Genomic DNA, 57671 nt, shown 5'->3' on the forward strand with positions numbered 1-57671 from the left:
TGTACCAAAGTCATCCATAGAGATACAAAAGCCTGCTTTACTCAATTGCATTAGGGCATCTAAGGTATAAGCATGGCCACTCAGCAGCACGCCTTCGGTGATTTCTAGCTCTAAATCTGCTGGTTTCATCCCTAGCTCAGCGACCTTGTCTTTAATTGATTGTACTAGGTTTGGGTTTCTAAACTGTCTAGGTGATAAGTTGATTGCCACCCTAAAGTTATCATTAAATGTTTGTTGCCAGATGCGTGCTGCTTCAAGTGAGCGCTGCAAAATAAAATCACCCATAGGCTCAATCACACCGGTTTGCTCGGCAATAGGAATAAACTCTGCTGGTGACACACTGCCCAATGTCGGGTTATCCCAGCGCAGGAGTGCCTCGGCTCCCATAATTGTGCCGTCACGAATGTCGAGCTGAATTTGGTAATGTACCGTGAGCTCATTGCGATCTAAAGCGCCATGGATCTGCTCCTCAATGGCTAGGCGACGAGATACCTCTTTGTTCATTGCATGGGTGAAGTATGAATAGGTATTTCGGCCAATACTTTTTGTGTGGTACATGGCGGAGTCTGCGTTGCGCAGCAGCTCTGATGGGGTTTTACCGTCATTGGGGTAAATCGCAATACCAATACTGGCCGTCAAAATCAGTTGGCGGTTATCAATGTAAAACGGCTTTCTAAAGCCTGCAATAAGGTTTTCAGCCAAAGGCTGGGCATCATTGGCGCTTGAGAGTCCGTCGAGCAAAATAATAAATTCGTCGCCACCTAAGCGGCCAACAGTGTCTTCAGCGCGAGTGGCTTTGAGTAATCGTTCTGATGCAGTGATAAGCAGTTGGTCTCCGGCTTCATGGCCGAGTGAGTCATTAATCTTTTTAAAATCGTCGAGGTCTAAAAAAATCACCGCAATCATCTGCTCGTTGCGTTCACTGGCCTCAACCAGTTGTTCAAGTCTTTTTAAGGCTAAAAAGCGGTTGGGTAGATCGGTTAATGTGTCGTAATGAGCTTGATGACGAATAAGTGCCTCAGCTTCTAAACGTTCGCTATTATCGTAAAAAGAGATCACTGCGCCTTTATGTTGCTCACCTAAGTCCAGAGGTTGTGACTTGTATTCAACAGGAAAGCTACTGCCGTCTGCGCGCCAAAATGTGTCCTCTTTAATATCCTGAATGGTAAGGTCTATACAACTTTGAGCGGCATTTTTATCGATGATTTGTCGCATATTGATGTTAAGCAGATCGGCTGGGGTGCTATAGCCCAATAACAGAGCGCATTGCGGGTTGGCATAGATACAGGTGCCAGTGCTGTCTACAGCGTAAACCGCTACGGCGGCAGAGTCTAAAATTGCTGATAACAGTTGGCCGTTTTCTTGTGGCTGCTCAAGTTTTGAAGTGCGCGATAACTCGTTGCTAAGGTGTTGGCTTAATTGCTGGACTTTGGATTCGAGCTTACCCAGCGGATCGTGGCCATGCTCAGATTCTGTTTTATGATTTTGCGGCATTAAAAAGCTACTGGCGATGTGCGTGCTGAGTTGAGAAACTCGACTCGATTGTTGACGGAATCTCAGCCAAACACCCGCAGCAATAACTATGTTAGCTGCCAGGAATAAAGGAATAATTAATTCAAGCGTAGCTTGCTGCTGAAACAAGTTTAATGTCCAAAATATGCCGGTAACTAGTGATGCGATAAGCATGGCAAGAGATAAGTGAGTAAGAGTAATTGGCTGCTTTTTATTTGTTTGCATGGCTTTGCTCCTAGAATGTCGGTGGACAATTAACGATAAATAATCGTTGTAAGCTGCGGTGACGTTTGGAGCTAATGCATAGATAGCGAGTGGACTGGATAACCCAAGTAGTGCTAAAGCGAGTGATAAGGGTGAGGGGGCCGTATAGATAAGTCATGTTTAGTCCTTTAAGCACGCAGTAAATCAAATCCGTTGATTACCTCTTGCAATTAAGTATAGGACTTTAAAAGCGAAATAGTAAATCATGCTAACGTATACAAAACATCCATTTGAATCATAAGTATTTTTCATTGGAAAAATGCGTTTTGCTGGTTAGACTCTAGGCGGAAAGTATATCGACACGCCTTTATAAATTGAGTTAGAGCAAACTATGACTATTGAAAGAATTGAAACTGCAGCCCGTATGAGTCGCATTGTTAAGCATAACGGCACTATTTATCTATGTGGCCAAGTGGCTAAAGATGCAGAGCAAGATATTACTGAGCAAACTCGTACCATGCTGGAAAAAGTCGATGCTTTGCTTGAGCAAGCTGGCAGCGACAGAGAGCATATCTTGTCGGCAACGATATACATAAAAGACATGCAATACTTTGCTGCGATGAACGCAGTTTGGGATGCCTGGGTGCCTGAGGGTTTTGCGCCAGCTCGTGCTTGTGTTGAAGCTAAGATGGCCCGTGAAGCCTTGTTGGTAGAGATTTCTGTAGTTGCTGCAGAAAAAGCATAATTGCTTAGTGGTTGCCAAGGCGACGTGTCGCTTTGGCAATCGCATGATTTTCCCCATCGCGATCTCGCATATTCTATCCTGAGCTTCTCTGCATCTGTTATACTGCCCGCCTGATTTTTTGGAGGCAATAATGGACGTATCTTCTTTACTCGACGGCCTAAATGATAAGCAGCGCGAAGCTGTTGGTGCACCGCAATCTAGCATGCTAGTGCTAGCGGGCGCAGGTAGTGGCAAAACGCGGGTGTTAACCCACAGAATTGCTTGGTTAATGCAGGTTGAACAGCAAAGCCCTTACGCTATTTTGGCGGTAACCTTTACCAATAAAGCGGCTAAGGAGATGCGCGAGCGCGTTGAAAAAGTGGCTGGTGGCAATATGAGCCGCATGTGGATTGGTACATTCCACGGTTTAGCTCATCGGTTACTGCGCACCCATTACAAAGATGCCAATCTGCCTGAAAGCTTTCAAATTTTAGATTCAGACGATCAATTGCGTCTAATCAAACGTATTTTAAAAAGCCTTAACTTGGACGAGAAGCAATATCCGCCAAGACAAGCACAAGGCTATATCAATGGTAAGAAAGACTTAGGTCTGCGCCCATCGCACATCGATGCCGGTGGCTTTCCAATTGAGCAAAATCTGCTAAAGATTTATCAAATCTATCAAGACTCGTGCGATCGTGCAGGCTTGGTCGACTTTGCTGAAATTCTGCTAAGAGCTCACGAATTGTGGCTTAACAAACCGCATATTTTGGATCACTACCAAGATAGATTTAAGCACATTTTGGTGGACGAATTCCAAGATACCAACGCCATTCAATACGCGTGGATCCGTGTGCTTGCTGGCTCGACTGCCAATGTGATGATTGTTGGTGATGATGACCAGTCTATTTACGGTTGGCGTGGTGCACAGGTTGAGAACTTACATAAGTTTTTAGCTGACTTCCCAGCAGCACAAACCATTCGATTAGAACAAAACTACCGTTCTAGCGGCAATATTCTAAATGCATCGAACGAGTTGATTGCCAATAACCCAGATCGTATGGGTAAAAAGCTATGGACCGACGATAAAGACGGTGAGCCAATTGGTCTTTACTGTGCTTTTAACGAAATGGACGAAGCACGCTTTATTGTTGGCCGTATTACCGACTGGCAAGACGAAGGTGGCAAGTTAGAAGATTGCGCGATTTTATATCGCTCTAACGCTCAGTCGCGAGTATTGGAAGAAGCGTTGCTGCATAAAGGTATCGCTTACCGCATTTATGGCGGCTTACGTTTCTTCGAACGCCAAGAAATTAAAGATGCCATGGGTTACTTGCGTCTGATTAATAACAAGAATGACGATGCAGCCTTTGAGCGTGTGGTGAATACACCGACTCGTGGTATTGGCGACCGCACCTTAGAGATTATTCGTACCACAGCGCGCCAACAAGAGATGACCTTGTGGGAAGCAAGTATTCGCTTACTTGAAGAGAAAGTGCTGGCTGGTCGTGCTGCTAATGCAGTACGTGGCTTTATGGACTTGATTATTGCTATGCGTATGGACACAGACGAGCAGTCTTTGCACCGCATGACAGATCATGTCATCCAAACTTCAGGCCTTAAGGCGATGTACGAAGCGGAGAAGAGTGAAAAAGCGCGTGCTCGCGTAGAGAACTTAGAAGAGTTAGTAACGGCTGCGCGTAGCTTTGTGATGCCAGAAGATCTTGAAGATATGGGCGAGTTAAATGCCTTTTTATCTCATGCGGCACTTGAAGCGGGTGAAGGTCAGGCGGATGAGTTTACCGATGCGGTGCAGCTAATGACATTGCACTCAGCCAAAGGTCTAGAGTTCCCAATGGTGTTTATGGCAGGGGTGGAAGAAGGATTATTCCCAAGCCAAATGGCAATAGATGAAGGTGATCGCCTCGATGAAGAGCGCCGTCTTTGTTATGTGGGTATGACCCGCGCCATGCAAAAGCTTTATATCACCTATGCTGAATCACGCCGTATCTATGGTCGTGAAAGCTTTGCAAGGCCATCGCGTTTTGTTAAGGAGATCCCTGAGCAATACGTACAAGAGATCCGCATGCGTACTCAAGTCTCTGCCCCTGCAGTGAGTACACGCTTTGGTAAGCAAGACGACGCCTTTAATGATTCTGGTTTTAAGATTGGCCAACGTGTTATGCACCCTAAGTTTGGTGAAGGCACTGTGACTAATTATGAAGGTAGCGGTGCCCAAGCGCGTATTCAAGTTAACTTTCTTGATGTCGGTAGTAAGTGGTTAGTGATCGCTTACGCCCGTTTAGAAACCCTGTAATACCCAGCGTTTAACTCTGGCTAAGTGATCGGCTTAGCCAGAGGTTTTAGCCGATAAAATAACCACTCATTTTATTTATCTCAATACTGGTTGAATACTGTTACAGCTCAGTCATAATGCGGTTACAAAACTAAAGGCCGTAGACGTTGTAGGAGAGCCTAATACATGAGTTTAAGGGATAAACTAGACGTTTATATGCGACTCGCGCGTATAGACCGTCCCATTGGTACTTTGTTGTTATTGTGGCCATGTTTAATGGCGTTAACCTTTGCTGCTGGTGGCTTACCAGATCTGAAAGTGTTTGTGATCTTTGTGATTGGCGTTGTTGTTATGCGCGCATGTGGCTGCATTATCAACGACTATGCCGATAGAGATTTAGATGCCCATGTTGAGCGCACCAAAGCGCGGCCGCTAACCAGTGGCGAGATCTCTAGCAAAGAAGCGTTATTGCTGTTTGCTGCCATGGCGCTGTTTGCCTTCTGCCTTGTACTCATGCTGAATCCACTTGTAGTGCAACTTTCAGTGGTTGGTATTATTCTGACCATCATTTATCCCTTCACCAAGCGCTATACCAATATGCCACAGATGTTTTTGGGCACGGTATGGAGTTGGTCTATCCCAATGGCTTATGCCGCCCAAACTGGCACAGTGCCTGTTGAGGCTTGGTGGTTATTTGCTGCAAACTGGTGCTGGACGGTTGCGTACGACACTATGTACGCCATGGTGGACCGTGATGATGATTTAAAGATAGGTATTAAATCTACTGCGATTTTATTTGGCCGTTATGATCGACAAATCATCGGCGGCTTTCAGCTTGCGGCATTAACTTGCTTTATTATTGCGGGTCTAGAAGCTGAGCGTGGCGCTATTTACGCTTTAGGTATTTTAGCCTTTATCGGCTTTGGTGCTTACCAACAAAAGCTTATTTTTGGTCGAGATCGCGCAGCGTGTTTTACTGCCTTTTTAAATAATAGCTGGGCCGGTTTAGTATTATTTGCGGCATTAACCTTAGATTACCTTATCTTAGGTTAGTCGATTACTCGTGACCATTCACTAACCATTGAGCGCCTGCAATAGCCTGCAATAGCCTACTATTGCAGGCGTTTTTGTATAAAAACCTTTTATGTCTATAAATCCCTCTCTTAAATCCTGACTATACTTAATCTGAACGAAGGTTATATCTCTAGGTATAACACTACTGCAATGAAGGATCATTGCAGTGACATATTCATAGAGTAAGTTTATTTACAGCGCGAGCCGGTAGGGCTTTGCACCCATATGCAACAAATGGATTTGATCGCTGCGGAGGGATTTATGTCATCTTGGATCACGGCGTATGAAGCCGGGCAATGGGCTGATTACGAGCTAGCTTTACTGCTTATTGCAGCAGTTATTTTAGTGTTTTGGTTATTGTTTTCTTACTTTAAACCGCAAGGCTTTGTTGCTTGGTCGCTGGCGGTGATTAGTTGTGTGGCATTGAGTGGCTTATGCCTTGCTAGCCGAGTCGATGCGTTGCAGCTCAACTCATTACTAACCAAAGGCCGCAATATAGAAGTGCTTAACGGCAACTATCGCTATGGCGAGTATCATTTTCCTCATAACTCAGCACATGGTGTGGACTTTCGTGAAATCCATATCGGCCAGCGCATGTTAAAGCTGTATCACAGCGGTTATCTACAGCACAATCGCTGCTATCGCCATTTTTATAACAGCAATCACTTTAACGACAATGTCGAGCTAAGGTTATACATTCATTGGTATGAGCACGAGTTGACATATAAAAGCGCCAAAGTGCTGATTAGAACCCCGTGTATTTTGAAAATTGAGCAAAAAGGCATGAGCTAGCAACAGCTTATCACGGCGCTAACCTCTGTTAGTTAAAGGGTTAACTGCTTTGGTTTAGAAGCTTCTTATACCGATGGCTAAAAGCTGTCGTCAGCTGAGTGCCGTGCTTCATTATCTTGTGAGGTTATCGCCTTGGGTAGGCTTTTACCTTGCTTATGGTTAAATAACCAATCCATTCCATGAATTGCCGTGGTGGCAAAAGCTGTAGCATGATGCGCTTCGTTTATCAGTAATAGTTTAGTATGTAAGGTTTTTTGCGGCTGAGGTTTGGCTGCTTTATCGAGCAAGGCTTTAAAGCGTTTAGCATCTCCCACCATATCAAATTCTGAATCGCCGCCCTTTCTATTGTGTTCAAGTGCACCAATACCAACAAAAACATTCGCGTTGAGTTTAGTTAAAGCATCACTATTACTTTCTAGTTGAGAGAGTAAAGTTTGTTGTTGCCACCAAAATGATGGGCTTCCTAGTAAGTAATTACGAAATAACTCAGGTTGTTTTAATAGAATATAGCCGCCCAAAAGCCCACCTAGAGAGTTACCAACATAAGTGCGTTGTTCGCTATCAGTCCGGTAGTTTTGCTCAACATAAGGAATAACACTGTGTTTTAAAAACCTAAGGTGTCGATCTGCGCCGCCAGTCACCTTGTTCCAGCTGTTATCGACCGTTGGCGTGTAATCTCGCACCCGACTAGTATCACCTTGCATTCCAAGCTCCCATGAAATTCCAACAATAATGGCTGGCACCATTTGCTTAGATTTCATTGGAAAACGCGTTACCCCAGACATAATTTGAAAGGTATACATAGCGTCAGTCAGATAAATAACCGGGTAGTCAATATCGCGATTTTGCGATGATTTATAGCCTTTAGGTAGCTTGATATAAAGCTTATAGGTGCGCTCTTTGTCTTGAATTTTAACCGTGTGACTGCGAGGAATATTAAACGGACTATTGTGCATTACCGTGGCATCGATATTTGGCTTTTTCGCCATGCTAGTCGCAGGAAAAAAGCAGGCCAATAATAGGCTGCAAAGCATTAGTTTAATCAGTGCGGTGCTGCAGTTTCGATATGACATGATTGGCTCGACTTATCCATAAGTTGTGTAGATATATTAACCTACTCTAACTATTCATTCCCATGTATTCATTAATTAAAAATCAGTATTTTTAATTGCTTGTATGATGTTTTGTTAGCTCACTAAGCGCATAACTAAGCACATAGAAATTGTTTATATATTAGCCGCAACACTTGTTTTGTTGTCAAGACGTCACAATATCTGTAGTAACATTAGCTTAACATACCTCAAGGGTCAGAGAATGCGCCGGAGTGTTAAATACCGATTATTGTTTCTACTCAGTGCCATAGTAGTTTATTGCATAGGTTTTCAATGGTTACCTGAATCAATGCAAGGGGACAATGCACTAGAGCTAACTATCGCGATAGCTGCTAGTTACTTTGTGCTGCTGCCAGCTATGTACGCATATTGCATCATTTATGTGGGTCAGCAGCATTGGTGGAAGATGCTCCTAGTGTTTAGTTTGAGTAGCTTGATGGCTCGCTTTAGTTTTCCGGCTGAACTTGCCAGTTATTTTGAATTTATTGCTTGGCTGCGTTACCCGATTATCGCAGTGTTATTCGTCATTGAACTTTACTTAATGGTCAGTATTGCGAAAGGGTTATGGCAAGCGCGATCTTTAAAGGGCGATCCGCGTTTGCACATTGTTGATAAGTATCAGGATGAGAGGAAGCGAAGCTTAGCCTTAGTGTTAGCCTCTGAGCCAGCAAGCTGGTATTACGCAATTCCTAGGTTTTCACGCCACCACAGTAGTAGTTTAGCTCACCTTAATCTGTATTCCGCCAAAGTGTGGCATTGGTTGTTACTGCTTGCGGCAACAGTGATGTTGTCTGCATTAAGCTATGTGCTAATTGCAACTTGGAGTGAGCTGGTGGCACTTATTGTGTCGAGCATTCTTGCTTATAGCGTGGTGGTTGTGACGGCTAACTATCGAGTTTCGTGTCATTTCTCTGTTTATAGCCAAGATAATAAGCTAGTGCTTAATAACTCTATGTGGGGTTTTATGGCGGTAAAACTCGATGACATTGAGTCAGTGCAGCATGGAGACTGGGCTAAAGTGAAGGCGAACACTAAAGTAAGCGACAAAGCTGAATCGGAAGCCCTTTACTTTGGTCGAGGTAAAGCAGCCAATATATTGCTGACCTTTAAACAACCACAGACCTATTTTGGCGCAGGTGGCCAGTTACCTGAGCAGATTGAACAGGTTTTCCTTGTGGTTGATAAGCCCAAGGAGCTAGCGCAATCTTTGCAACCATTATTAAGTGGAGCAGCACTCAGTACTGCAGAGTTAGATTGTGAGCTAACCTTAGATACAGAGGTTGGCTCAGAGCAACAAGCTTTAAATAAGGTGAGTTAGTATAAAGAGGCTATTGGCTGAGTTGATAAATAAGCAGAGTTGTAGCTCTGCTTATTTTAATTAAAGCTGTAAGTAAGCTGGGGCTATAAATTAAGCTTTTACCAGTTTCTCTAGATCGGCAGGGCGGTAGTAAACCGATTTTAATACCTTGCCTTGGCGAACCACTTTACCCGCCATATCAACGTCTTTTGCGCATTTGGCAATGATAAATTCACCCTTAGTGCTTCCGACAATTTCAACGCCTTGTTTAGCGTAGAACTCGATAGTCTCGTTAAGCTCTTGCTCGTTGCGGCAGACCTTGCTCATGTTGCTTGAGTGCACTTCATCCCAACAAGTAATAAAGTCAATTTCGCGGTTTTTTGCTACATGTAATAGCAAGTCGATGACGTAGCTAATTTCAATTCTGTCAGTGACTTGAGTTGCACCTAAATGTACTAGACGGCCCATTAAGACATAGACTGAGTCAACAATGGCATCAGCTTGTTCAACACGGCTATCAGCTTCTGCAAGTTCAGTTAGCTCTTCAATCGCCAGTGAAGTGTGTAGCGTATCGGCTTTATCATCCAAGCTGCTGATATCTTCAATCGGTAGATCGAACGTTGCACGGAACTGTCGAATGTCGCGATATAAGTGATCGTATAGTGGTTGATCCAAAGCGGATAATTTCATGACAAATATGCCTTTGCTGCTAAATTAGAGTTAATTGCCGCCATACTAAAGAAACAGCCCACGAAATAAAAGCCTCAGGCTAAGTTGGCGACGACAAATTCTCTCGTCAGCCAAGTATAAGACTGTATTGGCCCTGCTATGACGCTTAAGCTAGTTAATCGCAACCGCAAGTTGTCTGTTACTTACTTTACAAACCAAGATGAGCGCTGATGTCAGCATCAAGTTGCTCAATAATCTGCCGACTATGATGATGACCAACTTCAAGCTCAACCCAACCATCGCAGCCCATTATTTCAAGCTGAGATACCCGAATGTGCTGTTGAGTTGCTTGGCTGTCAGAATTCACTACCCCTTTGAGTTTGAAAATGCCCAGGCGGGTATTCAGGCGACTAATAGTAAAGTCTTTCATTTTGTCCTCTAACAAATTCGGTTCTGTGGTTAGGAGTAACACAAGGACTCTCTGCGTGAAAGTACGCTTAAGTAAAAGCACTCTTAAGTAAAAGTAATTAGCCAAGTCAGAACATTGCCGATTAGCGTGTAATTAGATGTTGTTTGTTGCTTTTTTGTTCCAAAAACACTTGGCTATGAATTTTTATCACTGGCAACTGTTGGTTGATTAAATGTGTATTAATTGAATATTAAGTTGGTATTTGCTGATTATGGTGAATCGCTAATCACTTGTGTCTGTGTGCTGTTAAAACTGGCAGCTTGTGGAGTAATGGTGTGGCTAGATCTTGTTGTTAACTTTATGTAAGGATGTTGTTCCAGCTTGGCACGAATAGGCAGTTTAATAGCGCCATTAATTCGAAAAGACTAAGTGATAAGAACAATAAAAGGATCCCCATGAGCGACAATAAAGACCCGCAACTGCCAGATTCAGTAAGTATAGATCCCATCGAGGATAGCCATCACACACCAGCTACATTATTTGATGCCTTAATTCCGATTATCGCTCTGGTGATGATGCTTACCGCAGCTGTTTATCTATTCTCTTCTGATAGCTCTTTTGGTGCTAACCAAATTGCACTGATCATGGCTGGCTGTATTGCGCTATTAATCGGTTGGAAAAATGGTTATAGCTGGGCAGAGATGGAGCAGGGCATCGTTCGCAGTATTGGTGTCGCGACAGGGGCTATATTGATTCTACTGTCAGTTGGCTCACTTATTGGCACATGGGTGTTAGCGGGTACTGTGCCGACCATGATTTATTACGGTATGTTGATCCTTAATCCCGAGTATTTCTACGCTGCCTGCTGCCTATTATGTGCAGTTGTTGCCATCAGTATCGGTAGCTCTTGGACTGTGGCTGGTACCTTAGGTATCGCCTTGGTTGGCGTAGCCTCTGCAATGGGCTTAAGCATAGAAATTACTGCAGGTGCGATTATTAGTGGCGCTTACTTTGGCGATAAAATGTCGCCTATGTCAGATACCACCAACTTAGCACCTGCGGTCGCCGGCACCGACATATTTAGTCATATTCGCCATATGGTTTGGACCACAACACCGAGCATCATCATCGCCATGATAGGCTTTATAATTCTTGGCTTTAATAGCGAAACCACTATAGATAACAATAGCTTTGAAGCGACATTATCGCTGATAGATGTGCAGTTTAATCCAGGAATCCACTTATTGTTACCACTGCTGGTGGTATTGATTTTGGCCTATAAAAAGTTACCCGCTTTTCCGACTGTGATTATCGGTACTATCGCTGGCGCAGTGTGCGCGGCATTGTTCCAGTTCGATAATGTGGTGGCCTTTGCTGATGATAAAAGCCTAATGCCGTTAGTGGCATTGGTTAAAGGCATTTGGGTGGCGATGTTTAATGGTTATACCGCCGCTACAGGCGATGAAGTGTTGGATAACTTATTAAGTCGCGGCGGCATGAGCAGTATGATTAACACCGTGTGGCTTATTTTATGCGCCATGGCGTTTGGTGGCATTATGGAGGTCACAGGCCTACTTAAACGTATTTTGCAGAGCATTCTCGGCTTAGTAAAATCAAGCGGCAGTCTGATTATGACAACTCTTGCTAGTTGTATTGGCGCCAACTTAATTACCGCTGACCAGTTTATTGCCATTGTTCTACCGGGGCGTATGCTGAAAGTGGAGTATGCTAAGCGTGGTCTTGCACCAGTTAACTTAAGTCGTGCCCTTGAAGACTCAGCCACTATTACCAGCCCGCTTATTCCTTGGAATACTTGCGGTGCCTATATGGCGAGCACGTTAGGCGTAGCGACCGTGGCTTACCTACCTTATGCTTTTTTTAATCTAGTTTGTCCGCTGATTAGCGCTGCTTACGCAAAGTATGACTTTAAAATTGAGCGTATAGCTGAGCAAGAGCAGGCACTCGCATAAATTATTGGTATAAGGCAAAAAAAAGCCTTGTCGGTCAGGGGAGACAAGGCTGTTGGCGTAGTGATTAATATTGTTTTCAATATAACTATCAAACAGGCATTAACGAAGCCAAATATCACCATGGAGAGGTGAAAGTCATAACCCACCGAAATGGGCGTTTAGCGAGGAAAACAGGATTGGTGAGTTAGTGTTTACTCACTAATCAAATCAATAGCTAATCTAACGATTAGCGCTGAGCATACTTAGCGGTAAGCTTTTCAAGGTATGGTTGTACCTCTTTGTCGCCCCAGTCTAAATAACCGCGTAAAAAGCCAACAAGGTTACCTGAACCGTCAAACACATAAGTTGCTGGCACAACATCAGCAGGCATAATTTGGTCGATGGTTTTTTTCGGATCTAACCAAGTTTGGTAGTGACCTAAGTCGTGGCGGTCTAAAAATGCCTGAACTTTATCGCTCTCTTCATCAATAGAAATCGGTACTACTACTAGATTCTTATCTTTGTTTACCTGACGGATATTCTCCATCTGCGGGATCTCTTTGATACAAGGTGCGCACCATGTTGCCCATAGGTTAACCAGTACTAACTTACCCTTGTATTGCTTCAAGCTAATTTGCTCGCCTTTGGTGTCAGTAAACATCACTTCAGGTACAGAGCGAGCCGACTGCATTTCAATAAAGCGCGACATAATCAATGGCTTTTCAATTGCCTTACCAGTGTCATACACTTTCGTTGAAGCAACCTGAGCGTGGGCTGGGATAAGTAAAGATGAGAGAACCAATAAGCCGCTCAGTAGATATGTTTTATTCATAGGTATTAGCCTTAGTGTTTGCAGGTTTACGTTGTTCGCGGATAAATACGGCTGCAAAGCCGACAATGCCGATTAAAAGTAGAATAGGTCCCAACCAAAGCACAGCGGTTGCTGAGGAAAAGCTAGGTTGATAACGGATTTTTTCGCCATAGCGCTGAACCAAAAAGTCGATGATTGCGGCTTTTGATTCACCTTGCTCTAGCATTAAAAAGATTTGCCCTTTAAGTTCGCTAGCAATCGGCGCGCCTGAGTCAAACAGGTTCTGGTTGACCGACATAGGGCAGCGCAGCTCGTGGGCGATTTCAAAGCCTAAGTCACGAATTTGATCTGGGGTGTAATGGATTTTATCGCTAGCGGCTTGTACTGACGTCTGCACTGAAAGGCTAATGCATAGCAACACTGCAAAACCGACTAATAAACGCATTAGCGTTGAGGTATAAGAGCGGCTCATGCTGGCTCCTTAACTGCAAATTGTGCTGTAGTGAGGGGCTTAGTCGCAGCGACTTGTTGGCGGCGTAAGTTATATAGGCCAGACATCGCCGCAATAAAGCCACCTAACATCATCATCAAGCCGCCAATCCAAATCCAGCAGGCTAATGGCTTATGGCTAATACGCACTAAATATTCAGTGTCACTTAACTGCTGACCACTTGATACATAAAGGTCACGCACCAAGTTACGCATAATGCCGGCTTTAGAGACTTCCATGGCGTTGGTTTTAAAGGTTTGGCGCTGTGGAGTGATATAACCAATATCGTTATTGTCACTGTCAGTCACGCGGATATTAGCTTGGATCGCTGTGTAACTGTGGGACTCAACATCTACCGTTGCTTCATACACAAAGGTATAACCGGCAACAACCTTACCTTGACCTGGGCCCATTCTGAGCAATTCTTGGGTTTCAAAGTTAGACACCGCCGTTGCGCCAATAATGCTGATAGCTACGCCGAAGTGGGCGATTAACATGGCGGCCTTTTTAGCGATAAAACCAGCGCCTTGGGAGCGTAAGCTAAACACCAAGTAGCCTAAGCTTAAAAATATCCAACTAGCGGATGTTGCGCCAATCCATACCCAAGGATCAAAGCCGTCTCGGGTTTGTAGCGCTACCAGCACGCCAATTACTGCAGATGCAGCAAATAACGCAGCGAGTGGATATAAACGGTTTGATGATTCATGTTGCCATTTCACTAGTGGCGCAGCGCCCATCAACAACACAGCGACAAAAGTCAGTGGTACAAAGATGCTGTTAAAGTAAGGCGCGCCAACAGAGAGGGTGCCTAAATCTAATAATTCAAACAGTAGTGGGTAGAAGGTACCTAATAGGACTGATATTGCAGCAACCACTAACACAATATTACCCAGTAGCATCACAGTATCGCGCGACACGAGCGAGAACTCAGACTTCGACTTAATCAAGCCCGCTTTTAGGGCAAACAAGGTGAGTGCGCCGCACACAAATACCCCAAGTAAGAATAGAATCGACATGCCGCGAGTCGGATCTGAGGCAAAAGCATGGACAGATTGCACAATGCCTGAGCGGACTAAAAAGGTGCCCAATAAACTTAATGAGAAAGCCAATAAACACAGTAGCAAGGTAGTGACCTTAAAGCTGCTGCGCTGCTGACTCAGTACAACACTATGCAACAAGGCTGTTGCCACTAACCAAGGGATAAACGACGCGTTTTCAACCGGGTCCCAGAACCACCAACCGCCCCAGCCAAGTTCGTTATAAGCCCACCAAGAGCCAAAAGCATTACCGCCCGTTAAAAATACCCACGCCATTAATACCCAAGGACGCAAGTAGCTAGCGTGCTGCTGAGTAAACTTGCCACCAATTAATGCGGCAATAGCAGCTGCAAACGTCACGGTTAAGCCCACATAACCTAAAAACAACATAGGCGGGTGGAAGATAAGCCCAATGTCTTGCAAGATTGGATTCAGGTCGCGGCCCTCAACAGGGAAGTTGGGCAGCAGGCGGGCAAACGGGTTAGAAGTAAACAGCATAAACAGGTTAAAGCCTGCGATCACAAATGCCAAAATGGCAATCATGCGGCCGATATAAAGCTGATCCTCATAGCGCGATGAGAACACAATCATGCAGCCCCAAATGGCAATTGATACCACCCAAAACAGCATTGAGCCTTCATGGCTCCCCCAAACTGCAGCGACCTTATATAAGGTGGCGAGTTGGGTATTGGAGTGGTTGGCTACGTAAGCAACTGAAAAGTCGTCAACAAGAAATGAAATAAGCAAACATAAAATAGAGGCGCTAATCGTAAATGTCATTAAGGCAGTTAATGTTTTTACATAGCTAAATAAATAGTGATTCTTTGAGTAAGAAGCATAGAGGGGAATAAAAGAAAGTAACACAGCGGTAACTGTGCTTATTATAAGGAAAATAAGTCCGAGCTCTGGAATCATCTATTAACTCTCTATTTATTAACTTATCTACGTTTAAAATTGATTTTAAATTAGTTATTCATTTATAAATGAATTGTCTGTTATCTAATCCAGCACGTTGTTTCTTTATATATAAGTTTTATGCTGTTCACTAAACGTTTTAATCTATGTTTTGCTTGATCATGAATTGCTTATCAAGCTGTTTCGCCCAAGGGTAGGTTATATTAGTAATCTATTTTGTGACCTCTCTAGCCTTTATCAAACCTAGTCTTGCTGCTGATATTTTTTCACGTCTAAATCGGTTGTTTTTAGGTTCTTTTAGATATCAAAAAACGCCATTACAAGTGAAAAACAAAGTTGTTAAATCTTCATAAGTTATTGCTTTTAAATTGAATTCAGCGATTTTTTACTATCTGTGTTTTTCTAGGTCTCATTTCTTGCTGTGCTTCATATTTTTCGCAAAAAAGATGTGGAAAATAGCTGCAACTCAATTGTTCAGTGCATATGTGCAACAAGCGAGTGGCTTAAGAGAATGATGATAAAAATACTATAACTAGATATTTCTAGGAGTGATGATGAAAAGTTGGAAACTTAAAACAGTCGCAAGCGTACTGTTTTGTTTCGGCGCAATAGGTAACGCTAGTGCTGCTGGTGATAAGTACAATAGTATCCCAGAAATGGGTGCATCTGCTAAGAACGCAATTGCAAACTATCAAGGTACAGAACAAACTAAAGGTGTTAAGTCACTACACGATTATATTGTTCAAGAAGATGAGTTATTTGATTTCTTATTTCAAAACCATCCAATGTTCAAATACCAAGAAGAAGGTAACTTAATTGGTGATTACCATATTAGTGACCGTGGTGAAGAATATTTAGATACCGGCGGAAGCCAGGCATACAGTAAGCGTGTTGGCCGTCCAAGTGCTGTTCAGTACCGTCTAGGTGCTAAATCAACATTGGATTTCCCAAACAACTTCGTAGGTCCAGAGAAGTGTGCTGAATGTCACGCGACTCAATATGAGAAATGGCAACGTTCGCGTCACGCTAACGTAGTTCGTTTCCCAAGTGAAATTACAGATAAAGAAGTACCAAACGGCGACTTGAACGCGCCACTATACGGTAGTGAAGCATCAATGCTACCTGACGGTGTTCGTGCAAACGACGTATACGCAATCATCGGTACTCCACGTACTAAGTATGGTTTCTTAGACTCATGGCTAGTTCGTGGTACTTACCACATCCGTGACGGTCTACTATCAGAAGGCACCGGTAAAATGGTTGCTGGTGGTAACCAGTTCTCACGTGGTTGGGCTGAATGGTTAACGCCAGAAATGGCTAAGAAAATCAACAAAGCTATCCCTGAGTTCCCAGTAACACTAGAAGAGTTTGGTGATACAGGTTCACACAAGTGGGGTATGACTTCATACGGTGCTAAGTACGAAAAAGAGATGCTATTCCAACCAGGTAGCTCTTACTGTGAAATGTGCCACACCTACAAGTTCGACTTCCAAAACCAGCAAGAGTTCTTTGATGCACTTGGCGACGCTGAGAAGCTACAGAAGCACACTATCTCTAAAGGTATTGCTTGTGAAGAATGTCACGGCGCGGGCGGTCACTTAGATGGCGGTACTGGCGGCATGCAGTCTAACTGTGAACGTTGTCACCAGCGTTTCTTCTTCGTGGACTCACTAGCTGATACTGAACAAGCTCAAGAGAAAATGGAATACGCATTCGGCGTATACATGAAGTCTGCTTGTCCATCTTGTGGTACTGAAGGTTCACAAATGTATGCTTCTGCTCACTACGAGAAAGGTATGCGTTGTACAACTTGTCACGATCCGCATGAAGTAACAGATGGCGATTTCCTATCTGGTTTCTCTACGCCAAAGCTGAAGAAAGACTGTGTTGACTGTCACGAAGCGCAAGCGCACATCGCTGACAACACAGACACGCATAGCAACCAAACTTGTCAAAGCTGTCACATGCCAAACATGGGTAGCTGTGAGAACTTCGCTGCGATTCAGTTCCCAGACAACGCAGGTTTTGACGCGGTTCGTCGTACTCACATGTGGAAGATTGATATCCACCCAGAGCGTAAGACACTTAACCCACCAGAAGGCAAGCCACGTGATTCAAGCGTGAAAGGCTGGACTGTTGCTAAGAACGAAGAAGATCACAACTACCTAGACCTTATGTGGACTTGTGCTCGTACAGCGATTTCTGACAAAGACGTAGTGGATAACAAGGGTTGTCACAGCCCATTCCAGTCTGAGCTAGAAACTGGCCTACATTACGACGACCAGATGGAAATCTACGGTGAAGTAATGAAGATGCAAAAGCCTGTTAAAGAGGTGTTTGCACAAGTTGAACAAGCTCTTGAGCGCATCGATATGCTACTTGAAGTGACTAAGCTGTCTACTGCAGACAAGACTGAAGTCCTAATGCTAGCTGAGAAAGCACAAGAAACGATTGAGCTAATCAAAGAAGACGGCTCATGGGGTGTTCATGGCTTCCGTTACAGCCAGAAGCGTCTAGACGCTGCACTGACTTATGTTACCCAAGCTCAAAATATTCTTGATGGTGTTGGTTACAGCGCTGCAAAAATGTAATTGAGTTGATATCGACCTCAACTTAGGTACGCCTAAGTTGAGGTAACTAAGAGAGAAATTATGAATAGAGTACTGGGAAGTGTCGTTTTCACCGTCTTGTTGTCAATGCTATCAACCAGCAGTCATGCCGGTGGTGGTCAAGAGATGGGCCCGGCTACATATTATGCTGAAACGTTAAAAACGATCACCATGATGGAAGCACAAACCTTAGTGGGCAAAGAGGGAGTTTACTTCTTTGATGTCAACACCTTGGAATTATGGGCTGAAGGATTCATTCCAGGCGCTGTTTATTTCAACGTAAAAAATTGGAAAGACTTACTGCCGAAAAACAAAGATGCGGTGATGGTGTTTTATTGCGCTAACCGTCTTTGTAATGCCAGTGAAATTGCTGCTCGACACGTGATGAAGTTGGGTTACACCAACGTTCTACAAATGCCTGATGGGATCTACGGATGGCGTTTAGCGAATCGAGTAACAGAAAAGCCATAACGGATTATGTAAATTTATTTTTAGTGAGATTGATAGTATGAAAAAGCTTAAAAAAAGTGTCTTGGCCGTTGTGTCTTGTCTAACCATGTCAGTGTCTATGTTTAGCTTCGCAAGTGGCGACTTTACTACTGATGTTGAAAAGGAATCGTACAGTATTGGTGCGTCATTTGGTCATCATATCTCTAGTCAGGTATATAACCAGTCTCAGCTAGGTGCTGAAGTAGACATGGGTCAAGTTGTTAACGGCTTACTAGACGCGTTAAAAGACGAAACCAAAATGTCTAAAGAAGACATCTTAACCTACCTTAATCAACGCGCTGAAACATTAAACGCTGCTAAGCAAGCTAAGTTAGATGCACTAACTGCAAAGAACATTGCAGCGGGTGAAGCTTTCATGGCTGAAAACGCTAAGAACAGCGATGTGAAGCAAACTGAATCAGGTCTGCAATATGAAGTGATCACCATGGGTGACGGCGAAATGCCAGAAGGCAATGACGTGGTAACCGTGCACTACAAAGGCACCCTGATTGATGGTACTGAGTTTGATAGCACTTATGACCGCGACGAACCTAACCGTTTCTCTTTAGTTACCGTTATTGAAGGCTGGCAAGAAGCACTTGCTCTTATGCCTCAAGGGTCAAAATTCAAGTTAACTATTCCACCTGCACTTGCTTATGGCGACCGTGTTGTTGGCATGATCCAACCTCACTCGACATTGGTATTCGAGGTTGAGCTTGTCAAAGTTGAGCAGCCTGGTGAAGGTTCTCACGGCATGGGCCTAAGTGGTATGGGCATGGGTGGAATGATGGGCGGCATGATGGGCGCCAATCCACACAATTAAATTTGATATTAATTATTGATATAGAGCCAAAATGAATACGTTACTTATTTGTATCTCACTTATCTTATTTTGTTCGCTGGCATTTCTTTTTTGTCATCATTATCGATACGACAATGAAGTTGCTAGTCTCGAAAAAGAAGTGGGGCACTTTTTTGGCTCTAATATAAGTATCGATAGCAATGATACTAAGCAAAACAATAATTATTATTTTGGGTCAATTGGCTTATTTATTCTCAGTGTTTCGGCATTACTTTATTTAACAATTGGCAGTTATGAAAAGTTGGATTCAGCGCAAGTTGATTACAACATTGATTACCTGTTAGTTGCCGATATCAATAAAGGCCAGAAGCTTGCTGAAGATAATCCCGGTGATCCAGTCGTGCTATTAGGGCTAGCCCAGTCGTATATCGACGGCGGCTTATACAATGATGCACTTGTAACGTTAGAGCAGTTATTGGCAATCGATGCTCAAAATACAGAAGCTTTAGGGCTTAAAGCAACGTCTATGTACTACCGCGATGATCGGGTAATGAACATGGACACTTCTTTAGTGATCGCGAGGGCGCTAACTCTACATCATGAAGAATTAAATACCCGTTTATTACTGGCTAACGATGCTTACCTAAATGGTGATTATCAAAAAGCGATTAATAACTGGGAAATTGTTTTAACCAATAAAAAGCAAATATTTAATCGAGACGCCATTAATTATGCAATTAACAAGTCCAAGGGCTTATTAATGCAAGTTAAACCAGCAATGGCTCATTAATCCTAAATTCAGCGCAATAAAAAATATTAAATTAAAAAAATAACGTGTCGGTTTTAAACCGACAATCGGAGGATGCTGTGAGTGAAAATCTAGAGAGACGGAGGTTCCTTAAAGGTCTAGGAGCCAGCTCTTTGATATTGGCACCACTAGGGTGCAGCTCGGTCAAAGAAAAGGAAAATGCCTACACACCGCATTACGTAATGGTTTTCGACCAAAACAAATGTGTTGGTTGTGGTGAGTGTAAGGAAGCCTGTAATAAGGCTAACCACTTACCAGAAGGCAAGTCTCGACTGTTAATGGAACAGCAATCAGGTGCCGTTGAAGGTCAACCTTGTCCACACTGCGGCAAAACTACAGGCTGTGGTTGTGAGCGTAAGTTTGTTCGTGTTTCTTGTCAGCAATGTAAAAACGCACCTTGTGTAACAGTATGTCCTACGGGCGCGGCTCATCGCGATCCTAAGACGGGTATTGTGACTATGGACGCGGCGAAATGTGCTGGTTGTAAGTACTGTATTGGTGCTTGTCCATACGATGCACGTTTCATCAACAAAGAAACCGATGTAGCCGATAACTGTGACTTCTGCTTAAACAGCAAGCTTGCCATTGGCGAGTTACCTGCTTGTGTGCAGCAGTGCCGTTACGACGCATTGATTTTCGGTGATGCTAACGATCCAACTTCTTATGTCAGCAAGTTATTAGCTGTTAAGGATTCGGTAAGAATTAAGCCAGGTTTCGGTACTGAACCTAGCTTGCGTTACATACCTATTGTTAAGCTGGGAGTGTAATCATGGACGGTAATATTGAATTTACAATGGGCCTTTCACAAGGCATCGCGTGGCCTTGGCCAATCGCGGTTTACCTGTTCTTTGCTGGTATTTCTGGTGGTGCATTAGCTGTTGCCCTGTTCATTCGTTTCTACAAAAAACAAACTGAAAACACACCGTTTTTAAAGGCGGCGTCTTTAGTGTCGTTGGTAACGATTGCACTGGGTATGATCTGTCTGGTTTTAGACTTAACTAATCCGCTGTTCTTCTGGCGTATTTTGGTGTTCTACAACCTAAACTCAGTGATGTCAGTGGGTGTTATTGCGCTATCTGCATACATTCCATTAGTTGCGCTAGTAACCTTGTTCGCAATGGAAGAAGAGATCAAAGCTTACAAGCCTTTGAACTTCTTACTACCAATTATCGACAAGTTACGTGGTCTACGCTCACCATCTGAAAAGCTAGTACTTGTACTTGCTATGTCAGTGTGTGCTTACACCGGCTTCTTGATCTCTGCGTTAATTCGTTTCCCAATTATCAATACTTCTGTATTACCTGCGCTATTCGTTGCGTCAGGTCTTTCAGCGGGTGCTGCATCTGCAAAAATGATCGCAGTATCAGTATTTAAAGAAGACCTACACAGCAAAGATATGCATACATTACACGGCCTAGAATGGCCAGTAATGGCTGCTGAAGCGCTGTTCCTATTCATGATTATCATGTCTTTGGCAACAGGTAATGCTGGTGCACAAGCTGCGTTCGCTGGTTTCCATACTGGCGTGTGGGCTAACGTGTTCTGGATTGGTGTTGTTGGTATTGGTTTTGTTGGTCCATTGCTACTTAACTTTGCCACAGGTAAAGCCTTTAGCCATTCAGCTAAAGCCTTCTACATGTCTGGTATGTGTGCAGTGGTTGGCATGATGTGTCTGCGTTTGTTCATCATTTACGCGGGTCAATTGAATGCCATCTAGTCGATATTAGTCGTTTAAACTCACGCTTCCCCGAGCAAGTAATAACGACTAAGAAGACTGAAATAAGTGGCGAACCTGCGGTGGCGTCTCGATAGGAAGAGAGACGCTGCCAAAGGTTCAACACTAGTAATGTTAATTAAGATCTCAAGCGTAATGGCTGCTAAGTTATTGAAGGCTTTCCCTATGAGCATTCAGTGACATGCAGTAATGCTGAGTGATTAATTAACTACGAGTAAGCTAGCCCTTAAGGATGCCGCCCTGCAAGGCTATTTAAGGGCTAGCTGAAAGTACTATAGAGACTGAATTACTATGAAAAAGTTAATCGCTTTACTGCTTCTTATCCCATTTTTAACTGCCTGTGGCGAAAGCAACGCTGAAAAAGCCCAAGTTACAGCGCAAGCGATCCATGAGCATGACCGTTGCCATCTTTGCGGCATGATGATCACTAAGTATCCAGGCCCGAAAGGCCAAGTTCATCTTAAAGGCCAAACGGTAGTACCTAAGTTCTGCTCTACGCGCGATATGTTTAACTTTGCACTGCAACCAGAAAACAAGCGCCAAATTGAAGCCCTGTTCGTTCATGACGCGGGTGCAACTGATTGGGAAAAGCCAACAGACGATGCATTTGTTGATGCTAAAACAGCTTGGTATGTCTACGGCACCAGTAAAAAGGCGGTAATGGGACCAGCTGTTGCTAGCTTTAAAACTCAAGAGGCAGCAAAGCAGTTTGCCCAAGATTTTGGCGGCGCAGTACTTACCTATGAGCAGATTGATATTAGTTTGTTAGCCGGCGAATAAGCCAATTAGCGAGTTATTAATGCTTAGGTACGAGGTTAGCCAATGATACTTAGCCGCTAATACTTAGTCACTAATCCTGCCAATAACTCTATCACTAACAAAGTCTGCGTTTGATGATGTGAGCCAAGGCTCACATCTTGAGTGTGTATATGAAAAGAGTCACCCACAGCCCAATGTTTCCTTTAATTAATTGTCCCGTAAAGTGTATTGCCGCGCTAACGTTGTTGTTTAGTCCACTTAGTTTGGCAGCTAACTATTCAGTTACTAACTCTGATGCATTAAAGGCGCAGCTATCACAGGTTGCTGCGGGTGACACTATTACCCTTAAAGCGGGTGTGTATCTTGGTAATTTTGAGGTGCCACAGGCTATTCACTTAACGGGTGAAAAAGGCGCAATCATTGACGCTCAAGGTGGTGGCATTGCATTAAGTATCCATAGTAGCGACACCAAAATTAGTAATCTGCAGATCCAAAACTGGGGCGCTGACCTATACGAGCTTAACGCTGGTATCTTAGTGAAAGACAACGCCAATAGCGTGCGCATTGAGGGCTGCCGCTTAACTGGCGACGGTTTTGGGATCTATTCAGAAAACTCACACAAAATTACCGTGGCGAATAACGTCATTTCCGGTAATCCTCAGCTATTTAAGCTTGATCGCGGCGACGGCGTTTACCTAAAAGGCGTTGATGCCCCTGTAATATTCGACAACCATATTTCAAATGTGAGAGACGGGGTTTATCTTGAAACCAGCACTAATAGCCTAGTGTTTAATAATCGTTTCCACTCGCAGCAGTACGGCATTCACTACATGTATACCAAGTACGATGAAGCCTACGGTAACGAAGTAGATAACGTTGATGGCGGTTACGCCATTATGAGTTCTCACTTTGTAAATCTACATCAAAATCAAGCATCTAATGCCCTCGATTTTGGTGTTTTGCTCAATATCAGTAATCACTCCATCGTTAGCAATAATCGCATCTCATTAGCGCACAATCCCCAAGGTAAGCCGGAATTAGGTAATGAGGGCAAAGGGATTTTCATCTACGGCGCTCGCGATAACGAAATCACTCATAACCTGTTTGCAACCAGTGATATTGGCATTTATATGGCCATGGGCGGCGAGGGTAACAAGGTTTATGGCAATCAGTTTGTCAATAATCAAATTCAAGTCAAATACGTTGGTGACTCGCTTTTAGAGTGGAGCCATGAAGGCAAAGGTAACTACTGGAGTGGCTATATGGGCTGGGATGCTAACCATGACGGCATTGCAGATGCACCATATCGCCCTAACGACAGTCTCGACAAACTATTTTGGCTTTACCCTGAAGCTGAATTTTTAATGAACAGCCCTGTAGTCGCGGTACTTCGCTGGGTGCAGAGCCAGTTTGCGTTTGGTCCATCGACAGGCATTGTCGATAGCTTTCCTTTGCTTAACCTTGAAAGAGCCTTGTAAAAATGGGGACTTACATCGAGTTAACAGCCCCTTTAGAGTCGGATGATAAAGAGAACGTAATGGTGACACCCTCAGTAAAGCTAACCGATGTTAGCCTTAAATATAACGATTTTACTGCACTTAACCATGTCAGTTTTGAGGTTAATGCGGGCCAAACTATGGCGCTGCTGGGCCACAACGGCGCCGGTAAATCGAGTCTGATTAAAGTTATTCTGGGCTTGATTACGCCAACAGCGGGCACGGCAGAAGTGATGGGGCAATGTGCCCACAAAAATCACCAAAAACGCAGCATTAACTTAGGTTATCTGCCTGAGGATGTCAGCTTTTACGACAAGCTAAGCGGACGTGAAGTACTGTGTTACTTCGCCGCGTTAAAGGGCGTAGGTTTAGCCCGCATCGACTCACTGATTGAAGAGTTTGGCCTAGGTTATGCTCAGCACCGTCAGTTGAAAACTTATTCTAAAGGTATGAAGCAGCGCCTTGGTGTGGCGCAAGCTATTTTGTCAGAGCCAAAAATCTTACTGCTCGACGAGCCAACCGTAGGACTTGACCCACAAGCCTCACAGTTTCTTTATGGCAAGATCAACGAGCTTAAAAACGCAGGTTGTGCGGTGGTGATTTCAACCCATGAGCTGTCGCTAGTTGAGTCTCACCTTGATACCGCACTGATTATGGCGCGCGGCAAGCGCAGAGCTCTTGGCACTTGCGCTGAGCTAAGCCGTGCGAGCGCACTTAAATCTAGTATTCAGTTTGATGAGTTAGCCGAGCAAGTCAAAAGTAACGCCTACCTGCAGCAGTTCTATCACCAAGGCGTGTTGCAATTCGACTCAGAAGATAAAGCTGACATCGTTAAGCACTTGGTATCTCAGTGCCAAGTATTCGATTTTGAGATAAAAGAGCCGAGGCTCGAAGATATATATCATGAATTAATGGGGCAATCTTTATGCTCCCCAGTGGAGCAGGCTTAACATGTTAATCACTCGACTCACTTCGCCAATTCTAATTATCGCCTACAAAGAGATCTGCGACAGTTCGCGTAATCGCTGGCTAACCTTTATGGGCAGCATGTTCCTGTTATTGTCGTTAAGCGTTAGCTTTGCTGGCAGCGCGGTCACTGGTAGCTTGTACCTACCAGAGCTTGATAGCTTGATGAGCAGCCTATCGACTATCTCTGTATTTATCATCCCATTAGCAGCCATTTTACTGTGCTACGACAGCTTTGTCGGTGAAGATGAATCCGGCACCTTGTTGTTATTGCTGTCTTACCCGCTGACACGGATGCAAATTCTGTTTGGCAAGCTGCTCGGGCATGTCACGGTAATGCTAGTGGCTACTGGCGCGGCGTTCGGTCTTACTGCGGTATTGCTGCTAATGCTTGGTGAGCACTACCAAAAGGGTGAGTTAATAAGTGCCTTCGTGCAGTTTCTAATTAGCAGTAATTTGTTAGCACTCACGTTTATTTTAATCAGCTACATAGTGAGCCTAAAAAGCACTGAAAAGGCCAAAGCCATAGGCGGTTTACTGTTAATTTGGTTCCTGTTTGTGCTGATTTACGACCTATTATTGTTAACCATATTAGTATCTGATTTTTCATTTGCGAACCAGTATGTAATTAATGCGCTTATCGCTATGAGCCCAACGGATCTGTATCGCGCCATCAACTTGGTTGCGATTGATGGCAATCAAGCGAGTGGTAGTTTAGCCATGCTAGCCAATTCCGACTGGGGACTACCAGGCATGTATGGCTTACTTTTGCTTTGGATTGGCTCATTAACTGCTATATCTCATCGTATTTTTAAATATAAGCCATTGTAACGACGTTATTTTAGTCACAAGAGCATAAAGCGATTGGATAAAGCTCATTTAGGTAGCGCAGCTAATTTATTAAGTTCTTAAATTGTGAACATTAGCTGCAAATACCCATCTCAACTACCTAATTTGGGTTAATTATCACATTCTACTTAAGCACTTAACGGTAGAATTTATCCGCTTGTACGCTTGCCTCTAAACGACCTCATCCGTGTTTTACCCACCTTTTGAGGTTGTTTAGGGATACAACAATTACGCAAAAGAATTAAAAGAGGTTAATTGTGTTGAAAATCACTCCTTATTTGGAGTTAGATACTGAGGCTAACCAGCTCGTTGATCACGTTAGTGGCAAAAAAGTCAGTTTAACGTTCTCAGAATCCGCAGTACTGCACCGACTTCTATTGTCGTCAAAGCCAGTGTGTTCCAAAGAGGAATTGCTCAGCGCAGGCTGGCCCGACCGTGTTGTTGCGGTAACCTCCTTAACTCAATGTATTAGTACCTTGCGTAAAAAGCTCGATCCTTATCGAGAAGTGCAGCTAAAAACCATCGCTCGCCGTGGTTATCAATTACATATCTCAACTCAATCCCATGTAAAAATGCTTGCGGTAAATGACGCCGAGTCAATGAAAGCCGCCATATTCGATGTTTCACTATTAGTGAAAATATCCGGCATTGTCGTGTTACTGGCATTAGCCTTATGGGCTTGGTATGGCAGTGATTATCATAAAATAAAGCAGAACCTATCTCGCTGGAGCGCTGACACCCAAGTTGAGTTACAAATCGGTGGTTTAAAGGGCAATGCCCAACTGCTTTATAAAGACGAAGCTCAGCATTTACACCCTTTTATGTGGGAAAAGCACCTAGAGCCAGACAATAACTTTATGACCTGTCATAAAGGCTTCAATGCGTTTGCGGCTACCGACGGTGAAAACTACTCGATGGCTATTTGCCCGGGGACTGACCAAGAGCAATGTGCAGGTAAGGGCTTAATTAACATCACTTCTGTTGACTCTGAACCGGCGAATCTAAATATGCCAGAGTTTATGGAGTTATCGACAGCCATGGAGCAGCGTATTCGCTACAACCGCGTTATGCTGCCAGAAAGCACTGAAACTAAAGGTTCGCTGCTGGAACATAACTACCAGGCTGACGTGTATTTTCCGGTAAAAGATGAGCTACTTATCCGCGCCGATATCAATATGTCACTGATTTATGATTCAGATGATACCGGCGAGTTTCACTCGTCGACCTGTATTACCGATGAGGACTGTTTAACCACACCAATTAAGTACAAGGTACGCGGTAAGTTCAAGCAATACTCAGGTATGGTTGATGGTTTAAAGGCTGATATCTTCCAAGTGCGAGTACAGCAAAAAGACCTGATTAAACCGGATAAATTGAATGACTCAGCGGTACGTTTTTATCGCGATTTGCGTAAGCGCGATATTAAAGATGAAGAGCTGTATTTTATTCGAGTACATCAAGATCATAAAACCGCAGTTTGGGTCATTCCTTTGTTTGGCCAAGTTACGGCTTGGTACCATTATGAGAGATTCGATATCTAGGCTCATATCGAGCTGAGCTGGTTAAGTTTAGCGTGTTTATTGAGTCCGAAGTATCACTTTGGAAGCCCACGGTTATGTGGGCTTTTTTGTGCCCATTTTTTGGCGTGTAGCTCTGCTGCTGAGCTTTGTTGGTGTAGAGCAATCAAACTTCGTTTGATAAAGGTCGTGAACTTCCAGCTCACACTCGGGCAAAAGGGGGACAACAGCTTCCCCCTCTTGCATCACCCGAGCCGCCCCTACGAAGTTGTCTTCCTCATACTCCAATAAAAATCGCCTAACGGCTCAGATGGGACATCCATGTCCCCCCGAGCCTAAACCATCATCCATGATGGTTCTACGGCATTTTCATTTCTGTATTTCGGCAACTTCGATGGGGAATTGATGCTTCCTGTGAGTTATCTGCTTTAATCTTTTAAAGTTTAAATATGCGGATACTTTATCTGTATTGTTCTTGATTTTGAGACTTATTATGCGAGAAATAAGTGTCATGGTAAGTCTTAGAAATTTTAATTAGAGAGCTTTAAGTTTAATTTTATTTTTAATTGAATAGGTTAGTCGTATTATAACTTAAGGATATTAATTGGGTGCTAGTAGTTATTAGAATTGGAATCTATGGATATGAGTGTACAAAAGAAGCGATCTTAAACGGCTATATAATTGTTCCTCTTTACACCAATTATTCAGATGTTAGAAAACTAGCAAACGACGAGAATTATTACCACTTAACAGCGTTTTTGGAGTTGATTGATACTAACAATCTTACTGTCGATGAGTTCATATTTGATCTTGAAGCAGTCTTGTCGTTTGCCGTCCAGAAAGATGTATTGATTCGAAATAAACTTAATATTAATGAATGCGTTACCGATCTGGGTGATGACTACCCTTTGAGATTGGAGGGGGCTGGTAGGCGCACTAGTCGTACAAGTGTTGTAACAAACGATACAATTAGTCCGGACTCTAGGGCTATATATATTGGTTTGGCTATGAAAGCTTTAGCTAGCAATACTAGTGAGTCAAAATCTTTTCGAAAAGCTTTTTTTAAAGTGAATGAAGTTTTTAAGGCTCGACAGCATTTCATTGATGTATCTTACTACCTACTATTTTCGGCATTGGAATCGTTGTGTCGTTCTATAAAAAATGACTTTGCTTCAAAGAATTGCGCTAAACCTATCATGTTAGTACTCAATGAATATGGATTTGATATTCAGGAGACTTTGTTATCTAAACCTCATCAGTCATTTATGACATATGTGCATTTAAGAAATGCTCTATTCCACAATGGTCTTTTGGAAAAGGAGGTCAATACTCCTTCCGGAGAGACTGTTATATATCGGCAATCGGAGTTTTACTCGACCTTCTCTCGACTAATACCGCTAGTTATCTTGAAGTACATAGACTTTGATGATGGTTTTATTGATTGGAACGGTTGGGTTAACTAACCAGCTTAACTATAGACACCCATAGTTAATGTAGGATGGAACCCACGACTTTAGATGTTAAACGCAGTCTAACTGGAAGAAGCAATTAATGATTAATGAAGAATATTACGTTTGGACTGAAGACTGTCAGTTTGGCTTGCTTGATGCTGTTAATGAGTTGACTGAAACTGTTCAAAATAAAAGAGAATTGCTGTCGGTTGATGAGGCTTTAGCGTACAGGATAACAACTCAAGGTGACAGTGAGCTGTTAGCTGATGTTTACTATTCGCCTAAATTTGTATTGAGTGAAAAATTGTACGCTCTGCTGCGCCCGTATGATTTGCCGTATGTGCAATTTATTCCTGCCAATATTGAACAGCTATCAGCAAAATTTTATCTGCTAAAAGTCATCAACTTTATCTCATTGATTGATGAGAAAAAGTCAAAAGTGACCATCAGAAGAGGTAATATCAAAAATGTTGTTCGGTTTTTACTATCAAGCGAGTTGGCCAATATCAACCTTACAGATAGACTGATATTTAAAGTTGGCCACAGCCCTGTGACCGTGGTGCATAAATCCATAGTCGACTCTTTAAACGCACATAACCTTCAAGGTCTGCACTTTATTCCAGTGACAGCATGGAGCCCATGGGCTGGTGGCGCATAGGTGTTCACTACCTTTTTCAAGCTAGGCTCGGATCTGTAGCATTGTGAAAAATTGGTTCATAGAAAACTATTCACAATCAATGTTTGTTTATCAACTGAGATTATGAGACAACCCCATATTAGATAATAGGATGATAAATATAGGGTTAAATAAGTGATGAACCTCAAGCTAATCACTCTACTGGCATGTCTGCTCGGGTACTCAAGTATTGGCTATGCAGCCAGTTTCGATTGCGCTAAAGCCAAGGCTAAGATTGAAAAGCAGATCTGTGCTGATGATGAGCTGAGTAAGCTAGACACCGAGTTAATGGCTGCTTACAAGCTGTATCGAGGCCAGCTTGCTGATGATGACAAACTGTTGCTAAAACATTCGCAAAGAACTTGGCTGAAGCAGCGCAACAAAGATTGCAGTGATAATACCCCAGCTTGTGCAGATATTTACCAGCGACGCATTACACAACTGTTAATGCAAGTATCTGAGGGTAAACAGCTTTCAGTTAAAGACTATTATCAGCACTTTAATATGCGAAGCATTTATAGCTCCTACGGCCAACGCTTAAAGTATTATTGTGAGTCATACCCTAAAGACTTCTTTAAAGCGCCGCAGTTTATCTCTGCCACTAAGCTTGAAATGATCGACGGTGATAACATCTGGACAGTCTCAATAGCGCCGGGTAACCACGTTACCATGGGCAATCAAATTACCTCGGGTACTTATCACTCAGTGTCTTCCCATAGACTGTACTTTGATAAAAATAACAATGATTGGCGTACGTTACAGACATTTATTAGCGTGCCTGAAGATTGCGTAGCTTATTCATCACAAGACATGTAAAAGTAAAAGTGGGGCTGAGGTTGCAACTAGTATTGTGAATACGATATAGCCCTAAGTGAGCTTATTTTTACTACTTAGTTAATCTTTTCTCTGTAACTCAGCGTATTGCAAATTACACACAAAACGGCTGCTTATACCTTATGGCTAGCAGCCATTGGATTAATAGCTGACCTAACTGCTGCTTATGAGTCGCAGCATACTAAGCGTTAGCTTAAGTGGAGAAAAGCTGTGTTTTCAATATTTAAACGAGACCCTGCCAAGAAACTTAAAAAACAGTATTTTGCTAAGCTTGAGCAAGCAATGCTTGCTCAGCGGAAAGGCGATATTAGAACCTATTCTCTGCTTACAGCTGAAGCGGGCGAAATCGATAGACAAATATCGAGCTTCAATAACTCATCAAGCTAGTGAATTTACTGTAGCCCAATACATTTCACATTTTTATTCAGCGCGTTCTATGGGCAAGCTGTTGCATTATTAAATCCCTTTTTAGGCTTTAAAATTGTTGATTTTAAAACATGCTTAAATTAAATTAACACCATTAACTTAATGGTGTTAACTAAGTTGTTCAATTATTAGTTGTGCGGCTAAATGCGTGGTAAATAATGGCTATAACAAATACTAAGGGCAGGCCCGCTCAAATTTCTAAAGTTGAGGTTATCGAGTGCGCTTTACACTTGGGGCTGCATAACTTTTCTATGCACTCTTTGGCCAAGAAGCTTGGGGTCAGTGCTACAGCGCTTTATCGGCATGTTAGCTCACGGGAAGAGCTGATTATTTGTTGCTGTGACTATGTGATGCAGCGTGTGGATATTCCTACTGAAACTCAGTGGCAGCAATATCTGTACGCTTTTGCGAGAAACTTTAGAGACACCTTGCTTGCTACCCCCAACTCGGTGCAATTTATTCGCCATAATCAGCAGTTTACGCCGGCAACATGCATATTGGTGAATGATGCATTAGGTATATTTAGAGCTGATAATTTTGATGCTGAAGTTGGGTTTATGGCTTTTGCCTGCGTGTATACTCGGGTCACGGATATTGTACAACACCAAGAGCAAGCTAGGGCTAACTCTGCAGACAAACAAGAGTTAACTGTAGATGCTGAGGCGTTGCCTAATCTAGCGTGGTTATTCTCCCAAACTAAACCTGTCGATTATCAACAGTATTTTGAAGACGGCATAAAAATAACCCTAGAAGGACTAAAGGCCGTATATGGCAAGTAGGCGGGTTAGTTTACCTGCTGTGTTGTTGGTTATTACTGTATTTGTGGGCGGGAAATCGTATGAGTTTATATGTTGAAGACTATATATCTAGGCAAGTTAAAAAAATTACTGAATCGGGTGAAATGGAAAACAATCCACATCAAGGTAAACGCTTAGAGTTAGACAGTTATTTTAGATCTCCTGCTGAGAATAGAGCGATTAATCGCTTTTTGTCAGATACAGGTTTTGTACCGCAAAAGATCCAAATTTTGGCCGAAATTAAAATGCTCGAATCTCAACAAGAGCAAGAATATAACTTAGATACTCAGCTTAAGATAAATGCCTTAAGGTTGAAGTACGATATGACAAAATAGCCCCTGTGATATTGTGAGTAGGTGATGCCTTTTAGTCAATGATAGTGGTAATTACCGCCGTAATTAGGGCTTATCTATCTGAGGTAAACCAGGTTATCGTTATAACATTTTAATTTTTTCTAATCTTTTGATTTCTATCAGTGTAATACTTGTTTCAATGCTCAATATTATGTCCTGAACAAGCTTTATCTACCGGCAAATAGCCCTTATAGTCTCAGGGGTAAGTTGTTGGCCGCAGAAAAATCAGGGTTTTAATGATCAAACCCGACAAGGAATAATATGCGTTATTACATAGAACAGTCTGTTAGAGACCCAAGCCCGGGGTTAAGGATTATTGAGCGTAATCCTGATGGTAGTGAGACAGTTATCTGGTATCTGCAAACTCAGCATAGCCATCTTATATTGCAAGAGATCCGTGGCGATTATCTGCTATTGGGAGATTGGGACGGCAAGTTCAGTCGTTTTCATATTCCGAGCCAAACATTGACCCACACTCAGCGCTTGGCGGGTGAAGTGAGTATTGGCGCTGTTGTTTCTAGTGGTGGTTTTACCATTATGGTGACCATGAATAACGAGAATGACTATAACATTCCGACCTTGGTTCGCTTAGATTGCAATAACCTGTCTATTCTCAGTGACTTTAGATTGCCATTCGAGCTCAACAATGAAGATGACGAAGAGGATGAAGATAGCGAACTAGACACTGATGATGAAGATTTTGAGCCGCAAATCGACTGCTACAAACTTGATGTTTATCGTCCGAGAGAGCCTATAGCTGGGCAATTGTGGTTATACGCCTGTAATACCAATAGCAGCTGGGATAAGCCTAAACCCCACGAGTTTTATCGACTGGATATGCTGGCGCAGCAAGAATCTTTACTTACACTGCCTGGGGTTGGTAACGCTGATAACGAGTTGTGCATGCCAGCGCTGAATTTGGCTGCCAATCTAGGCGTTATGCTGAGTTGGGATGCTGCACCAATGATAGCCCAAAGTGCAGACCATAATGGCGAGCCAGCCATTCAACTGCAGTTAGAATTGTTTGATATCGAGCAGTGCGAAGTTATTCGCAAGCTACCGCTACGCTGCTATAGCTTTGAGCAATTACAAGATATTAGAGTCGATATTGATGTATTGCAGGAGGGCCCTGATGAGGATGCTGAGCAATATTTCGAGGAGTTATCTGATCTCTACAAAGAGCTTAAAGACATGTGTTGGCAGGATGATAAGCTGCTGCTTACCTTTGAAGATCAAAGTCTGTTACTCGATATTAATGGCCATGCTGAGCCATTTACTGCAGCAAGCAAAGCTGCGAATAGTCATTCAGACACAAAGCGCAGTTACTTGCCTGAGGCAATATTGGCTGAACAGTTGGCAGGTTGTCACCCGATTAAAACTGATGACATTCCACAGGCTATGCAACAAATGCTGGCGTTATGCAAAGATGTTGGCTCAGCCCGCTATGGCGACCTGTTCTCATTCGCGCTAGTTGACAGTGCGGGTAATCGAGTGAAACCAACAGCTTTCTACCAACAAGCTGTGCAACAACATGCTGAAGTCATGCAGGAGATGGTGACTGCTTATTGCGATTATCTAGACACCACTAGATTAAAAAACAATTTGTGGGAAGGGGATTATTGTACGGGCTCTTTATGCCATGTTGTTTATGCGCTTGTGTCCACAGGTGACGAAGCTAAGCTGCCTTTAATTGATCGCTTTATCAGTTACATTGACCCTGACCATGAGAGTTTTGTCAGAGAGGATTTGCTGCCAAAGTTAGCTGCTGTATTTGATGAAAACTTGCCTTTAGTGCAGAACATCAGAGGCTGGTTTGAGGAAGACTGGGAAGACGATTGGCAAGAAGAGTAAGCGAGTTTTAAAGGGTGTTGTAGCACCATTTTATCTGTAATGGGAGGGCTTATATAGCCCTCCATCACTCTTAAGTTGGCAGTTAAATCAGCTGTGATTATTGATATTGCTGAGCATCCATGCAGTCACTTGGTCAGGCTCTAGCCTGTATTAAGCTTTACACAGATTGGTATTAATTCATCTCGTATCAGCTAGAGCCACATTCAAAGTGTCAATCAAGCCAGTATTCAACCATACACTGGCAGCTATTTTCATAAGAATTATTCGCAATTTTTTTTATGGCACGCTAACCTGCGGTCGCTTTATCTATTTGTTTTCTTATTCTATTCAACCGCCAAGGATGTCGTATGGCTCAGTTTGATAAGCATGTTTCTATCGTTGTAGATCCTAAATCCCCTCAAAGTATTACCGCTGCACTTGCTGAGTATCGTCAGCGCTTACAAGACGGCTCAGCGCTGCGCTTAACCATGAATTTGATGCTGAATGTGCGGTTTGTTAAGGCGGATGGCTCTGAGTTAACCTTGGACGATGCCGGCGATAATCGTGCTTTGGTAGAGTTGGCGATTAACGCTTGCCGCTTTGATGAGCAACATGCCTATATTACTGAACCTGTGGTATTTGCCGCAGCGCTAAATTTCCCCGAGCTGCTGCCAGAGGTGGTTGCCACGCTTGAGGCTTTAGTGGCGTTTTCTCGCAGCCGCAATGACTCTAACGATCTTTGGTTAGATGATTACAACGCCTTTGGTGTCGAAGCGATTTATATGCTGATTGAGACTGATGCAGCTTATAGCTCAATGCTTACCCGCTTGCTTGTACCGTATTGGGATACGCAAACCATGACAGCGCCGCTTTGTTTACTGGGTGGTTTAGTTGCTAAGCATGGCTGGACGCGAGATTTGATTAAGGCTTATGTTTACTGTGATGGCGCTGAAGTACGACGTTATTTCTATGAAGACGCTTTTGTTGAAGAGCAGGGCTATGACGCGGTGCAGATTGACTTACTTTCACACCTGCAATCTCACCATGATGACTATCTCTATTTTAAAAGTGAGCTAATAGCGCGGCTGCAAGCCATGCCTATTTTACAAATGCCAGATGAGCCTAGCTCACTTGCGCAATTGCTGGTTGAGTATTACAGCACCATGGGTGCATGGCCTGTGGGATGTGAGCGCTGGGAACTTGAAGATGAGTCAGATGAATGGAATGACCGAGTTAAGCAGCAGCTAATTTGTGGCGTTAAGGTTGAAGATGAAATCATAGCTTTAGCGGCAATGCTTACCGAGACTCGCGATGAGTCCACATACTTCTCGGTTGCTGAATCGCAGCGTGGCGAAGTCGAGGATAGTTATAAGATCTGGAGAAATTTTGCAGCAGCAGAGATAGCTGCCGCGCCAGTTATTGAAGACCAGATTGCAGATAAACCAGAGCCTGCAGTTGAACCAGAACCTGCAATTGAACCAGAGCAAGAACTGCCTGCTATTGCATGGGATGATGCAATGGGGCGTAAGATTTTTAGCTGCCTAAACCCAAGAACCGATCTAATTTCTCAATCTCGACTTGAACGCCTTAACGATGAACTTGGCAATCGTGACGGCCAAGAGATTATTGAGGCGTTGCCTTTTATGCCACTGCATTTAGGTAGCAGTGCTTATTTAGCCCTGCGATTACACCAAGATCCAAGCGATGATGAACTCACGGCAATTGGCCAGTGGTTTGAGCAACACTTAAGTCAACTACTGAGTGATTTTGTGCTTAAGTTTTGCAAGGTTGCCGAAGACGATAATGAGGCACTGCGCCAATGGATTTGTGGTGTAGATCTTGATGCACATCAAGCTGTTGCTACCGATATTGACGCCAAAATGATTGAACTAGTCCGTAACGGGTTAGCAAAAGATGGCGGTAAGTCAGGGCCTGAAATCAGTGCTAAACAAGCAGCCTACTGGAACTTGTTTACTCATGATGCAGGCCAGCGCTGTATGTTAACGACTTTGCTGCTACAAAGCGCCAGTCGGTTCACTCAATGCCGTAGCTCAGAGCAACTCACTCAATCTAGCCCCGTTGTTCAGCTTGCAAAACGTCATTGGCAAATGTGGTTAGCCATCGCGCCGCAGCGAGCGATTAACCGTATTATCAAATTTAAAGCTGATTATGGCTTATATGCGGCGATTAATGATCAAGATTCTGAGGCATCACTATTTGATTTATTACAGCAATTTGGTGTTACAGACGCCATGCTGGAAGCATTCACATTAATGGCAGATCAACAGGTTGCAGATTATCGCCCAGCCGATGCGCGCTTTGGGCAACGTTATGCCGCCAAGGTTGAGCAATATGCAGAGTTAGACTTAGCTGATACTTCTATGATTGGCCGCCAGCAACTCAAGCAGTTCGATGCCTTATTACAAGCGCTTGAGTATTGCCGAGAAGATCAAGTATTGGAGTTTTTCCAACACCTTAAAGCACTCAATCCACAGCTTGAACTACCGATCATGCCGATGTTTGAACAAGCCTTATTGAATACTTTAAAAGAAGGTTTTGAGGACGATACAGCGCAAAGCTTGTATGACTGCATCATGGCTTATCTTATTAGCGGTGAGGGCTTAGGTAGCTTGAGCCCACTGGCGTTGAATAAACCAAAGTTACAGGGCTGGAATCCTTACCCTATGTATCGCGGTAAAGTGGGGCCTGCAGACTTTGTCTGGCTATTGCCACAAGAAATGGCTCAGCGTTTAGTACTGTTTTTAGCGCAATTGGGTAAACGTGGTTTGCACTGGTTGGGTCGAAGTTCGGTAGAGAACGCCTATGTGGCGAGTCGTATTCAAGCTGGCGACATAGCAATGGTAGATCGTTGGAGTCACTCAGAGGTAGGCAATGAGCGTCACCGAGACAGTGATATGGGCGATGCGCTCGATGTGGCTAAACAAAACTGGGCGCTTAATTGGCTCGATAGAGCTGGTGTGCCAGAGGCGGCATTGGTGTATTTCGCGGTGCATGAGGGTTACGAACAGCAACAATTTGTGTGCAAGTTAGCCGCCGAAAACCGCTTACCAGATCTGCAAGATTGGTTAACTGCTAACGAGCGGGTGCAGTTACTGGAGATGCTAGCAGATGTTGAGTCGCTACCAGAGCCGAGTAAGCAGAGCTTTTTACAAGATTGCTCCAGCGCAGTAAAAAGCCTAGCTAACAAGTTATTCGCTAATCGCCAATAGTCTAATCGCGACTAGATTGTGGCTAATCTTATAGCCTTTTGAATAAGGGGGTTGTTGCTAATCCCCTTATTATTAGCTGTTAAAAAACAAGCTTGGGCGAATATTTATACTCTGCTTGTGATGTGCTGAAGTCTAAGGTGTTTATTGCACCAAGGATATAACGAACAAACCTTAATCTACTGTCCCCCTTGAATATCAATCTCAGTCAGATCCTCTTCTATTTACTTGTTTATTTGCGTTTCATTTTGTTGACCACAAGAGTAGTGACTTAGATCACGTTAACTGGCCTTTGGTTAACTTTAGTTAACCATTGTTGTTGCTGTTTTTATTAATTTAGTAACCGTTAAATTTATATTTAACGTTTTCCTGCTTGTTTTTGATGTCTCTAAATTGAGTGTTTTGGTGACCTATCTCTAACAATGCATTGATAATTAGATGTTTACAGCATATCGCGTTTTATCTTATCTACTTTTGCTCAATAAAACTCGCTATATCGCTTAGGTCACATTTTTTAACTTAGCTATGGGTAAAATGCGCTGCGTAGTAAACAAAAATTAACTGAAAACTGTCTATATCGATTTATCGAGCAAGTAAGTCTTTTGCTAGTTAGCAAAATCAAATAGCCAGTAGCAGATCCAAAGATCCTGATCCCCGTGAGCCAATGCAATCTGCACAGACAGGACACTAAAGGTAAAATGAAATGAATATCACCAATAAAGATGTTGTACTAGGATGGACTGCTGCTATTGCTGTAGCCGTGATCTGGGGCGTAACAGGCGTAGTGTCTAAGCCATTATCTATGGCTGTTGATCCTATGACGTTAGTGTTTTTCCGCTACGTTACCGCGGTAATGGGCTTATCGGTTATTTTCTTCTTTACCTCTCGTAGCAAAAGCCTAAGTAAAGATCTTGGTGGTTCACTAAAAATAGATAAAAAAGATATCCTAAAAATCGCCCTTTGCGGCATTATCGGCCAAGGTGCATTTTCGCTATTTAATTTCCTTTCTCTATCGCACATTGGTGCTACTGAAAATGGCGTTATCCAAGGCATGCAGCCGTTTGCAACGGTATTTTTCGGTATGTTGTTTATGAACTTCCGCATGAATAAAATCCAATGGGGTGCGTTTATCGCATCAGCACTATGTATCTACGCCATGAGCGTGGGGCCAACCAATAGCATTGAAGGCGGTACACCACTGCTTGGCTATGTATTTGTAACTTGCTCTATGTTGTCACTTGCTTGGACTGCACATTTACGTGCTAGCTTGGCCGACAAATATGGCTCAGTGGTTTCTATGTTGTACCAGTACATCTCTGTAGCGGTAATGGGGTTCTTTGTGGTGATGGCAATGGGCCTAGATTTAAGCCAAATCTTTATCATCCTAGATAGCCCACTATTACTTGGCCTGCTGATCTTCTTAGGTACTGGTATCTCTGGTGGTAGCTACCTAATCCAACTTTACTCTTTCAAGCGTATCGGTGTTGAAAAAGCCACTATGGCACTAAACCTAATGCCGCTAGTAGGTTACATGGTTGCGGTATTGACACTAGGCGAGCAGATGGAACTAAGCAAAACCATCATCGTATCGTTAATTGTAGTTGCATTATATGTATTCACTAAATACGAGACTAAAACTGAAGACAAACTTGCTGTAGCGAATGGTTCTGACAAAGAGGCTGTGACACTAAAAGCCCAAAAGGCCTAACTGCTAGCTATTAGTTCTCCCCCAACTCCCAACCTTTTATCCCCCGCAGGCTAACCACCTCGGGGGATTTTTTATGTCTGCACCTTAGCTAAGCTTGCTTTAATAGTGCCGAGTCTAGCTGCAGATATGCGCTATAAATATGAGTTGTATTTACACGCTGAATGTATGAGAGCTACTTATAACTACTAACAGCAATAGTTTAAAGCTAATCGCAATCATAAGGCCGCTTATGGCGTGTATTTTTGTGGTTGCTTCTTGCTAAGCATAAGGCATTTGATTGAGTGCTGTGGAGGCTTTTGTGGAATGTTCTACGGACTTTCTATGGCGCTTCTTTGGTTGAGGCTCTGGGGATTGAAGGGGGATTTTAACCGCTAACTCGGCTTGTCTATGTTATCTGTTAACCCCTCTTATTAGCCGTTGTAAAACGCCATAGAAAGCTTCTAAAACATAATTCTGTTGTTGAGCTTGGTTAAATTTATCTTTTTGTTGTCAGCCATGCTCTTGTTTCTACCTCTTAATGGTTAATCCGCCACAAACCCTTAGCACGACTCGCTTTGCGGTAATTGCCGCAATCACTCGGTGGTTGTTCGGCTGTTATTTTTGCAATTTTTTTGCGCTTAAAAAAACATAAAAGGGTGATTTTTATATCTAAAAAGATCTTTTTATATGTACCTATCTTGTTGTTTTTAAATGTTTATATGTTTTTTATATCTAATCGGTTCTGATGGATTTTTAAGTGTGCTACAGCGCAGATTTTTACTGTTTTTTATGTGGAGAATAGCCCTTGCTCAGTTGTTTAGCTCAATCGGTGAACGGTTAGTTTTTAAAAAAGTGTGCTTATAAAAGCACGCAAAAACAGTGAAAAAATAAAATAATATAAGTAGGAGTGAATGATGAGACGGTGGAAACACAAGGTAGCATTAAGCGTGCTGTTTTGTTTTGGTGCCATTGCCAATGCGAACGCTGCTGGAAAATATGACAGCATCCCTCAAATGGGTAAAACCGCGAAAGGGGCTATAGCTGAATACAACGGTATGCAACAAGTCAACGGCGTTAAAACGCTTCAAGACTATATCGTTCAAGAAGAAGAGTTATTCGATTACTTATTCGAAAACCACCCTGTATTTAAGTATCAGCAAGCGGGTAACTTGATTGGTGATTACCATATCAGTGACCGTGGTGAAGAGTACTTAGATACTGGTCACAGCCCTAACTACAGTGAGCGCGTTGGTGCGCCTCGCGCAGTTCAGTACCGTTTAGGTGCTAAATCAATTCTAGATTACCCAAACAACTTCGTTGGTCCTGAAAAGTGTGCTGAATGTCACGCGACTCAATACGAGAAGTGGCAACGTTCGCGTCACGCTAAAACAATTCGTTTCCCAGGTGAACACCCTGAAGTGGATAACGACATTGAAAAGACAATGTACAACACCAAAGATACCTCAATCTTGCCTGACGGTATTACGCCAGACATGATCTATGCAACTGTTGGTACTCCACGTACTAAATACGGTTTCATTGATGCATGGCTAGTGCGTGGTACTTATCACATCAGAGACGGTTTATTACGCGACGGTACCGGTAAAATGGTAGCGGGTGCTAACCAGTTCTCTCGTGGTTGGGCTGAATGGTTAACGCCAGAGATGTCTAAGAAAATTAACGATGTTATCCCAGAATTCCCAACAACCTTAGCTGGTTTCGGTGGTTCAGGTTCGCACCAGCAAGGTATGAGCTCATACGGTGCTAAGTACGAAAAAGAAATGTTGTTCCAACCTGCAAGTTCTTACTGTGAAGTTTGTCATACGTTCAAGTTTGACTTCCAAAACAAGCAAGAGTTCTTCGATGCATTAGGCGATCCTAAGAAGCTACAAGAGCACACGATTTCTCGTGGTATCGCTTGTGAAGAGTGTCATGGCGCGGGCGGTCACTTAGATGGCGGTACTGGCGGTATGCAGTCTAACTGTGAACGTTGTCACCAACGCTTCCAGTACGACCCAACACTTGCTGACACGCCTCAAGCACAAGAAAAGCGTGAATACGCTTTCGGTGTGAAGATGAAGTCACTATGTCCATCATGTGGTACTGAAGGTTCTCAGATGTATAACTCTGAGCACTATGAGAAGGGCATGCGTTGTACTACATGTCACGATCCACACGAAGTGACTGATGGTGATTGGCAGTCAGGTTTCACTACTCCAAAGCTGAAGAAAGACTGTAAAGACTGTCACGAAGCGCAAACTTTGATTGCTGAAAACTCTGATACTCACAGCAACCAAACTTGTCAAAGCTGTCACATGCCTAACATGGGTAGCTGTGAAAACTTCAAGGCACTGCAGTTCCCTGACCAAGCTGGTTTCGACGCAGTACGTAAGTCTCACATGTGGAAGATCCAAGTTGATCCAACACTGAAGACACTAAACCCACCAGAAGGTGAGCCACGTACTCAAGGTCCTAAGGCTGGTAAAGGCTGGACTGTTGCTAAGAACGAAGAAGGTCGTAACTACTTAGACTTAATGTGGTCTTGTGCTCGTACCTCTATCTCTGACCACGACGTGGTTGAGAACAAAGGTTGTCACAGCCAGTTCCAGTCTGAGCTAGAAAAAGGCCTACATTACGAAGACCAGTTAGAGATCTATGGTGAAGTAATGAAGATGCAAAACCCTGTTAAGGAAACTTTTGCGAAAGTTGAACAAGCTCTAGAGCGTATCGACCAGCTATTAGAAGTGACTAAGTTGTCTACTGAAGACAAGACTCAAGTTCTAATGCTAGCTGAGAAAGCTGCTGAGACTGTTGATCTAATCAAGAAAGATGGTTCATGGGGTGTGCATGGCTTCCGTTATAGCCAGAAGCGTCTAGATGCTGCACTAACTTATGTTACGCAAGCACAAAACATTCTAGATGGAACAGGTTACGCAGCTAAATAAGCCGCATAACTAGTTAACCGCCTCGGCATGAATTGCGTAGCAATGATTGCCGAGGCAATAAAGAGAAAGATTATGAAAAAAGCACTGGGTCAAATTCTGTTAAGCCTTACGTTAATTGCAAGTTCAGCTAGCTGCCTAGCAGGCGGTGGTTCTGAGATGGCACCCGCTCATCGCTATGAGCACCAGCTAACCACAATCAGCATGATGGAAGCTGAGTCCTTAATCGGCAAGGAAGGCGTTTATTTCTTTGATGTGAATACGCTTGAACTTTGGGCTGAAGGTTTCATTCCAGGTGCTATTTACTTCAACGTTAAAGATTGGAAAAAGTTACTGCCAGCTAAGAAAGATGCAGTGATGGTGTTTTATTGCGCTAACCGCCTATGTAATGCCAGCGAAATTGCGGCACATGAGGCGTTGAAAATGGGTTACACCAACGTTTTACAAATGCCTGATGGAATTTACGGATGGCGCTTGTCGAATCGAGTAACTGAAAAACCATAACAGCAGGATGTTAGGTCATAAACCTAGTTCGTACAGAATTGATTTAAAGAGATAATTATTATGAAAACATTTACAAAAACTACCCTAGCTGTTGTGACAGGTTTCACCCTGTTTATGTCTGCCAACTCAATGGCCGCAACCGATTTAACTTCTGACGTACAGAAAGAGTCTTACAGTATCGGTGCTTCTTTAGGTAAATACATCTCAGGCCAAATCTATAGCCAAACAGAGCTTGGTGCTGAAGTGGATGTGAACCTTGTTATTGAAGGCGTGGTGGATGCACTTAAAAACAACCCACAGTTTTCAGATGAAGAAATTCTGACTTACCTTAACCAGCGTGCAGAGCAACTCAACACAGCACGTGAAGCAGCTGAAGCTAAGATCGCCTTAGCAAACGTTACTGCTGGTAATGAATACCTAGCTGAAAACAAAAAGAAAGATGGCGTAAAAGAAACTGAATCGGGTCTGCAATACCAAGTGATTTCTGAAGGTGAAGGTCGCAAGCCTAACCCACAAGATGTAGTTACAGTGCACTACAAAGGTTTCTTAATTGACGGCACAGAGTTTGATGACTCTCACAAGCGTAATGAGCCAAACCGCTTTGCACTAATGAGTGTGATTGAAGGCTGGCAAGAAGGCATTCCGTTGATGAACGAAGGCTCAACTTACAAGTTCGCTATTCCTGCGGCACTTGCCTACGGCGACAAGCAAGTTGGCATCATTCCACCTAGCTCAACATTGGTATTTGAAGTTGAACTAGTGAAAGTTGAAGCACCAGGTGAAAACGCTCATGGCATGGGCCTAAGCGGTATGGGTATGGGCGGCATGATGGGCGGCGGTCACTAGTCGCTGGGTTTAACTGATTAATATAAAGATTTTTAGTTTTAGTTGGTTTCGTTTGTAGAGAGTCACTATGAATAGTTTAGCTATCGGCATTGCTGTCACCTTATGTGCAGTTATCACCTTTATTTGGCGTCATCATCACTCTAGTCAAAAACATGGTGTAACCCTGATAGTTAAGTCTGGTGACGACGGATTAAATGAGCACTCCGTCAACGCGAAGGTACCTATGGTGCTATCTGTAGTGCTCTTTACAACGACGCTAATGATTTACTCACAACTAGGCCATTTCGATGGCTGGAACAAAGGAGTAGTAGACAGCAATATTGATTATCTGATCACCGCAGAAATCAATAAAAACGCTAAGAAAGTCAGCGAGCAACCTAGCAATGAAATTGCATTATTAAATCTGGCTCAATCCTACGTGGATGGCGGCCTATATAGCGAGTCGGTGCAAACACTTGATGAACTACTCAGCCTCTCTGGCGACAGTGCAAGCGTACTTGGCATGAAAGCCAATGCCATGTACTACCGCGATAAAAGAGAGATGAGCTTAGATATCGATTTGGTTATCGCTAGAGCCCTAGCGCTTGATCAATATGAACCGCAATCTCGCCTATTACTTGCTACCCACGCTTACCTTAATGGCGAGTTTGAACAAGCCATCGAGCAATGGCTGAAACTACTCGAAAGCGACAAGCCCAACATTAATCGAGCTGCAATTAATAATGCAATTTTACGAGCAGAGCAAAAATTAGCTAATCGTTCAGTGGCTGCATCTGAGTAAAGTCACGTAAAACCTAATAAGTATAAATATGTCAGCTAAATAGCTGATAGCTGGAGGATGCTGTGAGTGAAAATATAGAGAGACGGAGGTTCCTTAAGTGCTTAGGAGCCAGCTCTTTGATAATAGCGCCCCTAGGGTGCAGTTCCGTCAAAGAGGGTGAGTCAGATGCAAACAAGCCCCATTATGCGATGGTGTTTGATCAAAATAAATGTACTGGCTGCGGCGAGTGTAAAGAGGCATGTAATCTAGCCAACAACTTACCAGCAGGTAAGTCGAGACTGCTTATGGAGCAGCACTCTGGTGGGTTAGAAGGGCAGCCTTGCCCACACTGCGGTAAAACCACTGAATGTGGTTGTGAACGTAAGTTTGTCCGTGTCTCATGTCAGCAATGTAAGAATGCCCCTTGTGTAACCGTTTGCCCTACAGGCGCGGCGCACAGAGATGAGAAGACCGGCATTGTTACTATGGACGCGGCTAAGTGTGCAGGTTGTAAGTACTGTATTGCAGCTTGTCCTTATGACGCACGTTTTATCAATAAAGAAACTGATGTCGCCGACAACTGTGACTTCTGCCTAAACAGCAAACTTGCCATTGGCGAACTACCTGCTTGTGTACAGAAGTGCCGTTACGATGCACTGATTTTTGGTGATATTAACGACCCGACATCCTATATCAGTAAGCTACTACGAGTAAAAGATTCTGTGCGTATTAAGCCAGGATTTGGTACTGAGCCAAGCTTACGTTACATACCTATTGTTAAGCTAGGAGTATAGATATGGACGGCAATATTGAATTTACAATGGGTCTGTCTGAGGGACTTGCTTGGCCTTGGCCGATTGCTGTGTACTTGTTCTTTGCGGGTATTTCCGGTGGTGCGCTAGCCACTGCGTTATTCTTGCGATTCTACAAGAAGCAGACAACCAACACGCCATTTTATAAAGCTGCAGCATTAATCTCATTTGTGACGATTAGCTTAGGTATGTTGTGTCTAGTTTTAGACTTAACTAACCCACTATTCTTCTGGCGAATTTTGGTTTACTACAACCTAAATTCAGTGATGTCGATTGGTGTTATCGCGCTATCGGTTTATATCCCGTTAGTCGCGTTAATCTGCCTATTTGCATTCGAAGAAGAGATCCGCGAAATTCCTGCACTGAAAGTATTAGTGCCAGTAGTTGAAAAGCTACAAGGTATTCGTCGTCCATGTGAAATCGCCGTATTGGTACTGGCTTTAGCAGTGTGTGCTTATACCGGTTTCCTTATCTCAGCTTTGGTACGTTTTCCTATCATCAATACCTCTGTTTTACCGGCGCTATTTATTGCTTCTGGTATTTCAGCGGGTGCTGCAGCAGCCAAAATGCTTGCAGTATCGATGTTTAAAGAAGACCTACACAGCCAAGATATGAAGATCCTTCATGGCGCTGAGTGGCCAATTATGATTGCTGAAATGCTATTCATTTTCATGATTGTGACTTCGCTAATGACAGGCAACGCTGGTGCACAAGGTGCATTCGAAGCTTTCCATACTGGTGAGTGGGCTGCGGTGTTCTGGTTTGGTGTGGTGGGCCTAGGTTTTGGTGGTCCATTACTACTTAACTTCGCCACAGGTAAAACCTTTAGCCACAGCGCTAAAGCCTTCTACCTATCAGGTGTTTGTGCCGTGGCTGGCATGATGTGCTTGCGTATGTTCATCCTGTACGCTGGCCAAATCTTTGCAGTTTAACCAATAGGTTATATCGCAAAGCTAGCAAGATATTCGCTCCTAATACCCCGTCCCTGCAAGGCCAGTATTAGGAGTTGAACTGACGGCTAAGCAACTAAGCTCACGCCTTGCCACACTAACTGGCAAGGCAGTGAGTGCCTCCTTAAATTCGTATTCTTTCCAATTGGGTTCGCTATGAAAAAATTACTACTCACCTTGTTATTTATTCCGCTTATGTATGCTTGTAGCCAAGGTGATGCGGCGTCGCAGTCGACTGAAGCGCAACCTATTCACGACCACGACCGCTGCCATTTATGCGGCATGATGATCACTAAGTACCCAGGACCAAAAGGCCAACTAGGCTTGAAAGGGGAAACCATAGTGCCAAAGTTCTGCTCTACTCGAGATATGTTTAACTTTGCGCTCCAACCTGAGAATAAGCGTCAGATCACGCATTTGAAGGTGCATGATATGTCGGTTACAGATTGGGAACATCCTGATGATAAGAGCTTTATTGATGCAACCTCGGCTTGGTATGTTTATGGCACCAGTAAAAAAGCGGTTATGGGTCCTGCTGTTGCTTCATTTGCGACCCAAGATGGCGCCACTCAGTTTGCTACCGAGTTTGGTGGGGCAGTGCTGACTTATGAGCAAATTACTATTGAGCTACTTGCCGGAGAGTAGTGGCGTTTCACTTTATATAAAGTGAGGTGTGGAGCGTATCAAAGCCGATGAGTAAATTAACCTTATCTAGTTTCCAAGCCGCGAGCAGAGTTAGCCCATTACGCCTAGCATTGCTGACTCTGTCACTTGGTTTTGGCATGGTTTGCCAAGCTGAGATCATAGACGTTGATAATACTGAAGCACTGACTCAGGCCTTAACTAAAGCTAAAGCGGGTGACCGAATTGCTTTGGCTGCTGGGCGCTATCAAGGTCCGCTGCAAATCCACCAATCTATTATTCTTTCCAGTCGCGGCGACAGTATTATTGATGGCAATGGCGTAGGCAGTGCCATTCAGGTATTTGCTGCCAACGTCGAAATTGCCGGGCTTAAAATTGAAAATTGGGGCAACGATCATTACGAGCGTGATGCGGGAGTGCTGGTTGAGCCGGGTAATGATGGTGTTGTTATTCATAACAACCACTTTCGCGGTGACGGCTTTGGTATTCGTGCCGACGAGCTGCAAAACATTACTATCCATGACAACGTGATTGTGGGTAACAACAGCTTATACACCTTAGATCGCGGCGACGGCATTCATTTAATGCGCGTTAAAGGCTCTGAAATATACGGCAATACCATTTCTCAAGTACGCGACGGCGTTTACCTCGAATCAAGCAGCCACAGCCGCGTGTATGGCAATCGTTTATTCGATCAGCAATACGGCATCCATTATATGTACACCTCTGATGACGAAGGGTTTAATAACCAGAGTTATCAAGTTGATGGCGGCTACGCTGTGATGAATGCCAAGCGGGTTTACCTGCATCGTAATCAAGTGTGGGACGCCATAGATTTCGGTATTTTGCTTAACATGACCGAAGACTCAATTGTAGAGTCTAATCGCGTTGAGCATATAGTTAACCGTAGCGAAAACCAAGTACAGGGCCAAGAAGGTAAAGGGCTCTTCGTCTATGGTGCTCGCGATAATACTATTATTAACAATCATTTTGCCTATTGTGACATCGGCTTTTATATGGCGATGGGCGGAGAGGGCAATCAAGTTTATCAGAACCAGTTTATCGACAATTTCGCGCAGGTTAAGTACGTCGGCGATGCGCTTCTAGAGTGGAGTCATAACGGCCGCGGCAACTACTGGAGCGGTTATTTAGGCTGGGATCATAATGCCGACGGTGTCGGTAATAGTGCATACCAACCGAATGACAATATCGATAAGTTATTTTGGCTTTATCCTGAAGCGAATTTCCTAATGGATAGCCCTATTGTGGTGGTATTACGTTGGGTCCAGCGCCAATTTGAAATAAGCGCAGCCAGCGGCATTATCGACAGTTATCCATTGCTTAATAGCAACCCGGCTTTTCTTGATTAATCTATGCCGATTATTTTGCGGTGCACAGTGCAGCGATTACATACAAAAGTAATCGGTTTGGAGAGTAAATGAATTCTTGTTTAGCGGTTTCTGCCAGTCATATACATCATAAGTTTGCAGACTTTGAGGCATTACGAGACGTTAGTTTTGATGTTAAGCGCGGCCAGACCATGGCATTGCTTGGGCATAATGGTGCCGGTAAATCTACGCTGATTAAAATTTTGTTAGGTCTTATTAACCCAAGTGGCGGCAATGTGAGTGTGCTGGGTAAACAGCTGACGGCAGTAAAAAATCGCGCAGAGCTTAAAATTGGCTACTTGCCTGAAAACGTCAGTTTTTACGATAAGCTAACCGGTAAAGAAATTTTAAATTATTTTGCAGCTCTTAAAGGTATTGGCAAAGTGAGAGTTGTGCAGCTCTTGGAAGAGTTTGGTTTAGAGTACGCCCAAGACCGAGCCTTAAAAACTTACTCTAAAGGTATGAAGCAACGGCTGGGCTTTGCCCAAGCGATATTGTGTCGCCCAGAGCTATTACTGCTCGATGAGCCAACTGTGGGCTTAGATCCAGTGGCTTCACAATTTATGTATAGCAAGATTGATGAACTCAAACAGCAAGGCTGTGGCGTTATTGTGTGTACCCATGAGCTTTCATTAATTGAAAACAACATTGATATCGCGCTGATCTTAGCTAAAGGTCAAGCGCTGGCATCGGGCACGTTAGCGGACTTGCGTCTTGCGAGCGGTTTAAAAACTCGCTTAACCTCGCCGCAATTAGCAGAGGCGATTGCACTGCAGCCCCAGTTAGCTGCGTTACAGCAGGGCGATGGCTTATTGTTAGATAAGCAGTCTAAGTCTGAGGTGGTTAAGTTATTAACTGGCGACTGCCAAGTGTTCGATTTTAGTCTTAAAGAGCCTGCTTTAGCTGAGATCTATCATTTTTACATGGGCCAATGCGCTCAACTTGATGAGGTAAGTTAAGGCTATGCGGATATCTCCTGTGTGTGTGATTGCGAAAAAAGAGATCCAAGACAGCCTGCGTAATCGCTGGGTGTTATTTATTTCGTTAATCTTCCTTATTCTATCTTTGAGTGTCACCTTTGCTGGCAGCGCTGTAGCCGGCAGCTTATCGTTGCCGACACTGGACGCATTGATCTCAAGCCTATCAACTATCTCGGTATTTATTATTCCGCTCGCTGCCATGCTGGTGAGTTATGACGCGTTTGTTGGTGAGGATGAGTCCGGCACTTTATTGCTGTTGCTGTCTTACCCTATTAGCCGCTGGCAGATTTTAATGGGTAAGTTACTGGGCCACAGTCTAATTATGATTGCCACCATAGGTTTTGCCTTTGGCTTAACCGCAATGTTGTTATTGGCAGTTGGTGGGCAATATGAGCCGCAGGTGTTATTGAGCCAGTTTGGTCAATTTATTTTGAGCAGCATTATGTTGGCCATCGCTTTCATTTTATTGGGCTATATCGTTAGTTTGAAGTCCGCTGAAAAAGCCAAGGCTGTTGCCAGTATTCTGTTTGTTTGGTTTGTGTTTGTGCTTATTTACGACTTGATATTGCTAACGATATTAGTTGCAGATTTGGCCTTTTTTAATCAATATATTATTAATGTCTTAATTGCGCTAAATCCGACGGATCTCTACCGCGCGATTAATTTAATTGGTATGGAATCAGGTAAGGGCAGTTTAGCTATGTTCTCAGCTGTTGCTTGGGGCAAGCTGGCACTTTATGCAGTCATGTTGCTGTGGATTAGTGTTTTAGTGTTTATTGCTAGTCAGATATTTAAACGCAGAACCTTATAATTAATACCCGATTATTTTTGGGTTGATTGAGTTAGCTGCTCAGCGTTTGGTTATTGATTTAAAAGCTATTTTATATGTTCTTTTTACAGTTTTAAGTTTGAATTGAGCTTTTTTGAACTATAAAAATGTAAGATATGTGAGCACTAACGTACAGATTTTAAATGGCTGATTTGATTTCAGGACAAAATCACGTTTTTAATAAATTATTTTAGTAAACTGAGGTTAAGTTTTGTTAATCATCGATTTGAAGATAATTTAGAGGGAGCTAAAGGTGCTGAAAGTTACTCCTTATTTGGAGTTAGATGAAGAGGCTAAGCAATTAGTCGATCATGCCAATAATAAAACCATCACACTGACAGTCTCTGAGTCTGCGGTTTTACATCAATTGATTTTGGCGCTCAGTGCGGTTTGCTCTAAAGAAGATCTGCTGGCGGCAGGTTGGCCTGATCGCGTTGTTGCGGCTACATCATTAACTCAATGTGTAAGTACACTAAGAAAGAAGCTCGAACCCTACCCAGAAGTCATGTTACGCACCATAGCCGGTCGCGGTTATCAGCTTAACGTTTCTACTCGTTCACACATTAAAATGCTTGCGGTTAACGATGCCGAATCGGTACGTGCTGCGCTGGTGGATGTGTCGTTACTGGTTAAACTTAGCGGTATTATTATCGCGACCTTAATTGGTTTATCTTTTTGGTATTTCAGCGACTACCACGGCGTAGTCAAAGCGAAAAATAGCTGGGATGCTAACAAGCAAATCCCGATTAATATTGGTGGTACCAAACAAGATATTCAGCTGATCCATAAAGATGACGTTAGCCATTTGCATGCGTCTATGTGGCAAAAGCATTTAGCACCTGAATCTAACCATTTAGCTAATTTGAATAAGTTTAATGGTTTTGCGGTAACAGACGGCAACTATTACTCGATGGCGGTTTGTCCTGGAGCAGACAAACAAAAATGCTCGGGCAATGGCTTAATCAATATCACTGCCATTGATTTAACGCCTGCAGGTTTGAATATGCAAACCTTCACTGATTTAACCCGCAGAATGGAACAGCGTATTCGTTATAATCGGGTGATCATTCCTCATGATGAGCCGGGCACCAGTGGTTTTATCGAGCATCATTACCATGCCGATGTTTATTATCCGGTTAAAGACAATATGCTGGTGCGCTCTGATATCAGTTTGTCGTTAATTTATGATGGTGAAAATACCGGTAAGTTTTACTCTGCAGCTTGTGTGACCGATGAAGAGTGTGAAACCACGCCAATCAAATACAAGATCAAGGGTGACTTTACTCAGTATCAGGAAAAGATAGATGATCTTGATGTAGACGTATTCCACGTTAAAGTATTGCAAAAAGAGCTAATGAAGCCAGAGCAAGTGAGCTCGTCGGCGATGCATTTTTATCGTGAAATTCGTAAGCATGAAATTATTGATAGCGACCTGTACTTTTATCGCATATACAAAGATGCTGATACCGCAGTTTGGATTGTACCTATCTTAGGTAATCTAGTGGCTTGGTATGAGTACGATAAGGTGAAGCTTTAATAAAAGCAGCTCCTAGGAAAAGCTAAGATGCTACAGGCTGAGATATAAGGCTCACTGTAGGTCGGTCAAACAAGTTACCCAAAGGCAAAACAGTGTACGCTGTTTTGCCTTTAGTTTTTATATTATCTGACTAGGTGTTACTCTTTTCTTCCCCACCATTCGCAACTGTTTTTGTTAGCTAGGTCACAATTAAATACTGATCACCATGCACTATCGAAACGTTTCGATTAGTCTTGCTCTGCACTATCGAAACGTTTCGATAGCTAGCTCAATAAATTTTAGCTCTGTAACTTTTAGCGCTATAACTTTAGTTCTGTAATTTTTTCGCTCAAGGTTTTCTATTAGTGAGCAAGTTACAGGGCATGACATAAATACTTTAGGTCTTTAGATGAATAAGCACGCTTTAATCAATGCTGATATGAACTACCTTGCGGCAACGTTAGGTCATACCGATGAAGTTACTATTTGTGACGCTGGCTTACCGATCCCGGCAAAGGTTAAGCGGATTGATTTAGCGCTGACTCACGGCGTACCGAGCTTTATTGCAACGGTAAAAGTTTGGCTAGCATCGTCGCAAATTGAAGGCGTTATGCTGGCTGAGGAGTTCGTTAAGGTGAGCCCAGAATGCCATCAAGCATTGCTAGCTGAAATTGATGCCGAGCAACAAGCAACTGGCCGCATATTCAGTATTGAATACATCTCTCATGAAGCATTTAAACTGCGTACTCATAACAGCCGCGCGGTGATCCGTACCGGCGAATGTACGCCTTACGCTAACGTTATTTTTAAAACCGGTGTTGTATTTTAAGCGTCGCGGAGTCTGTTATGACCGAAGCTATTTTGCAGTTACAAGCCATTGAAAAAGCTTTCCCTGGGGTTAAAGCACTAGATAAAGCTAGCCTAAATGTTTATCCCGGCCAAGTCATGGCTCTCATGGGAGAAAACGGTGCCGGTAAATCGACTTTAATGAAGGTGCTTACCGGTATTTACTCATTAGATGCGGGACAGATTGTTTACCAAGGCGAAACGCGCAGTTTTAATGGCCCGCGTGATTCGCAAGCTGCAGGTATTAGCATTATCCATCAGGAGCTTAATTTACTGCCTGAGCTGACCATTGCAGAGAATATCTTTTTAGGTCGTGAAATGACCTCACGCTTTGGGCGCATTTTATGGGATGAAATGAATGCTAAAGCGGCGGCATTGCTTAATCGTCTTAAAATTTCCCACGCGCCTACTACTCTGGTTGGCAGCTTGAGCTTGGGCGAGCAGCAAATGGTAGAAATTGCCAAAGCTATCTCGTTTGACTCAAAAGTTATCATCATGGATGAGCCAACAGACGCGTTAACGGATGTTGAAACTCAGTCACTGTTTAGTGTTATCAATGAGCTGCGCGACCAAGGCTGCGGTATCGTTTATATCTCTCATCGCATGCAAGAGATCTTTAGCATTTGTGATGCGGTTACAGTATTGCGTGACGGCAGCTTTGTTGATGAGTGCAGAGTCAGTGAGATTGATGAAGACCAGCTGATTGAGCGCATGGTTGGCCGTAAGCTGGCAGACCAATACCCACGTATTGCCATTACTCACAAAGGTTGCCGGTTAGCGGTGAATAACCTATCGGGTCCGGGGGTTGATAACGTTAGCTTTAGCCTCAATCAAGGTGAGATTTTAGGGTTTTCTGGGCTTATGGGCGCAGGGCGTACCGAGCTGATGAAAATCATCTTTGGTGCAGCAGCAAAAGCTCAAGGGCAAGTTGAGCTAAATGGCCAAAGCGTCAGTCTTAATAATCCTCAGCAAGCACTCGCAGCGGGTATTGCTTATATCTCTGAAGACCGCAAAGGCGATGGATTATTGCTGGAGCTGTCAGTTAAAGAAAACATGTCTATCAGCGCGCTTGCTAAGTTAAGTCGCGGCGTGCAATTACGCCATAGCGATGAAGTAAGCGAAGTCGAAAAGTTTATCGAAGCTTTCAATATCAAAACTCCAAGCCGCGATGCACGTATTGGTAACTTGTCTGGCGGTAATCAGCAAAAGGTGGCGATTGCCAAAGGGTTAATGACCTTGCCACAAGTGCTGATCCTCGATGAGCCGACTCGCGGTGTCGATGTGGGCGCTAAGAAAGAGATTTACGACCTAATCAACCGTTTTAAAGCTCAAGGTATGAGCATTATTTTGGTGTCATCAGATATGCCTGAGTTACTCGGCATGTCAGACCGTATTTTAGTTATGCATCAAGGCCAAATCAGTGGCGAATTTGATGCGCTAGAGGCAGATCAAGAAACCATTCTTGCCTGCGCAGTTGGTAAAACATTACACAAGGATATTGCATGAGCCAGTCAATTACAGCGCAGCCATTTTATAAGCGCATCAACAAAGCGTGGTTGATTGAGAATAAGTCTCTCATCGCCTTGTTTAGCCTTATTTTTGTGGTGTCTTTGCTGAGCCCAAACTTTTTAACGGTTGATAACTTACTTAATATTCTGCGTCAGACATCCATCAATGCGATTATCGCCGTGGGTATGACCATTGTTATTTTAACCGCGGGCATCGACTTAAGCGTTGGTTCGGTTTTAGCATTAAGCGGCGCAATTGTAGCGACTTTAATCGGTATGGATGTGCCGGTTGTGGTGGCTTTACCTGTGGCGTTAATTGCTGGTGCAGCGCTTGGCGCGATCAGCGGCATTATCGTGGCCAAAGGCAAGGTGCAGGCATTTATCGCAACCTTAGTGACCATGACACTGCTGCGCGGCGTGACTATGGTGTATACCGACGGTCGCCCGGTAGCAACCGGTTTTAGCGACACTGCAGACAGCTTCACTTGGTTAGGTACTGGCTATGTTTTGGGTATTCCGGTGCCAGTATGGTTGATGGCAATAGTGTTTATTGGCGCTTGGTATCTGCTTAATCACACCCGTTTTGGCCGTTACATTTATGCGGTAGGTGGTAATGAATCTGCGGCGCGTTTATCGGGTATTGCGGTAGACAAAGTCAAGATTGCAGCATATGCCATTTGTGGCTCAATGGCGGCGCTAGCAGGCATTATTGTTACAGCGCGTTTGTCATCGGCGCAGCCTACAGCGGGCATGGGCTACGAGCTAGACGCCATTGCTGCGGTAGTGCTTGGCGGTACCAGTTTAATGGGTGGTAAAGGCCGGATTGTCGGCACCTTAATTGGCGCTCTGATTATTGGCTTTTTGAATAACGCGCTAAACCTGTTGGATGTGTCGTCGTATTACCAGATGATTGCTAAAGCCAGTGTGATTTTGCTAGCCGTGTTAATCGACACCAAACAAAAAGCATAACTCGATATAGGCAGTACGCTTAGCGTGCTGCCTTGTTGTATTTTCCGAATTGAAAAGGTTTACCATGAAGCGACTTGCTAATTTAAAAGCCTCTGCTCTGTTATCGGTGGCCCTGCTGTCTGCCAGTGCGCCTTTTAGCGCTAGCGCACAAGATGCAATTGCGATTGTGTTATCGACAATGAATAACCCGTTTTTTGTGACCATGAAAGATGGCGCTGAAGCCAAAGCTGCCGAACTGGGCTATAAGTTGATTGCACTGGACTCACAAAACGACCCGAGCAAAGAGCTGGCGAACGTTGAAGACTTAACTATGCGTGGCGTTAAGGCAATTTTGATTAATCCAACCGACGCCCTAGCGGTCACTAACGCTATTCGCACCGCTAACCGCGCTAATATTCCGGTACTGACATTGGATAGAACCGCCGAGCATGGTGACATTGTTAGTCATATTGCTTCTGACAACATTGCTGGTGGCGAGCTTGCTGGCGAGTTTATTGCTAAAACACTTGGCGCAAATGCCAAAGTGATTCAGCTTGAGGGCATTGCTGGTACTTCTGCTGCCCGCGAACGTGGCGCCGGTTTTATTAACGCAGTTAACGCTGAAAACTTAGAGATGCTGTCGAGCCAACCTGCGGATTTTGACCGCTCAAAGGGCTTAAACGTCATGGAAAACATGCTTTCCGCTAATGGCGATGTGCAAGCCGTGTTTGCCCAAAACGATGAAATGGCGTTAGGCGCACTACGTGCAATTGAAGCCTCTGGCAAGCAGGTCATGGTAGTTGGTTTTGATGGCACCGATGAGGGGATTGCTGCGGTTAGACGTAAACAACTTGCAGCAACCATAGCGCAGCAACCTGAGCTACTTGGCGCTACCGGAATTGCTATCGCGGATAAGATTTTACAAGGCCAAGTGGTTGAAAAATCTATACCTGTTGCGTTAAAAATCATTACTCAAACACAGTAATGTAAGCCGTAATTTGTCACACTAGTATTTGGCGCCAGTAGAGATAATATCTAGGCGCATTTTCCTCTGAGGCCAACCACAAATTATGTTGGCTACGAGTCAGAGAACATCAAGGAATATGTAAATGTCTCAGTTAATTGTTTTGGGCAGTGTTAATGCCGACCATGTGTTACAAGTGCCTTCTTTTCCACGTCCGGGTGAAACCTTGCATGGGCGTAATTATCAAATCATTCCAGGCGGTAAAGGTGCTAACCAAGCAGTTGCGGCTGCACGCTTAAATGCCGATATTGGTTTTATCGCATGTGTCGGTGATGATGGTTTTGGGCAGAATATTCGTGGCGCTTTTGTTGACGACGGCATGGATATCTCAGCAGTACATATGATTGAAAATACCCCAACGGGTATTGCGATGATCCAAGTGAGCGATTGCGGCGAAAACAGCATCTGTATTGCTGCTGCAGCTAACGATGCACTAACTGCTGATATTGTTAACCAACATAGCGAGCAAATTGCAGCAGCCAAATACTTATTGATGCAACTAGAAACGCCACTTGCGGGTATTGAGCAAGCTGCGAGTATAGCTAAAGCAAATGGCACTCAAGTGATTCTTAATCCAGCACCTGCGCGTGCTTTACCTGATGCGTTGTTGGCAATGGTTGATATAATCACCCCAAACGAAACAGAAGCCGAAGTATTAACTGGCGTTGCAATTACCGATGAAGCCAGCGCGGCAGAAGCAGCAGCGATTTTACACGCGAAAGGCATCGCCACTGTGATGATTACTTTAGGCTCGAAGGGCGTTTATTTAAGCCAACAAGAGATAGGTAAAATCATCCCTGGCTTTAAGGTTAAGGCCACTGACACAACTGCAGCAGGCGATACCTTTAATGGCGCGTTTGTAACAGGTTTACTTGAAGGCCAAGCAATCGATAACGCGATTGTATTCGCCCACGGCGCAGCTGCAATTTCAGTTACCCGTTTTGGTGCGCAAACCTCGATTCCTACTCGAACTGAAGTCGAGCAGTTTTTAGCGGCGCAATAATTAATATAACTGACAAGACAGGAAATTAGCTCACATGGCCACCATGAAAGATGTTGCCAAACTTGCAAGCGTATCCACTTCTACAGTGAGCCATGTAATGAATGGCACCCGCTTTGTAAGTGATGATATTGCTAAGCGGGTGCAAGACGCCGCTCTGCAATTGAATTACCACGGCCCGTCTGCGGTGGCGCGTAGCCTAAAGCAAAATTGCACTAAAACCATCGGCATGTTGGTGACCACATCCACCAACCCATTTTATGCTGAAGTGGTGCGCAGTGTTGAGCAAGCTTGTTATCAGCAAGGTTACAACCTAATTCTGTGCAATACCGAGGGTGATGCGCAGCGATTAAAGCGCTCGTTAACGACCTTAATTGAGCGCCGTGTTGATGGCTTAATTATGATGTGCGCCATGCTCGAAGGTGACGATGCATTGCTGTATCGCCGTTTAGGTGGCTTACCTGTCGTAGTGATGGATTGGGGCCAAGTGGATTTTTCTTGCGACAAAATTCAAGGTCATTCGCGTCAAGGTGGCATTCTTGCTACCCAATACTTGATTGATAACGGCCACACACAAATTGGCTGTATTACCGGCCCGCGTAATCGTCAGCAGGCTGACTTACGTTATCAAGGTTTTGTTGATGCGATGAACGCAGCGAATTTGCCGATTAACCCTGCTTGGGTCATTGAAGGTAACTTTGAAACCGAGGGCGGCAAGGCGGCATTTGCTAAGTTACAAGCTCAAGGGGAATTACCGAGCGCACTGTTTGTATGTAACGACATGATGGCGATTGGTGTGCTGCATGAAGCACAGCGCAGTGGAGTGCAAATTCCACAGCGGTTATCGGTTATCGGTTACGACAATATTCAGCTAGCTAAATTTATGACGCCAGCACTAACCAGTATTCACCAGTCAAAAGCGCGTTTAGGTGCAGCGGCGGTAAATGCGCTTATTGCGCGTTTGCATGATCCAAGCTTACCACCGCAGTTTATGGACATTGAGCCAAGAGTGACTGAGCGTGCCAGTGTGGCAAGTAAGGCGTAGTCGAAGCTAAAATTAAGAGCGAAAGCTAAGAGCTGGGCGATAAAAAAGGCGAGTGGATTATGCATCCTCTCGCCTTTGTTGATCTTACGACCTATTTATACTGATTGGTATTACTTAATAAACGCAAATGCATCACCGTAGAGGTGATCTTCTTCAACGCCCATAGTGCGGAACACTTCACGCGCTGCACCAACCATATCAAAACGACCAGCAATATAGATGTCGTAACCGTTTAGGCTATCGAAGTCATTTTTGATCTGCTCTAGTAAGTTAGCTTCTTTGCCTTTCCAGTCTGCAGTGGCTTCTTCAATCACAGGAATAAAGTTCAACCATGGGTGAGCCTCATGCCATTCACGGGCAATTGTTTCGTAATACATAGCATCTTGGTTGCGACAACCCCAGTACAGCGTGGTTTCGATTTCTTGGCCAAGGGCAATTTTCTGTTCAACGATGCTCTTGATATAAGAGAAACCGGTACCGCCAGCAATCAGTAGGCGAGGGCGTTGGCTGTCAGCACGTAGGTGAGCGT

51 protein-coding genes (2 of these 51 cut by a window edge) are annotated in these 57671 nt (G+C 43.7%); 43 read left to right on the top strand and 8 right to left on the bottom strand.

What is annotated here, in order from left to right:
* Nucleotides 1-1737, bottom strand: partial view of a putative bifunctional diguanylate cyclase/phosphodiesterase gene (locus L2740_RS17195; protein WP_248951309.1) — the 5' portion only. It extends 336 nt beyond the left edge of the window; only the first 1737 of its 2073 coding nucleotides appear in the window; it begins with the start codon at nucleotides 1735-1737; the stop codon falls past the left edge of the window.
* 370 nt (nucleotides 1738-2107) lie between these two features.
* Here L2740_RS17195 and L2740_RS17200 point away from each other — a divergent pair, with 370 nt between their 5' ends.
* The 4 genes from L2740_RS17200 (at nucleotide 2108) to L2740_RS17215 (ending at nucleotide 6602) form a co-directional block, all read left to right on the top strand.
* Nucleotides 2108-2461: a RidA family protein gene (locus L2740_RS17200; RefSeq protein ID WP_248951310.1), complete on the top strand. Its 354-nt coding sequence runs from the start codon at nucleotides 2108-2110 to the stop codon at nucleotides 2459-2461.
* 130 nt (nucleotides 2462-2591) lie between these two features.
* Nucleotides 2592-4757, top strand: a complete 2166-nt coding sequence (gene uvrD, locus L2740_RS17205; RefSeq protein WP_248951311.1) for a DNA helicase II — start codon at nucleotides 2592-2594, stop codon at nucleotides 4755-4757.
* A 165-nt stretch (nucleotides 4758-4922) separates the two neighbouring features.
* On the top strand, nucleotides 4923-5789 hold the full coding sequence (ubiA, locus tag L2740_RS17210) for a 4-hydroxybenzoate octaprenyltransferase (RefSeq protein ID WP_248951312.1): 867 nt from the start codon (nucleotides 4923-4925) through the stop codon (nucleotides 5787-5789).
* A gap of 282 nt (nucleotides 5790-6071) precedes the next feature.
* Complete coding sequence (locus L2740_RS17215; RefSeq protein WP_248951313.1) at nucleotides 6072-6602, top strand: hypothetical protein; 531 nt, start codon at nucleotides 6072-6074, stop codon at nucleotides 6600-6602.
* A gap of 77 nt (nucleotides 6603-6679) precedes the next feature.
* Here L2740_RS17215 and L2740_RS17220 read toward each other — a convergent pair whose 3' ends face one another.
* Nucleotides 6680-7675, bottom strand: coding sequence for an alpha/beta hydrolase (locus tag L2740_RS17220; RefSeq protein WP_248951314.1), 996 nt, complete (start codon nucleotides 7673-7675; stop codon nucleotides 6680-6682).
* Between the two features lie 241 nt (nucleotides 7676-7916).
* Between L2740_RS17220 and L2740_RS17225 the strand changes: the two genes are divergently transcribed.
* Nucleotides 7917-9032, top strand: a complete 1116-nt coding sequence (locus L2740_RS17225; RefSeq protein ID WP_248951315.1) for a hypothetical protein — start codon at nucleotides 7917-7919, stop codon at nucleotides 9030-9032.
* A gap of 90 nt (nucleotides 9033-9122) precedes the next feature.
* Here the strand turns inward: L2740_RS17225 and L2740_RS17230 are convergent, their stop codons facing one another.
* Nucleotides 9123-9701 (bottom strand): nucleoside triphosphate pyrophosphohydrolase family protein, encoded by a 579-nt coding sequence (locus L2740_RS17230; RefSeq protein ID WP_248471387.1) that lies wholly within the window; start codon nucleotides 9699-9701, stop codon nucleotides 9123-9125.
* A 187-nt stretch (nucleotides 9702-9888) separates the two neighbouring features.
* Nucleotides 9889-10110, bottom strand: a complete 222-nt coding sequence (locus L2740_RS17235; protein ID WP_248951316.1) for a hypothetical protein — start codon at nucleotides 10108-10110, stop codon at nucleotides 9889-9891.
* 434 nt (nucleotides 10111-10544) lie between these two features.
* Between L2740_RS17235 and nhaC the strand changes: the two genes are divergently transcribed.
* Nucleotides 10545-12059, top strand: a complete 1515-nt coding sequence (gene nhaC / locus L2740_RS17240) for a Na+/H+ antiporter NhaC (protein ID WP_248951317.1) — start codon at nucleotides 10545-10547, stop codon at nucleotides 12057-12059.
* 226 nt (nucleotides 12060-12285) lie between these two features.
* Here the strand turns inward: nhaC and L2740_RS17245 are convergent, their stop codons facing one another.
* Genes L2740_RS17245 through L2740_RS17255 form a run of 3 tightly spaced genes read right to left on the bottom strand, consistent with a single transcriptional unit; the run spans nucleotide 12286 to nucleotide 15291 of the window.
* Nucleotides 12286-12870, bottom strand: a complete 585-nt coding sequence (locus L2740_RS17245) for a TlpA family protein disulfide reductase (protein ID WP_248951318.1) — start codon at nucleotides 12868-12870, stop codon at nucleotides 12286-12288.
* A complete protein-coding gene (locus tag L2740_RS17250) occupies nucleotides 12863-13321 on the bottom strand; it encodes a cytochrome c-type biogenesis protein (RefSeq protein WP_248951319.1) in 459 nt (152 codons plus the stop codon). Before L2740_RS17250 ends, L2740_RS17245 begins: the two co-directional genes overlap by 8 nt.
* Complete coding sequence (locus tag L2740_RS17255) at nucleotides 13318-15291, bottom strand: heme lyase CcmF/NrfE family subunit (RefSeq protein WP_248951320.1); 1974 nt, start codon at nucleotides 15289-15291, stop codon at nucleotides 13318-13320. The genes L2740_RS17250 and L2740_RS17255 overlap by 4 nt, the downstream gene beginning before the upstream one ends.
* 554 nt (nucleotides 15292-15845) lie before the next feature.
* Between L2740_RS17255 and L2740_RS17260 the strand changes: the two genes are divergently transcribed.
* The 37 genes from L2740_RS17260 (at nucleotide 15846) to L2740_RS17440 (ending at nucleotide 57142) form a co-directional block, all read left to right on the top strand.
* Nucleotides 15846-17882 (top strand): multiheme c-type cytochrome, encoded by a 2037-nt coding sequence (locus L2740_RS17260; RefSeq protein WP_248471381.1) that lies wholly within the window; start codon nucleotides 15846-15848, stop codon nucleotides 17880-17882.
* A 60-nt stretch (nucleotides 17883-17942) separates the two neighbouring features.
* Nucleotides 17943-18371 carry a rhodanese-like domain-containing protein gene (locus L2740_RS17265; protein WP_248951321.1) on the top strand — a complete coding sequence of 143 codons (429 nt, stop codon included), beginning with the start codon at nucleotides 17943-17945 and terminating at the stop codon, nucleotides 18369-18371.
* 37 nt (nucleotides 18372-18408) lie between these two features.
* Nucleotides 18409-19212 carry an FKBP-type peptidyl-prolyl cis-trans isomerase gene (locus L2740_RS17270; protein WP_248951322.1) on the top strand — a complete coding sequence of 268 codons (804 nt, stop codon included), beginning with the start codon at nucleotides 18409-18411 and terminating at the stop codon, nucleotides 19210-19212.
* 31 nt (nucleotides 19213-19243) lie between these two features.
* Nucleotides 19244-19981, top strand: coding sequence for a tetratricopeptide repeat protein (locus tag L2740_RS17275; RefSeq protein ID WP_248951323.1), 738 nt, complete (start codon nucleotides 19244-19246; stop codon nucleotides 19979-19981).
* 77 nt (nucleotides 19982-20058) lie between these two features.
* On the top strand, nucleotides 20059-20766 hold the full coding sequence (locus L2740_RS17280) for a 4Fe-4S dicluster domain-containing protein (protein ID WP_248471377.1): 708 nt from the start codon (nucleotides 20059-20061) through the stop codon (nucleotides 20764-20766).
* Nucleotides 20767-20768: 2 nt separating this feature from the next.
* Nucleotides 20769-21716: an NrfD/PsrC family molybdoenzyme membrane anchor subunit gene (nrfD, locus tag L2740_RS17285; RefSeq protein ID WP_248471376.1), complete on the top strand. Its 948-nt coding sequence runs from the start codon at nucleotides 20769-20771 to the stop codon at nucleotides 21714-21716.
* 309 nt (nucleotides 21717-22025) lie between these two features.
* Nucleotides 22026-22514 (top strand): nitrous oxide reductase accessory protein NosL, encoded by a 489-nt coding sequence (locus L2740_RS17290; RefSeq protein ID WP_248951324.1) that lies wholly within the window; start codon nucleotides 22026-22028, stop codon nucleotides 22512-22514.
* A 149-nt stretch (nucleotides 22515-22663) separates the two neighbouring features.
* Entirely contained in the window at nucleotides 22664-23971 is a 1308-nt protein-coding gene (gene nosD, locus L2740_RS17295; RefSeq protein ID WP_248951325.1) for a nitrous oxide reductase family maturation protein NosD, read from the top strand.
* Nucleotides 23972-24030: 59 nt separating this feature from the next.
* The gene (locus L2740_RS17300) at nucleotides 24031-24939 is read left to right on the top strand and encodes an ABC transporter ATP-binding protein (RefSeq protein ID WP_248951364.1); all 909 of its coding nucleotides are present in this window, start codon (nucleotides 24031-24033) and stop codon (nucleotides 24937-24939) included.
* Nucleotide 24940: 1 nt separating this feature from the next.
* Complete coding sequence (locus tag L2740_RS17305) at nucleotides 24941-25786, top strand: ABC transporter permease (protein WP_248951326.1); 846 nt, start codon at nucleotides 24941-24943, stop codon at nucleotides 25784-25786.
* A gap of 275 nt (nucleotides 25787-26061) precedes the next feature.
* Nucleotides 26062-27345, top strand: coding sequence for a winged helix-turn-helix domain-containing protein (locus L2740_RS17310; RefSeq protein WP_248951327.1), 1284 nt, complete (start codon nucleotides 26062-26064; stop codon nucleotides 27343-27345).
* Nucleotides 27346-27929: 584 nt separating this feature from the next.
* A complete protein-coding gene (locus tag L2740_RS17315; RefSeq protein ID WP_248951328.1) occupies nucleotides 27930-28784 on the top strand; it encodes a hypothetical protein in 855 nt (284 codons plus the stop codon).
* An 88-nt stretch (nucleotides 28785-28872) separates the two neighbouring features.
* The gene (locus tag L2740_RS17320; protein WP_248951329.1) at nucleotides 28873-29430 is read left to right on the top strand and encodes an imm11 family protein; all 558 of its coding nucleotides are present in this window, start codon (nucleotides 28873-28875) and stop codon (nucleotides 29428-29430) included.
* A 156-nt stretch (nucleotides 29431-29586) separates the two neighbouring features.
* Nucleotides 29587-30264: a lysozyme inhibitor LprI family protein gene (locus L2740_RS17325; protein WP_248951365.1), complete on the top strand. Its 678-nt coding sequence runs from the start codon at nucleotides 29587-29589 to the stop codon at nucleotides 30262-30264.
* Nucleotides 30265-30492: 228 nt separating this feature from the next.
* Entirely contained in the window at nucleotides 30493-30669 is a 177-nt protein-coding gene (locus L2740_RS17330) for a DUF6435 family protein (protein ID WP_248951330.1), read from the top strand.
* Nucleotides 30670-30866: 197 nt separating this feature from the next.
* Entirely contained in the window at nucleotides 30867-31487 is a 621-nt protein-coding gene (locus tag L2740_RS17335; RefSeq protein WP_248951331.1) for a TetR/AcrR family transcriptional regulator, read from the top strand.
* Between the two features lie 59 nt (nucleotides 31488-31546).
* On the top strand, nucleotides 31547-31840 hold the full coding sequence (locus tag L2740_RS17340) for a DnaJ family domain-containing protein (RefSeq protein ID WP_248951332.1): 294 nt from the start codon (nucleotides 31547-31549) through the stop codon (nucleotides 31838-31840).
* A gap of 279 nt (nucleotides 31841-32119) precedes the next feature.
* Nucleotides 32120-33709 (top strand): hypothetical protein, encoded by a 1590-nt coding sequence (locus tag L2740_RS17345; RefSeq protein ID WP_248951333.1) that lies wholly within the window; start codon nucleotides 32120-32122, stop codon nucleotides 33707-33709.
* 347 nt (nucleotides 33710-34056) lie between these two features.
* Nucleotides 34057-36918: a hypothetical protein gene (locus L2740_RS17350; protein WP_248951334.1), complete on the top strand. Its 2862-nt coding sequence runs from the start codon at nucleotides 34057-34059 to the stop codon at nucleotides 36916-36918.
* A 700-nt stretch (nucleotides 36919-37618) separates the two neighbouring features.
* Nucleotides 37619-38623: a DMT family transporter gene (locus L2740_RS17355; RefSeq protein WP_248951335.1), complete on the top strand. Its 1005-nt coding sequence runs from the start codon at nucleotides 37619-37621 to the stop codon at nucleotides 38621-38623.
* Between the two features lie 893 nt (nucleotides 38624-39516).
* Nucleotides 39517-41547: a cytochrome c3 family protein gene (locus L2740_RS17360; RefSeq protein WP_248951336.1), complete on the top strand. Its 2031-nt coding sequence runs from the start codon at nucleotides 39517-39519 to the stop codon at nucleotides 41545-41547.
* 72 nt (nucleotides 41548-41619) lie between these two features.
* Complete coding sequence (locus L2740_RS17365; protein ID WP_248471364.1) at nucleotides 41620-42048, top strand: rhodanese-like domain-containing protein; 429 nt, start codon at nucleotides 41620-41622, stop codon at nucleotides 42046-42048.
* Between the two features lie 60 nt (nucleotides 42049-42108).
* A complete protein-coding gene (locus L2740_RS17370; protein ID WP_248471363.1) occupies nucleotides 42109-42894 on the top strand; it encodes an FKBP-type peptidyl-prolyl cis-trans isomerase in 786 nt (261 codons plus the stop codon).
* 67 nt (nucleotides 42895-42961) lie between these two features.
* A complete protein-coding gene (locus L2740_RS17375; protein WP_248951337.1) occupies nucleotides 42962-43675 on the top strand; it encodes a tetratricopeptide repeat protein in 714 nt (237 codons plus the stop codon).
* A 62-nt stretch (nucleotides 43676-43737) separates the two neighbouring features.
* Nucleotides 43738-44448, top strand: coding sequence for a 4Fe-4S dicluster domain-containing protein (locus tag L2740_RS17380; protein WP_028767714.1), 711 nt, complete (start codon nucleotides 43738-43740; stop codon nucleotides 44446-44448).
* Nucleotides 44449-44450: 2 nt separating this feature from the next.
* Nucleotides 44451-45398, top strand: a complete 948-nt coding sequence (nrfD, locus tag L2740_RS17385; RefSeq protein WP_248951338.1) for an NrfD/PsrC family molybdoenzyme membrane anchor subunit — start codon at nucleotides 44451-44453, stop codon at nucleotides 45396-45398.
* A 174-nt stretch (nucleotides 45399-45572) separates the two neighbouring features.
* Nucleotides 45573-46061, top strand: a complete 489-nt coding sequence (locus tag L2740_RS17390; protein WP_248951339.1) for a nitrous oxide reductase accessory protein NosL — start codon at nucleotides 45573-45575, stop codon at nucleotides 46059-46061.
* A gap of 47 nt (nucleotides 46062-46108) precedes the next feature.
* Entirely contained in the window at nucleotides 46109-47428 is a 1320-nt protein-coding gene (gene nosD / locus L2740_RS17395) for a nitrous oxide reductase family maturation protein NosD (RefSeq protein ID WP_248951340.1), read from the top strand.
* A gap of 68 nt (nucleotides 47429-47496) precedes the next feature.
* On the top strand, nucleotides 47497-48405 hold the full coding sequence (locus L2740_RS17400) for an ABC transporter ATP-binding protein (protein ID WP_248951341.1): 909 nt from the start codon (nucleotides 47497-47499) through the stop codon (nucleotides 48403-48405).
* A gap of 4 nt (nucleotides 48406-48409) precedes the next feature.
* Nucleotides 48410-49237: an ABC transporter permease gene (locus tag L2740_RS17405; RefSeq protein ID WP_248951342.1), complete on the top strand. Its 828-nt coding sequence runs from the start codon at nucleotides 48410-48412 to the stop codon at nucleotides 49235-49237.
* Nucleotides 49238-49508: 271 nt separating this feature from the next.
* Nucleotides 49509-50792 carry a winged helix-turn-helix domain-containing protein gene (locus L2740_RS17410; RefSeq protein WP_248951343.1) on the top strand — a complete coding sequence of 428 codons (1284 nt, stop codon included), beginning with the start codon at nucleotides 49509-49511 and terminating at the stop codon, nucleotides 50790-50792.
* A gap of 388 nt (nucleotides 50793-51180) precedes the next feature.
* Nucleotides 51181-51600 (top strand): D-ribose pyranase, encoded by a 420-nt coding sequence (rbsD, locus tag L2740_RS17415; RefSeq protein ID WP_248951344.1) that lies wholly within the window; start codon nucleotides 51181-51183, stop codon nucleotides 51598-51600.
* A gap of 17 nt (nucleotides 51601-51617) precedes the next feature.
* Nucleotides 51618-53123 carry a ribose ABC transporter ATP-binding protein RbsA gene (rbsA, locus tag L2740_RS17420; RefSeq protein ID WP_248951345.1) on the top strand — a complete coding sequence of 502 codons (1506 nt, stop codon included), beginning with the start codon at nucleotides 51618-51620 and terminating at the stop codon, nucleotides 53121-53123.
* Nucleotides 53120-54094, top strand: coding sequence for a ribose ABC transporter permease (gene rbsC, locus L2740_RS17425; RefSeq protein WP_248951346.1), 975 nt, complete (start codon nucleotides 53120-53122; stop codon nucleotides 54092-54094). The genes rbsA and rbsC overlap by 4 nt, the downstream gene beginning before the upstream one ends.
* Nucleotides 54095-54158: 64 nt before the next feature.
* Nucleotides 54159-55058: a ribose ABC transporter substrate-binding protein RbsB gene (gene rbsB / locus L2740_RS17430; RefSeq protein ID WP_248951347.1), complete on the top strand. Its 900-nt coding sequence runs from the start codon at nucleotides 54159-54161 to the stop codon at nucleotides 55056-55058.
* Between the two features lie 124 nt (nucleotides 55059-55182).
* Nucleotides 55183-56100 (top strand): ribokinase, encoded by a 918-nt coding sequence (rbsK, locus tag L2740_RS17435; protein WP_248951348.1) that lies wholly within the window; start codon nucleotides 55183-55185, stop codon nucleotides 56098-56100.
* Between the two features lie 34 nt (nucleotides 56101-56134).
* The gene (locus tag L2740_RS17440) at nucleotides 56135-57142 is read left to right on the top strand and encodes a substrate-binding domain-containing protein (RefSeq protein ID WP_248951349.1); all 1008 of its coding nucleotides are present in this window, start codon (nucleotides 56135-56137) and stop codon (nucleotides 57140-57142) included.
* A 110-nt stretch (nucleotides 57143-57252) separates the two neighbouring features.
* On the opposite strand, the gene fre is transcribed toward L2740_RS17440, so the two are convergent.
* On the bottom strand, nucleotides 57253-57671 hold the 3' portion of the coding sequence (gene fre, locus L2740_RS17445; protein WP_248951350.1) for an NAD(P)H-flavin reductase. 292 nt of this gene lie beyond the right edge of the window; only the last 419 of its 711 coding nucleotides appear in the window; its start codon lies off the right edge, out of view; its stop codon occupies nucleotides 57253-57255.

This window comes from Shewanella pneumatophori (assembly GCF_023283895.1).
GTDB lineage: Bacteria > Pseudomonadota > Gammaproteobacteria > Enterobacterales > Shewanellaceae > Shewanella > Shewanella pneumatophori.

Bases quoted from the DNA above. Each gene is read 5' to 3' on its own strand.
- L2740_RS17290 (WP_248951324.1), top strand. From the start codon at position 22,026: ATGAAAAAGTTAATCGCTTTACTGCTTCTTATCCCATTTTTAACTGCC.
- L2740_RS17440 (WP_248951349.1), top strand. From the start codon at position 56,135: ATGGCCACCATGAAAGATGTTGCCAAACTTGCAAGCGTATCCACTTCT.
- L2740_RS17260 (WP_248471381.1), top strand. From the start codon at position 15,846: ATGAAAAGTTGGAAACTTAAAACAGTCGCAAGCGTACTGTTTTGTTTC.
- L2740_RS17325 (WP_248951365.1), top strand. From the start codon at position 29,587: ATGAACCTCAAGCTAATCACTCTACTGGCATGTCTGCTCGGGTACTCA.
- L2740_RS17365 (WP_248471364.1), top strand. From the start codon at position 41,620: ATGAAAAAAGCACTGGGTCAAATTCTGTTAAGCCTTACGTTAATTGCA.
- L2740_RS17360 (WP_248951336.1), top strand. From the start codon at position 39,517: ATGAGACGGTGGAAACACAAGGTAGCATTAAGCGTGCTGTTTTGTTTT.
- L2740_RS17370 (WP_248471363.1), top strand. From the start codon at position 42,109: ATGAAAACATTTACAAAAACTACCCTAGCTGTTGTGACAGGTTTCACC.
- L2740_RS17200 (WP_248951310.1), top strand. From the start codon at position 2,108: ATGACTATTGAAAGAATTGAAACTGCAGCCCGTATGAGTCGCATTGTT.
- L2740_RS17340 (WP_248951332.1), top strand. From the start codon at position 31,547: ATGAGTTTATATGTTGAAGACTATATATCTAGGCAAGTTAAAAAAATT.
- L2740_RS17245 (WP_248951318.1), bottom strand. From the start codon at position 12,870: ATGAATAAAACATATCTACTGAGCGGCTTATTGGTTCTCTCATCTTTA.
- L2740_RS17255 (WP_248951320.1), bottom strand. From the start codon at position 15,291: ATGATTCCAGAGCTCGGACTTATTTTCCTTATAATAAGCACAGTTACC.
- rbsD (WP_248951344.1), top strand. From the start codon at position 51,181: ATGAATAAGCACGCTTTAATCAATGCTGATATGAACTACCTTGCGGCA.
- nosD (WP_248951340.1), top strand. From the start codon at position 46,109: ATGAGTAAATTAACCTTATCTAGTTTCCAAGCCGCGAGCAGAGTTAGC.
- L2740_RS17235 (WP_248951316.1), bottom strand. From the start codon at position 10,110: ATGAAAGACTTTACTATTAGTCGCCTGAATACCCGCCTGGGCATTTTC.
- L2740_RS17390 (WP_248951339.1), top strand. From the start codon at position 45,573: ATGAAAAAATTACTACTCACCTTGTTATTTATTCCGCTTATGTATGCT.
- rbsA (WP_248951345.1), top strand. From the start codon at position 51,618: ATGACCGAAGCTATTTTGCAGTTACAAGCCATTGAAAAAGCTTTCCCT.
- L2740_RS17345 (WP_248951333.1), top strand. From the start codon at position 32,120: ATGCGTTATTACATAGAACAGTCTGTTAGAGACCCAAGCCCGGGGTTA.
- L2740_RS17305 (WP_248951326.1), top strand. From the start codon at position 24,941: ATGTTAATCACTCGACTCACTTCGCCAATTCTAATTATCGCCTACAAA.
- L2740_RS17225 (WP_248951315.1), top strand. From the start codon at position 7,917: ATGCGCCGGAGTGTTAAATACCGATTATTGTTTCTACTCAGTGCCATA.
- rbsB (WP_248951347.1), top strand. From the start codon at position 54,159: ATGAAGCGACTTGCTAATTTAAAAGCCTCTGCTCTGTTATCGGTGGCC.
- uvrD (WP_248951311.1), top strand. From the start codon at position 2,592: ATGGACGTATCTTCTTTACTCGACGGCCTAAATGATAAGCAGCGCGAA.
- nosD (WP_248951325.1), top strand. From the start codon at position 22,664: ATGAAAAGAGTCACCCACAGCCCAATGTTTCCTTTAATTAATTGTCCC.
- rbsK (WP_248951348.1), top strand. From the start codon at position 55,183: ATGTCTCAGTTAATTGTTTTGGGCAGTGTTAATGCCGACCATGTGTTA.
- L2740_RS17230 (WP_248471387.1), bottom strand. From the start codon at position 9,701: ATGAAATTATCCGCTTTGGATCAACCACTATACGATCACTTATATCGC.
- L2740_RS17350 (WP_248951334.1), top strand. From the start codon at position 34,057: ATGGCTCAGTTTGATAAGCATGTTTCTATCGTTGTAGATCCTAAATCC.
- nhaC (WP_248951317.1), top strand. From the start codon at position 10,545: ATGAGCGACAATAAAGACCCGCAACTGCCAGATTCAGTAAGTATAGAT.
- L2740_RS17355 (WP_248951335.1), top strand. From the start codon at position 37,619: ATGAATATCACCAATAAAGATGTTGTACTAGGATGGACTGCTGCTATT.
- L2740_RS17215 (WP_248951313.1), top strand. From the start codon at position 6,072: ATGTCATCTTGGATCACGGCGTATGAAGCCGGGCAATGGGCTGATTAC.
- L2740_RS17375 (WP_248951337.1), top strand. From the start codon at position 42,962: ATGAATAGTTTAGCTATCGGCATTGCTGTCACCTTATGTGCAGTTATC.
- L2740_RS17250 (WP_248951319.1), bottom strand. From the start codon at position 13,321: ATGAGCCGCTCTTATACCTCAACGCTAATGCGTTTATTAGTCGGTTTT.
- L2740_RS17335 (WP_248951331.1), top strand. From the start codon at position 30,867: ATGGCTATAACAAATACTAAGGGCAGGCCCGCTCAAATTTCTAAAGTT.
- L2740_RS17220 (WP_248951314.1), bottom strand. From the start codon at position 7,675: ATGTCATATCGAAACTGCAGCACCGCACTGATTAAACTAATGCTTTGC.
- L2740_RS17270 (WP_248951322.1), top strand. From the start codon at position 18,409: ATGAAAAAGCTTAAAAAAAGTGTCTTGGCCGTTGTGTCTTGTCTAACC.
- L2740_RS17265 (WP_248951321.1), top strand. From the start codon at position 17,943: ATGAATAGAGTACTGGGAAGTGTCGTTTTCACCGTCTTGTTGTCAATG.
- L2740_RS17320 (WP_248951329.1), top strand. From the start codon at position 28,873: ATGATTAATGAAGAATATTACGTTTGGACTGAAGACTGTCAGTTTGGC.
- ubiA (WP_248951312.1), top strand. From the start codon at position 4,923: ATGAGTTTAAGGGATAAACTAGACGTTTATATGCGACTCGCGCGTATA.
- nrfD (WP_248951338.1), top strand. From the start codon at position 44,451: ATGGACGGCAATATTGAATTTACAATGGGTCTGTCTGAGGGACTTGCT.
- L2740_RS17300 (WP_248951364.1), top strand. From the start codon at position 24,031: ATGGTGACACCCTCAGTAAAGCTAACCGATGTTAGCCTTAAATATAAC.
- L2740_RS17405 (WP_248951342.1), top strand. From the start codon at position 48,410: ATGCGGATATCTCCTGTGTGTGTGATTGCGAAAAAAGAGATCCAAGAC.
- L2740_RS17275 (WP_248951323.1), top strand. From the start codon at position 19,244: ATGAATACGTTACTTATTTGTATCTCACTTATCTTATTTTGTTCGCTG.
- nrfD (WP_248471376.1), top strand. From the start codon at position 20,769: ATGGACGGTAATATTGAATTTACAATGGGCCTTTCACAAGGCATCGCG.
- rbsC (WP_248951346.1), top strand. From the start codon at position 53,120: ATGAGCCAGTCAATTACAGCGCAGCCATTTTATAAGCGCATCAACAAA.
- L2740_RS17400 (WP_248951341.1), top strand. From the start codon at position 47,497: ATGAATTCTTGTTTAGCGGTTTCTGCCAGTCATATACATCATAAGTTT.